Origin of the sequence: Desulfurispirillum indicum S5 (genome assembly GCF_000177635.2) — a bacterium.
In the GTDB taxonomy this organism is placed as follows: domain Bacteria; phylum Chrysiogenota; class Chrysiogenetes; order Chrysiogenales; family Chrysiogenaceae; genus Desulfurispirillum; species Desulfurispirillum indicum.
Genome location: NC_014836.1, coordinates 2857944 through 2915614 on the forward strand (window position 1 = coordinate 2857944; position 57671 = coordinate 2915614).

54 protein-coding genes (2 of these 54 cut by a window edge) are annotated in these 57671 nt (G+C 55.7%); 27 read left to right on the plus strand and 27 right to left on the minus strand.

Going from position 1 to position 57671, the window contains the following annotated elements; all coding sequences use genetic code 11:
- Together SELIN_RS14290 and SELIN_RS14295 are read left to right on the plus strand one after the other, a co-directional pair.
- Positions 1–585, plus strand: partial view of an ATP-binding protein gene (locus tag SELIN_RS14290; RefSeq protein WP_013507139.1) — the final stretch only. It extends 735 nt beyond the left edge of the window; the window shows 585 of its 1320 coding nt (coding positions 736–1320); its start codon lies beyond the left edge, outside the window; its stop codon occupies positions 583–585.
- Positions 551–850 (plus strand): hypothetical protein, encoded by a 300-nt coding sequence (locus tag SELIN_RS14295; protein WP_156788084.1) that lies wholly within the window; start codon positions 551–553, stop codon positions 848–850. The genes SELIN_RS14290 and SELIN_RS14295 overlap by 35 nt, the downstream gene beginning before the upstream one ends.
- A 588-nt stretch (positions 851–1438) precedes the next feature.
- Here the strand turns inward: SELIN_RS14295 and katG are convergent.
- The 3 genes from katG to SELIN_RS13240 all read right to left on the minus strand — a co-directional run bounded on the left by katG (position 1439) and on the right by SELIN_RS13240 (position 5764).
- Positions 1439–3634 carry a catalase/peroxidase HPI gene (gene katG, locus SELIN_RS13230; RefSeq protein ID WP_013507140.1) on the minus strand — a complete coding sequence of 732 codons (2196 nt, stop codon included), beginning with the start codon at positions 3632–3634 and terminating at the stop codon, positions 1439–1441.
- A 173-nt stretch (positions 3635–3807) separates the two neighbouring features.
- Positions 3808–4251 carry a Fur family transcriptional regulator gene (locus tag SELIN_RS13235; protein ID WP_198007102.1) on the minus strand — a complete coding sequence of 148 codons (444 nt, stop codon included), beginning with the start codon at positions 4249–4251 and terminating at the stop codon, positions 3808–3810.
- Positions 4252–4390: 139 nt separating this feature from the next.
- On the minus strand, positions 4391–5764 hold the full coding sequence (locus SELIN_RS13240; protein ID WP_013507142.1) for a dipeptidase: 1374 nt from the start codon (positions 5762–5764) through the stop codon (positions 4391–4393).
- Between the two features lie 947 nt (positions 5765–6711).
- Here SELIN_RS13240 and uvrA point away from each other — a divergent pair.
- From uvrA to rplS, 11 genes are all read left to right on the plus strand, one after another.
- On the plus strand, positions 6712–9537 hold the full coding sequence (gene uvrA / locus SELIN_RS13250; RefSeq protein ID WP_013507143.1) for an excinuclease ABC subunit UvrA: 2826 nt from the start codon (positions 6712–6714) through the stop codon (positions 9535–9537).
- Between the two features lie 231 nt (positions 9538–9768).
- A complete protein-coding gene (locus SELIN_RS13255) occupies positions 9769–11025 on the plus strand; it encodes an ATP-binding protein (RefSeq protein WP_269493444.1) in 1257 nt (418 codons plus the stop codon).
- 142 nt (positions 11026–11167) lie between these two features.
- Positions 11168–11530 (plus strand): addiction module protein, encoded by a 363-nt coding sequence (locus SELIN_RS15170; RefSeq protein WP_049871151.1) that lies wholly within the window; start codon positions 11168–11170, stop codon positions 11528–11530.
- A 116-nt stretch (positions 11531–11646) separates the two neighbouring features.
- Entirely contained in the window at positions 11647–12504 is an 858-nt protein-coding gene (locus SELIN_RS15175; RefSeq protein WP_156788085.1) for an SIR2 family protein, read from the plus strand.
- 5 nt (positions 12505–12509) lie between these two features.
- On the plus strand, positions 12510–12842 hold the full coding sequence (locus SELIN_RS13265; protein WP_041726161.1) for a hypothetical protein: 333 nt from the start codon (positions 12510–12512) through the stop codon (positions 12840–12842).
- Between the two features lie 420 nt (positions 12843–13262).
- Complete coding sequence (gene ffh / locus SELIN_RS13270) at positions 13263–14651, plus strand: signal recognition particle protein (RefSeq protein WP_013507146.1); 1389 nt, start codon at positions 13263–13265, stop codon at positions 14649–14651.
- A 155-nt stretch (positions 14652–14806) separates the two neighbouring features.
- The gene (rpsP, locus tag SELIN_RS13275) at positions 14807–15094 is read left to right on the plus strand and encodes a 30S ribosomal protein S16 (RefSeq protein WP_013507147.1); all 288 of its coding nucleotides are present in this window, start codon (positions 14807–14809) and stop codon (positions 15092–15094) included.
- Positions 15095–15129: 35 nt separating this feature from the next.
- Entirely contained in the window at positions 15130–15360 is a 231-nt protein-coding gene (locus SELIN_RS13280) for a KH domain-containing protein (protein ID WP_013507148.1), read from the plus strand.
- A complete protein-coding gene (gene rimM / locus SELIN_RS13285; protein ID WP_156788086.1) occupies positions 15344–15862 on the plus strand; it encodes a ribosome maturation factor RimM in 519 nt (172 codons plus the stop codon). The genes SELIN_RS13280 and rimM overlap by 17 nt, the downstream gene beginning before the upstream one ends.
- Positions 15852–17162 (plus strand): tRNA (guanosine(37)-N1)-methyltransferase TrmD, encoded by a 1311-nt coding sequence (gene trmD / locus SELIN_RS13290; RefSeq protein WP_013507150.1) that lies wholly within the window; start codon positions 15852–15854, stop codon positions 17160–17162. The genes rimM and trmD overlap by 11 nt, the downstream gene beginning before the upstream one ends.
- A gap of 30 nt (positions 17163–17192) precedes the next feature.
- The gene (gene rplS / locus SELIN_RS13295; protein WP_013507151.1) at positions 17193–17546 is read left to right on the plus strand and encodes a 50S ribosomal protein L19; all 354 of its coding nucleotides are present in this window, start codon (positions 17193–17195) and stop codon (positions 17544–17546) included.
- 48 nt (positions 17547–17594) lie between these two features.
- On the opposite strand, the gene SELIN_RS13300 is transcribed toward rplS, so the two are convergent.
- Together SELIN_RS13300 and SELIN_RS13305 are read right to left on the minus strand one after the other, a co-directional pair.
- Positions 17595–17912: a DUF134 domain-containing protein gene (locus SELIN_RS13300; protein WP_013507152.1), complete on the minus strand. Its 318-nt coding sequence runs from the start codon at positions 17910–17912 to the stop codon at positions 17595–17597.
- A complete protein-coding gene (locus SELIN_RS13305; protein WP_013507153.1) occupies positions 17913–18314 on the minus strand; it encodes a NifB/NifX family molybdenum-iron cluster-binding protein in 402 nt (133 codons plus the stop codon).
- A gap of 182 nt (positions 18315–18496) precedes the next feature.
- Between SELIN_RS13305 and plsY the strand changes: the two genes are divergently transcribed.
- Positions 18497–19102 carry a glycerol-3-phosphate 1-O-acyltransferase PlsY gene (gene plsY / locus SELIN_RS13310; RefSeq protein ID WP_013507154.1) on the plus strand — a complete coding sequence of 202 codons (606 nt, stop codon included), beginning with the start codon at positions 18497–18499 and terminating at the stop codon, positions 19100–19102.
- A 17-nt stretch (positions 19103–19119) separates the two neighbouring features.
- Here the strand turns inward: plsY and SELIN_RS13315 are convergent, their stop codons facing one another.
- The 15 genes from SELIN_RS13315 to SELIN_RS13390 form a co-directional block, all read right to left on the minus strand.
- On the minus strand, positions 19120–19878 hold the full coding sequence (locus tag SELIN_RS13315; RefSeq protein WP_013507155.1) for a DUF3108 domain-containing protein: 759 nt from the start codon (positions 19876–19878) through the stop codon (positions 19120–19122).
- A gap of 16 nt (positions 19879–19894) precedes the next feature.
- Positions 19895–23386, minus strand: coding sequence for a DNA polymerase III subunit alpha (gene dnaE / locus SELIN_RS13320; RefSeq protein WP_013507156.1), 3492 nt, complete (start codon positions 23384–23386; stop codon positions 19895–19897).
- A 117-nt stretch (positions 23387–23503) separates the two neighbouring features.
- Entirely contained in the window at positions 23504–24622 is a 1119-nt protein-coding gene (locus SELIN_RS13325; protein WP_013507157.1) for a DUF4236 domain-containing protein, read from the minus strand.
- Between the two features lie 127 nt (positions 24623–24749).
- A complete protein-coding gene (locus SELIN_RS14305) occupies positions 24750–26255 on the minus strand; it encodes a PAS domain-containing sensor histidine kinase (protein ID WP_013507158.1) in 1506 nt (501 codons plus the stop codon).
- A 32-nt stretch (positions 26256–26287) separates the two neighbouring features.
- A complete protein-coding gene (locus tag SELIN_RS13335) occupies positions 26288–26920 on the minus strand; it encodes a chemotaxis protein CheC (protein WP_013507159.1) in 633 nt (210 codons plus the stop codon).
- Between the two features lie 5 nt (positions 26921–26925).
- On the minus strand, positions 26926–27291 hold the full coding sequence (locus tag SELIN_RS13340) for a response regulator transcription factor (protein WP_013507160.1): 366 nt from the start codon (positions 27289–27291) through the stop codon (positions 26926–26928).
- Between the two features lie 174 nt (positions 27292–27465).
- Positions 27466–28275, minus strand: a complete 810-nt coding sequence (locus tag SELIN_RS13345) for a pyruvate, water dikinase regulatory protein (protein WP_013507161.1) — start codon at positions 28273–28275, stop codon at positions 27466–27468.
- A gap of 234 nt (positions 28276–28509) precedes the next feature.
- Complete coding sequence (locus SELIN_RS13350; protein WP_013507162.1) at positions 28510–30240, minus strand: sensor histidine kinase; 1731 nt, start codon at positions 30238–30240, stop codon at positions 28510–28512.
- A 648-nt stretch (positions 30241–30888) separates the two neighbouring features.
- Positions 30889–31563 (minus strand): response regulator, encoded by a 675-nt coding sequence (locus tag SELIN_RS13360; protein WP_013507164.1) that lies wholly within the window; start codon positions 31561–31563, stop codon positions 30889–30891.
- Positions 31541–32239: a phosphate signaling complex protein PhoU gene (gene phoU, locus SELIN_RS13365; RefSeq protein ID WP_013507165.1), complete on the minus strand. Its 699-nt coding sequence runs from the start codon at positions 32237–32239 to the stop codon at positions 31541–31543. Before phoU (SELIN_RS13365) ends, SELIN_RS13360 begins: the two co-directional genes overlap by 23 nt.
- The gene (gene phoU / locus SELIN_RS13370; RefSeq protein ID WP_013507166.1) at positions 32226–32978 is read right to left on the minus strand and encodes a phosphate signaling complex protein PhoU; all 753 of its coding nucleotides are present in this window, start codon (positions 32976–32978) and stop codon (positions 32226–32228) included. The genes phoU (SELIN_RS13365) and phoU (SELIN_RS13370) overlap by 14 nt, the downstream gene beginning before the upstream one ends.
- A gap of 73 nt (positions 32979–33051) precedes the next feature.
- The gene (pstB, locus tag SELIN_RS13375; RefSeq protein ID WP_013507167.1) at positions 33052–33897 is read right to left on the minus strand and encodes a phosphate ABC transporter ATP-binding protein PstB; all 846 of its coding nucleotides are present in this window, start codon (positions 33895–33897) and stop codon (positions 33052–33054) included.
- A gap of 232 nt (positions 33898–34129) precedes the next feature.
- Positions 34130–35797, minus strand: coding sequence for a phosphate ABC transporter permease PstA (gene pstA / locus SELIN_RS13380; protein WP_013507168.1), 1668 nt, complete (start codon positions 35795–35797; stop codon positions 34130–34132).
- Between the two features lie 60 nt (positions 35798–35857).
- On the minus strand, positions 35858–38134 hold the full coding sequence (locus SELIN_RS13385) for an ABC transporter permease subunit (protein WP_013507169.1): 2277 nt from the start codon (positions 38132–38134) through the stop codon (positions 35858–35860).
- Positions 38135–38260: 126 nt separating this feature from the next.
- Positions 38261–39241 carry a PstS family phosphate ABC transporter substrate-binding protein gene (locus tag SELIN_RS13390; protein ID WP_013507170.1) on the minus strand — a complete coding sequence of 327 codons (981 nt, stop codon included), beginning with the start codon at positions 39239–39241 and terminating at the stop codon, positions 38261–38263.
- A 350-nt stretch (positions 39242–39591) separates the two neighbouring features.
- Between SELIN_RS13390 and SELIN_RS13395 the strand changes: the two genes are divergently transcribed.
- Positions 39592–41538 (plus strand): sensor histidine kinase, encoded by a 1947-nt coding sequence (locus SELIN_RS13395; RefSeq protein WP_013507171.1) that lies wholly within the window; start codon positions 39592–39594, stop codon positions 41536–41538.
- Between the two features lie 17 nt (positions 41539–41555).
- Here SELIN_RS13395 and SELIN_RS13400 read toward each other — a convergent pair whose 3' ends face one another.
- Positions 41556–42263, minus strand: a complete 708-nt coding sequence (locus SELIN_RS13400) for an SIMPL domain-containing protein (protein ID WP_013507172.1) — start codon at positions 42261–42263, stop codon at positions 41556–41558.
- Between the two features lie 331 nt (positions 42264–42594).
- On the opposite strand from SELIN_RS13400, the gene SELIN_RS13405 reads away from it, so the two are divergent.
- From SELIN_RS13405 to SELIN_RS13415, 3 genes are all read left to right on the plus strand, one after another.
- Positions 42595–42756 carry a thioredoxin family protein gene (locus SELIN_RS13405; RefSeq protein ID WP_425481180.1) on the plus strand — a complete coding sequence of 54 codons (162 nt, stop codon included), beginning with the start codon at positions 42595–42597 and terminating at the stop codon, positions 42754–42756.
- A gap of 149 nt (positions 42757–42905) precedes the next feature.
- The gene (locus SELIN_RS13410) at positions 42906–43931 is read left to right on the plus strand and encodes a hypothetical protein (RefSeq protein WP_013507173.1); all 1026 of its coding nucleotides are present in this window, start codon (positions 42906–42908) and stop codon (positions 43929–43931) included.
- Positions 43931–44377, plus strand: a complete 447-nt coding sequence (locus SELIN_RS13415) for a type II toxin-antitoxin system death-on-curing family toxin (RefSeq protein ID WP_013507174.1) — start codon at positions 43931–43933, stop codon at positions 44375–44377. The genes SELIN_RS13410 and SELIN_RS13415 overlap by 1 nt, the downstream gene beginning before the upstream one ends.
- Positions 44378–44419: 42 nt before the next feature.
- On the opposite strand, the gene SELIN_RS13420 is transcribed toward SELIN_RS13415, so the two are convergent.
- Together SELIN_RS13420 and SELIN_RS13425 are read right to left on the minus strand one after the other, a co-directional pair.
- Positions 44420–44959: a hypothetical protein gene (locus SELIN_RS13420; protein ID WP_013507175.1), complete on the minus strand. Its 540-nt coding sequence runs from the start codon at positions 44957–44959 to the stop codon at positions 44420–44422.
- Complete coding sequence (locus SELIN_RS13425; protein WP_013507176.1) at positions 44956–45432, minus strand: hypothetical protein; 477 nt, start codon at positions 45430–45432, stop codon at positions 44956–44958. Before SELIN_RS13425 ends, SELIN_RS13420 begins: the two co-directional genes overlap by 4 nt.
- Before the next feature lie 487 nt (positions 45433–45919).
- Here SELIN_RS13425 and extH point away from each other — a divergent pair, with 487 nt between their 5' ends.
- The 9 genes from extH (at position 45920) to extS (ending at position 54078) form a co-directional block, all read left to right on the plus strand.
- Positions 45920–47197 (plus strand): selenite/tellurite reduction operon rhodanese-like protein ExtH, encoded by a 1278-nt coding sequence (gene extH, locus SELIN_RS13430; RefSeq protein ID WP_013507177.1) that lies wholly within the window; start codon positions 45920–45922, stop codon positions 47195–47197.
- Positions 47198–47244: 47 nt separating this feature from the next.
- Positions 47245–48435, plus strand: coding sequence for a selenite/tellurite reduction operon porin ExtI (gene extI / locus SELIN_RS13435; protein WP_013507178.1), 1191 nt, complete (start codon positions 47245–47247; stop codon positions 48433–48435).
- Between the two features lie 25 nt (positions 48436–48460).
- Positions 48461–48703 (plus strand): selenite/tellurite reduction operon protein ExtJ, encoded by a 243-nt coding sequence (extJ, locus tag SELIN_RS13440; RefSeq protein WP_041726168.1) that lies wholly within the window; start codon positions 48461–48463, stop codon positions 48701–48703.
- A 149-nt stretch (positions 48704–48852) separates the two neighbouring features.
- The gene (extM, locus tag SELIN_RS13445) at positions 48853–50709 is read left to right on the plus strand and encodes a selenite/tellurite reduction operon c-type cytochrome ExtM (protein ID WP_013507180.1); all 1857 of its coding nucleotides are present in this window, start codon (positions 48853–48855) and stop codon (positions 50707–50709) included.
- Positions 50648–51898, plus strand: a complete 1251-nt coding sequence (gene extO, locus SELIN_RS13450; protein WP_013507181.1) for a selenite/tellurite reduction operon b-type cytochrome iron-sulfur cluster-binding subunit ExtO — start codon at positions 50648–50650, stop codon at positions 51896–51898. The genes extM and extO overlap by 62 nt, the downstream gene beginning before the upstream one ends.
- Positions 51856–52248: a QcrA and Rieske domain-containing protein gene (locus SELIN_RS15025; RefSeq protein ID WP_013507182.1), complete on the plus strand. Its 393-nt coding sequence runs from the start codon at positions 51856–51858 to the stop codon at positions 52246–52248. The genes extO and SELIN_RS15025 overlap by 43 nt, the downstream gene beginning before the upstream one ends.
- Positions 52245–52880, plus strand: coding sequence for a cytochrome b N-terminal domain-containing protein (locus SELIN_RS13460; protein WP_013507183.1), 636 nt, complete (start codon positions 52245–52247; stop codon positions 52878–52880). Before SELIN_RS15025 ends, SELIN_RS13460 begins: the two co-directional genes overlap by 4 nt.
- Positions 52881–52933: 53 nt before the next feature.
- Positions 52934–53293 (plus strand): selenite/tellurite reduction operon b-type cytochrome membrane protein ExtQ, encoded by a 360-nt coding sequence (extQ, locus tag SELIN_RS13465; protein ID WP_198007103.1) that lies wholly within the window; start codon positions 52934–52936, stop codon positions 53291–53293.
- Positions 53269–54078: a selenite/tellurite reduction operon c-type cytochrome lipoprotein ExtS gene (gene extS / locus SELIN_RS13470; protein ID WP_013507185.1), complete on the plus strand. Its 810-nt coding sequence runs from the start codon at positions 53269–53271 to the stop codon at positions 54076–54078. The genes extQ and extS overlap by 25 nt, the downstream gene beginning before the upstream one ends.
- A 63-nt stretch (positions 54079–54141) precedes the next feature.
- On the opposite strand, the gene SELIN_RS13475 is transcribed toward extS, so the two are convergent.
- The 4 genes from SELIN_RS13475 to SELIN_RS13490 all read right to left on the minus strand — a co-directional run.
- A complete protein-coding gene (locus tag SELIN_RS13475) occupies positions 54142–54627 on the minus strand; it encodes a rhodanese-like domain-containing protein (protein ID WP_013507186.1) in 486 nt (161 codons plus the stop codon).
- Between the two features lie 65 nt (positions 54628–54692).
- Positions 54693–55862, minus strand: coding sequence for a rhodanese-like domain-containing protein (locus SELIN_RS13480; protein ID WP_013507187.1), 1170 nt, complete (start codon positions 55860–55862; stop codon positions 54693–54695).
- A gap of 23 nt (positions 55863–55885) precedes the next feature.
- Positions 55886–56449, minus strand: a complete 564-nt coding sequence (locus SELIN_RS13485) for a 4Fe-4S dicluster domain-containing protein (RefSeq protein WP_013507188.1) — start codon at positions 56447–56449, stop codon at positions 55886–55888.
- 3 nt (positions 56450–56452) lie between these two features.
- A protein-coding gene (locus tag SELIN_RS13490) for a molybdopterin-containing oxidoreductase family protein (RefSeq protein WP_013507189.1) crosses the window boundary here: on the minus strand, positions 56453–57671 show its 3' portion. The gene runs 974 nt beyond the window's last position; the window shows 1219 of its 2193 coding nt (coding positions 975–2193); its start codon lies beyond the right edge, outside the window; its stop codon occupies positions 56453–56455.

Sequence of the window (57671 nt, forward strand, 5' to 3'; positions counted from 1 at the left end):
GCCAATGATATTGCCATAAAATCTGGTATAACAATTGAAGACGATTACAGTGAGCGTAGCGCATCAAGAGATTTTGAAAAATTAATTAGGAATGTCTATGAGTACGGAGAAAAAATCGTCTTAATGCTTGATGAGATAGAATATGTATCATTCGTCTCACCGAAAAACAGGCATTGGGCTGATGACTACATAGACTTCTGGCAAACGATGTGGTCCTGTGATGGGCGAAAAACTCAATCTTTCGAAGAAATATTCTTGGCAGGAGCAAACGAGTTATGCATGTTGCTTGAATCCGCCATGGAAGAACTTGGAGATAACCCAGGGATCACGGAAGAAATACGGGCGGCGGTAGCCGCGTTCCCAGAGGTTCTGGGGGAGCAGTACAAAGAGATTGGGCAGCAGTTGGATGCAGAGCCGGAGATATCCGTGAAGAATTTTGATCAAGTCACAGGCTTAGGGCCGAAAGTCTTGAAAAATATAAAACCACCGGGAGTTCTGCTAAAGATCTGGGATCTAGTCCAAGAGCGGCTAGCGGTTGAGGAAATTGAGTTTGATGTTCTTTGGCTTGAAGCCTTTCCCGTTTGAGGCTGATGCTGGCCGCGAGAGAACACCGCTTGAGAAGGTCAACGGGATTTACCATCAGCTCAACTATATTGGCTACTATCGGGACTCAAAAATGAGCCGAGAGCGGCGATTCCGTGCATCTTTCAGTGATATGACGCATGCCGGGTTGGCGACATTCTGCCATCTGATGATTTCCAGGGACACTGATCTCGTGATGAAGGCTGCAGCCGCGTATGAATATTTGGGGTTAGGCACACGTATATTGCACTACGAAGCTAATGATTAGTTCAACCCGACAAGCTTCTCCGCGCGCTCCGGACCTAGCGGATTAAATGACACTTCAAGACACCCACAGTGCCTTTGACGCGCCAGCTTCGTGATGGCAGGGGCAATTCTACCTCCCCCATTCGCGTATATTTGTGTTCATTCGTGGTGGAAACTGCTTTTCCCCCTGCCTTTCTTTGCGCCTTTGTGGGCTTTGTGTGAAAATCTCTTCGTTTTTGAGCAGTCGCTCGTTGCTGCTTTTCCCTGGCGTCTTCGCGACTTGAGTGAGCGCAGCGAACGGGCGTGAGATCCTGCCTTTCCATTCGCGTTTATTCGCGTCTATTCGCGGTAACTTCCGTGTCTTCCGTGATTTCCGTGGTTAAGCTCTTCCGGTTTCCCCTCCCCACAGTCTTTGCGTGAAATTTCCCCCATTCGCGTTTATTCCCGTTCATTCGCGGTGGAAACTGCTTTTACCCCTGCCTTTCTTTGCGCCTTTGCGGGCTTTGTGTGAGAATTTCTTTATCTGTGAACGGTCTGCGGAAATAATTATGCCCCCTGTACCACAAAGGCACAGGGGGCAATCATCATTGAGGTTTCTGGGGGTCGTCAGTTACTTCAGGTCAAAGCGGTCCAGGTTCATGACCTTGTTCCAGGCGGCGACGAAGTCGCGCACGAATTTTTCTTTGGCGTCGCTCTGGGCGTAGACTTCAGCCAGTGCCCGCAGCTGGGAGTTGGAGCCGAACACCAGGTCAACCCGGGTGGCGGTCCACTTCACTTCTCCGGTTTTGCGGTCGCGGCCTTCAAAGACGTCTGCGGCTTCCGAGGCGGGCTTCCAGGCGGTGCCCATATCCACCAGGTTGACGAAGAAGTCGTTGGTGAGTGTGCCGGGGCGTTTGGTGAAGACGCCGTGGCTGGTCTGGCCGACGTTGGCGCCCAGTACGCGCAGGCCGCCGACCAGCACGGTCATTTCGGGGGCGCTGAGGGTCAGCAGCTGGGCTTTGTCCACCAGCATTTCCTCGGGCCGCACGGCGTACGCCTTTTTCTGGTAGTTGCGGAAGCCGTCTGCTTTTGGCTCCAGTACGGCAAAGGAGTTGGGGTCGGTCTGCTCCTGGCTGGCGTCGGTGCGTCCGGGGGTAAAGGGGACGGTGACGGTGACGCCGGCGTCCTGGGCGGCTTTTTCCACGGCGGCGCAGCCTGCGAGGACAATGATGTCGGCCAGGGAGACTTTCTTACCGCCTGTCTGGGCGCGGTTGAATTCCTGCTGCACGCTTTCCAGGGCGCTGAGGACTTTGGAGAGCTGCTGGGGCTGGTTGACTTCCCAGTTTTTCTGGGGTGCCAGGCGAATGCGGGCGCCGTTGGCACCGCCGCGCATATCGGAACCACGGAAGGTGGAGGCCGATGCCCAGGCGGTGCAGACCAGTTCGGCGGTGGAAAGCCCTGCGGCCAGCACTTTCTGTTTGAGGCTGGCGATGTCCTGATCGTCAATCAGGGGGTGATCGACGGCGGGGACGGGGTCTTGCCAGATCAGGTCTTCGGCGGGTACTTCCGGTCCCAGGTAGCGGGATTTGGGGCCCATATCCCGGTGGGTCAGCTTGAACCAGGCGCGGGCGAAGGCGTCGGCAAAGGCTGCGGGGTCCTTGTGGAAACGGCGCGAGATGGGTTCGTAGATGGGGTCCATGCGCAATGACAAGTCGGCGGTGGTCATGATGGTCTTGACCTTTTTGGAGGGGTCGTGGGCTGCCGGGGCCAGGTTACTTTCCGCCGGATTGACGGGAACCCACTGGTAGGCACCGGCCGGACTTTTTTCCAGGTTCCAGTCGTAGCCGAAGAGCATGTCGAAATAGCCCATATCCCACTTGGTGGGGTTGGGGGTCCAGGCGCCTTCAATGCCGCTGGTGATGGTGTCGTCCCCTTTGCCGCTGCCGTGGCTGCTGATCCAGCCGAGCCCCAGCTCTTCGACGGGGGCGGCTTCGGGTTCGGGGCCAACCTGGGCGGCATCGCCTGCGCCGTGGCACTTGCCGAAGGTGTGTCCACCGGCCACCAGGGCGACGGTTTCCTCGTCATTCATGCCCATGCGGGCGAAGGTTTCGCGCACGTCCTGACCCGATGCCAGCACGTTTGGCTCACCATTGGGGCCTTCGGGATTCACGTAGATCAGCCCCATCTGCACGGCGGCCAGGGGATTTTCCAGTTGTCTGTCGCCGCTGTAGCGCTTGTCACCAAGCCATTCCGCTTCGGAGCCCCAGTAGATGTCCTCTTCGGGCTGCCAGATGTCCGCGCGCCCACCGCCAAAGCCAAAGGTTTTGAATCCCATGGATTCCAGGGCGCAGTTGCCGGCCAGGATCATCAGGTCGGCCCAGGATATTTTATTGCCGTATTTTTGCTTGATGGGCCACAGCAGACGGCGCGCTTTGTCCAGGTTGGCGTTGTCGGGCCAGCTGTTGAGGGGTGCGAAACGCTGATTCCCCGTGTTACCGCCACCGCGTCCATCTCCCATGCGGTAGGTTCCGGCGCTGTGCCAGGCCATGCGAATGAACAACCCGCCGTAGTGGCCATAGTCAGCGGGCCACCACTCCTGGGAGTCTGTCATCAGGGCGTACAGGTCTTCTTTCAGCGCTTTCAGGTCCAGCTTTTTGAACTCTTCGGCGTAGTTGAAGTCGGGGTCCATGGGGTTTGAGGCGGGGGCATGCTGGTGCAGGATACTGAGGTTGAGTTGATTGGGCCACCAGTCACGGTTTGAGGTTCCCTTGCCGTGGGGGCTGCTGGCGGTTTTTCCGGTTACGGGGCATTTACTGTGCTCGCTCATCTTTCGCCTCCTTCAAAGTGGGTTCAGAAACGTTACAGCCAATGTTGCAATGCCGGTGAAATTGCAATCGGTAAAATCAAAATACCACAGCCCGAAAAGCAATAATATCTTTTTATTAAGAAAAATTCCTATCGATGGCCTGCATACAATCTCAGTCAATACGGCAAAGTGTCCTATTCGGCAGTTCCCAGGCACTTTTCACAGGTGCCATAGACCACGACACTCTTCTTTTCAACCCGGCCCCAGCTTTGCAACTGTTCGGGCAGCGTCAGTTGATCAATGTCGTTCCATTCAAAATCCATAATTTCGCGGCACTTATGGCAGATCAGGTGGTGATGGCGGCCATGGGCTATTTCAAAGCGGGCCTGGGATTCCGCTGTCTCAACCCTGTTCACCAGCTCGTACTGAACAAAGGTGGCCAGCGTCCGGTAGATGGTATCCAGGGAGAGGGTCGGCATCTTTTTAATCAGGCGCTGGTGGAGCTGTTCAGCGCTGGGGTGATCCATTGACTGGGCCAGTTCCCTGAATATCTCAAGGCGCTGGGGCGTCAGACGCAGCCCCCTTTTGCGACACTCCTCGTGAAATACTTCCAGTTGGTGTTTTAATGATGCTTTCACTTTTCCCCCCTGGACCATTTTCTCAGCCTGCCAGGAATATATCCTGATTAGTGTACGCCTTGCCCGCAAAAAGTCAATGTTGCCGAACCCTTAGCAGGCGTGTTTTGAAGCATTTCAGTAAGCTTTTAGGCAACCGGCCTCAGGGTATTGCCGCAAATTTCGCGTACATGCGAATGATCGCCTCGGTGCCCTTCCAGGCGGTGGGCAGGTGGAAGTTTTCGTTGGGGGAGTGGGCGCGGGAGCCGGGCAGGGCAAAACCGATCAGCAGGGTGTCAAGCCCCAGCAGATCGCGCAGCTCCGCCACTATGGGTATGGAGCCACCATTGCGGATAAAGAGGGGCTCCCGGCCAAAGGTTTCCTTCAGCGCGTCAGCCGCAACTTCCATGAACGGGTTTTCCACGGAGGTGTGAAAGGGCTTGCCACCGGCCAGTTTATTGACTTTGATGGTTACGGACGAAGGCGCCTGGCTGGCGAAGTAATCGGCCACCATATCGGTGATGGCCACCGGATCCTGATCGGGCACCAGGCGCATGGATATCTTGGCAAATGCTTTGGCGGGCAGCACTGTTTTGGCGCCGGGGCCGGTATAGCCCCCCCAGATGCCGTTGACTTCCACGGTGGGCCGGCTCCACACCCGCTCCAGCACGGTGCGGTCGTGCTCGCCCCACAGGGCCTTCACGCCCACGCCCGCCTTGTATTTTTCCTCGTCGTAGGGAATCCTGGCCAGCAGCTCCCGCTCCCGGTCGGTGATTTCGCGCACCTGATCGTAGTAGCCGGGAATGCGGATATGGCCGTTTTCATTTTTAATGGAAGCGATAATGCGCGCCAGGATTTCCGCCGGATTGGCCACGGCGCCACCAAAGCCCCCCGAGTGCAGATCGCGGTCGGGGCCGGTGCACTCCACTTCCATATAGGCCAGGCCGCGCAGGCCAAAGGTGATGCTGGGGGTATCCCGGTCCCACATGGCGGTGTCAGAGACCACCATGATATCCGCTTCAAAGCGCTTGCCGTGTTCCTTCAGAAACGTCGGCAGGTTTTCGCTGGCAATCTCTTCTTCGCCCTCTATGAGGAACTTCACGTTGACTGGCAGGCTCCCCGATGTCTTCAGCATGGCCTGGATGGCTTTGATGTGCATGAAGACCTGTCCTTTGTCGTCGGTGGCTCCCCGGGCCACAATGGTGTCGTCCTTGATGTGGGGTTCAAAGGGGCCGGTTTCCCACAGCTCCAGTGGATCGGCGGGCTGCACGTCATAGTGGCCATAGATCAGCACGGTTGGCGCTCCCGGCGCGTGGAGCCACTGCCCCGTCACCAGCGGATGCCCTCTGGTGGGCAGAATCTCCACCTGCTCCATGCCCGCCTCGGTCAGCAGCCTGGCGGTATACTCGGCACAGCGCACCATCTCGTCCGCGCACTGGGGATCACTGGACACCGAGGGGATGGTCAGCCAGTGGGTAAGTTCTTCTATATGAACACTGCGATGCTGCGTCAGGTATCTGCAGGCCTCTTCAAACATGGCACGCCTCCCGGAATCGAAATTTCCTCCAGTCTATCACAGGGACGGGGGAGCGCATAGCGCCGCAACCTCCCCGTGGGAGTTGACGCCCTCTGCCCTGAGCTCTTTGCCTATGTGCCCGTTGTGCAACTGGAAACTCTTGGCAAAATGGCGAAAAGTGATTACCATACCGGTTTCCCTTTTCCGCACGTACAGGTGCCAAAAGAGGGAGAAGAAACCAGTTGTTGAAAAATCTCCTGCGGGCAACGCCGCAGATGCGAGCTTTTCAGCAGCCTGACAGTCGGCGCGTCCTGGCTGGGCCAGCCCACGGGGGAGAGACAGAAACAGGCCGTTCCCCCCTGAGCCCGTCCGGTGAATGCGACGCCTGGCTGGCAAGACCCGAAGGGACACTCACAGGAAGTGAGTGGTCCGGCAGCACTGCAGGGAGGCAGGGGTCAGGCAACGCAAAGAGGCCCAGGTGCAAGGCGCGGGCAAAGCGAGGAGGGAGGCGTACTCCCTGTACGTCGCAGTGACGAGCGATGCCCCGCAACACAGCAGATGGGGCTCTTTGAGCAGCCTGCTGTCGGATCTCCAGAACAGGCGAGCAATAAGCCGGAAAAACGGGCGTTCGGGGGGCGCGTTTTTGTGCCCTTTTTGGGCGGTCAAAAAGGGCAATATCCGGAAACGAAAAGTGAAATACCAGATGAACCAAGCATCTGCAATCAGCACTGCTTCCGCGCGGCAAACATCAGTAAAATAATGCCTTAAGCTAAGACGACCAGATGCGAAACTTCAGTTATTAACTGATCATTGAAAAACCAGAAAGCAGCAAGCAATTGAAAAATGCTCAGGTGCAAGGCGCGGGCAAAGCGAGGAGCGAAGCGTACCCCCTGTACGTCGCAGTGACGAGTGATGACCGGCAACGCCGCAGATGAGTGTTTTTCAGCAGCTTGCAAAGGAGATATACCGTGGCCAAAGATACCATCGTCATCAAAGGTGCCCGTGAGCACAACCTGAAGAATATCAATCTGGAAATTCCCCGCGACAAGCTGGTGGTCATCACCGGGGTCAGTGGCAGTGGCAAGTCCACCCTGGCCTTTGATACGATTTTTGCCGAAGGGCAGCGCCGCTATGTGGAGTCGCTGTCCGCCTACGCCCGTCAGTTCCTGGAGCAGATGGACAAGCCCGATGTGGATGCCATCGAGGGCCTGAGCCCCGCCATCAGCATTGAGCAGAAGAGCATCACCCGCAATCCCCGCTCCACGGTGGCGACCATCACCGAGATCTATGACTACCTGCGCCTGCTTTACGCCCGCGCCGGCACACCCCACTGCCACGAGTGCGGCAAGCCCCTGGTTTCCCAGACGGTACAGCAGATGGTGGATGCCATCTGCCAGCGGGAGGCGGGCAGCCGCCTGATGATCATGGCGCCGGTGGTGCGGAGCCGCAAAGGGGAGTACAAAAAGCTCTTCGAAGACCTGAAGAAGAAGGGCTTTGCCCGCGTGCGCCTGGATGGCGAGGTGCTGGATATGGACAGCGCCATGGCGGTGAAGCTGGACAAGAACACCAAGCACAGCATTGATATTGTGGTGGACCGCATCTCCGTCAAGGAGGGCATCGAGCGGCGCGTCACCGACAGCGTGGAGACGGCCCTGCAGTACAGCGAAGGGCTGCTGCTGGTGGCCGACCGCGAAGGCAACGAAGTGCTCATGAGCGAAACCGCCGCCTGCCACGATTGCGGCGTCAGCATGCCCGAGCTGGAGCCGCGCCTGTTCTCCTTCAACGCTCCCGAAGGGGCCTGCCCCAACTGCAGCGGCCTGGGCGCTTCCCTGGAGCTGGACGCCAACCTCATCGTCCCCAACCCCTCCCTCTCCATTGCCGAAGGGGCCATCGCCCCCTGGGCCCACAAGAGCTCCACCCGCTTCTGGGAAACGCTGCAGATGGTAGCCGAACGCTATGATATCGACCTGAACAAGCCCTGGTCCGCCTTGACGGAGGGGCAGCACAATATCCTGCTCTACGGTACCCAGGAAAAGGTACCCCAGCCCTCGGCGGGCAAGTTCCGCAAGATCGTGGAAGCGCGCTTTACCGGCGTTATCGGCTATCTGCAGAACCTGTTTGCCGAAACCACCGTCTCCTACATCAAGGACTATGTGCAGCGCTTCATGCGCGAAAAACCCTGCCCCGCCTGCAACGGCGAACGCCTGAACAAGCAGGTGCTCAGCGTGCTGATCAATGGGCAGAATATCTCCCGCTTCACCGCCATGAATATCGGCACCGCCCTGCAGTTCGCCACTTCCATCCACTTCGATGACCACCGCCAGGTCATCGCCCAGCGCATCCTGCGGGAAATCTGCGAACGCCTGAGCTTCCTCAACGACGTGGGCCTGGACTACCTGGAACTCAGCCGCAAGGGCAGCACCCTCTCCGGTGGCGAAGCTCAACGCATCCGCCTGGCCACCCAGATCGGCTCCAAACTCATGGGTGTGCTCTACATTCTGGATGAACCCAGCATCGGCCTGCACCAGCGCGATAACGACAAACTCATCGCCACCCTCAAGAGCCTGCGGGACAACGGCAACACCGTCATCGTGGTGGAACACGACGAGGACACCATCATGCAGTCGGACTTCGTGGTGGACATGGGCCCCTTCGCCGGACGCAAAGGGGGCGAAGTGGTGGTGGCCGGCACCCCCGCCCAGGTTATGGCCTGTGAAGCCAGCCTGACCGGCAGCTACCTCAGCGGCCGCGAAACCATACAGGTTCCCGCCCGCAGGCGCTCCGGCAAGGAATATGTGGAACTGCAAGGCGCAGCGGGCAACAACCTGCAGAGTGTGGACGTGCGCATTCCCCTGGAAACCTTCACCCTCGTCACCGGCGTCAGCGGCAGCGGCAAATCCACCCTGATCATCGACACCCTGCTGCCCGCCCTGGCATCCACCCTGCGCACCGAAGACGCCGGTGGCGGCAGCCCCTACCGCAGCATCCAGGTCACCAGCCCCAAAATCAAAAAAGTCATCGCCATCGACCAGACCCCCATCGGACGCACCCCACGCTCCAACCCCGCCACCTACACCGGCGTGTTCACCCATATCCGCGACCTCTTCGCCAGCGCCCCCGAAGCCAAAAAACGCGGCTACAAAGCCGGACGCTTCTCCTTCAACGTCAAAGGCGGACGCTGCGAAGCCTGCCAGGGCGACGGCACCATCAAAATCGAAATGCACTTCCTGCCCGATCTCTACGTCACCTGCGAAACCTGCAAAGGCAAACGCTTCAACCGCGACACCCTGGACATCACCTACAAGGGCAAAAGCATCGCCGACATGCTGGACATGACCGTCAATATGGCCGCCGAATTCTTCGAGAACATCCCCAAGATCCAGCAGAAACTGCAGACCATCAGGGACGTGGGCCTCGGCTATATCAAGCTCGGCCAGGCCGCCACCACCCTCTCCGGCGGAGAGGCTCAGCGCGTGAAACTCTCCAAGGAACTCAGCCGCAAAAACTCCGGCGACACCATCTACATCCTGGATGAACCCACCACCGGCCTGCACTTCCACGACATCCGCCAGCTCATCGAAGTGCTCAACCGCCTGGTGGACGCCGGCAACACCGTCATTGTCATCGAACACAACCTGGACATGATCAAGTGCGCCGACCACATCGTCGACCTGGGCCCCGAAGGTGGCAACCGGGGCGGCCAGATACTCTTCAGCGGAACGCCGGAAGGACTGTGCGATATCGAAGCCTCCTATACCGGGCATTACCTGCGCAAGCTGCTGGCGAAAGATTGACGCAATCTTTCAGTAAGAGAAGAAGCGGGTTCCACACAAAGCCCCCAAAGGCACCAAGGAAACAGCCCACGGTATACTCCGTGGGCTGTTTGTTTTTGGCAGGCTGCTGAAAGCCCTATCTGCATGGGAGCAGCACAGTAATGAGCAATGGGACGGCCCTCTACTATACAATTAGACGAAGCCATGATATACAATTAGACGACTACAAATCATGCAATTGGACTGACAATGATGAAAACTACTGTCAATCCTGAATACATCCCCCGACACCTTGCGACCAAGCTGCAAGAGGCCCTGACAGATACTCCGGTTGTTTGCCTGCTGGGACCTCGCCAGTGTGGAAAGTCTACCTTGGTCCGTCACCTGGAGCCAGACCGAACTTACATCAACCTGGATGATCGCAACTACCTGGAGGTAGCTCGGCGCGACCCAGAGGGTTTTATCGACAATTTACCCGAGAGGGTTGCCATAGACGAAATTCAGCGCGCTCCAGAACTTACCTTGGCAATCAAGCGCAGTGTCGACGCCAAACGCCATCCGGGACGTTTTCTGCTAACGGGCTCAGCCAACCTGCTGCAATTGCCACGACTGGCGGATTCGCTGGCAGGACGTATGGAATGCCTTTACCTGCACCCGCTGACTGAGGCGGAAAAGCAGCACTCGCCTGGCCGTTTTCTTGATCTGTGGCTGGAGAAAAAGCTGGATACCAGCTTGCCAGCCAGTGGCACTTCCCGCGCAAGCGAGCTGCCTGGGCGCCTGGTGGCGGGTGGCTACCCTGAAGCATTTTTCCGTCAGCCCGTACGGGCGCGAAGCTGGCAACAGCAATATCTGCACTCGATAATCGAACGGGATATTCATGATATCGCCACTATCCGTGGAGCGATTGATGTGCAACGCTTGCTGGAATACCTCAGCCACCAGACAGCTTCGCTTATGAATATCGCAGCCATAGCCAATGCGCTTGGGTATGCACGCCCAACAATTGAGCGTTATCTGGGAGTACTGGAAAAGCTCTTCCTGATCCGCCAGTTACCAGCCTGGCACAGTAATCGCGGCAAGCGCCTCGTGAAGACACCAAAGATACATATTTGTGATAGCGGTCTGGCAGCAACTCTTTCCAACTTGCGGGCGGAGCAGTGGATTCCACAGCGCAAGCGCTTCGGTCACTTGCTGGAATCATTTGTGGTGCAACAAATTATAGCTATGGGTGGCTGGTGCGAAAAGGATTTGCGTTTTCACTACTACCGTGACAAGGACCAGGTAGAGGTTGATCTCATCATTGAGGCAGATGGCACCGTGTGGGGCATTGAAGTAAAGGCTGCCGCTACCCTGGAAGCGCGTGATGGCCGTGGGCTTATGCGCCTGGCGGATGTGGCTGGCACTTCATTCCACGGCGGCCTGATTCTCTACGATGGCGATGCGGTTCTCCCGATTGAGCCGAAACGCCATATCTTTGCCGTACCTTTTGGCAAACTGTGGGAGCTGTAGTTTTCGTAACTCTTCACAGTGGAACCGCAAGAGAAAAAGCGGGTTTAACGCAAAGGCCTCAAAGGCACTAACAAGGCAGTGTTTCTCGCCCGTTCGCCACTCTCACTTGAGACGCGGGGCACGCGGAGGAAAGACAAGGGAAATGTACCTGGCAACCCTGCACCGTTACAGGTTGACAATCTTCGGAGGAGGCATACCCTATGAATATTATTCACCGCAAGAGGTATTCCAGATGAATCTCCAGGAACTTATAGCTGAAGCACTCCACCTCTCCATGGAAGAGCGGGCACACCTGATTCAGCAACTCGTACTGAGTATGGAATCTCCCTCGGAAGACGAACTGAAAGCCGAGTGGATAAAGGAAGCCCACCGCAAAGCCAACGAACTTACCCACCTTCGCGAGCAGCTGCAAGTCGGCATCAACCAACTTGACCAGGGGCTGGGAACTACAATCAATTCGCACGAAGAGCTGGATGAATTATTCGTTACAATCAAAGGGGCATAGACTTACCTCAACGCCGCAAACGCAGAAGTGTGAGATTTGATGTGCCTTCATGCGAATAATTCACATACAACGCAAAGCGCAAACAATCAATTAAACCAGCAAAAAGGAGATTGAACATGACATGTTATGTTGTTGGTGCTGGTGCTTCAAAGAGTTATGAAAAATCGCCAACAGGCTTATTAATGCCTCTTGCAAAAGAGTTTTTTCAAACATTTTCAAAACTGAAAATATCAGAAAATAACCATGTGCTCGTTGGACATATATTGCACTATCTTAAAGAGTTTCACGGGTTAAGTTATTCAGAATTTTCTTGCTTTGAAAGAGACATTGAAGAGCTACATTCGGAAGTAGAAAGCAGACTTAACGAAGCACTTATTAGTGGGGATCATGCTACTCGAATCCAGCTGTTATCTGTTTATAATCAACTGACATTTTTATTCACATCTGTTATTAACGAAATTCAAAACGGAAATCCATCTACATCGCATATAAATTTTATCGAAAACTTAATGCCACAAGATTCGATAATAACATTCAACTGGGATACGTTAATTGATCGTGCGCTACTTATAAGTGGCAAATGGCACTGCGATACTGGGTATATATGTGAGCCAAGTGGCATATATAGAGACGGATGGCAGAACTCTGACCCAAGCAAAACATCACAAATTAGACTTATAAAACTTCATGGGTCAAGCAATTGGCTCACATCATATGTAGTCTTTGATGAAAATGAAGAAATTTCTTTTTCGCATGACGGCGCTGCTGATTCCTTTTTCGTCTACGAGTCTACAACCAAGCCCTACCCGTGCTACGATGGCAGATATATACCAGGATATGTAGATTTTTCTTACGGTTACTACCCACCAAATTTGCCAGCCAATTCTAAATTTACTCGCGAAGGTTTTATCGAAATGCGAGTAGTTCCTAAACCACCTTTTGCGCCGAATGGAAGTAATAATAGATCAGATTGACTTCCATGCCGCTTATCATTCCACCAGTAAAACATAAGCAATACAACATGTATGGCGAATTGTTTAATCAATTGTGGCGTAATGCCGAGATGGAGTTGGCATCAGCAGATAAAATCGCAATTCTTGGTTACTCGTTTCCTGCAACCGATGTCAGAGCGACATCTTTATTTATCAATGCGTTTATGCGGCGAGAGTCTATACCAGAAATTGTAATAGTAAACCCATATCCTGATCAGATTTACTCAAAATTTAAATATGAGTTTGGTGTCCCAAGTTATAAAATTAACACGATCAAGGAGTGCATGACGGAGGATTTTGACTTCCAAAAGCTATTTTAACACTGGTTTACAGCAATAGACCATGCAAGATAATTTGCAGTGTGCATCACCCCATCATATCTTGGGCAAATTGCCCTTATTGCACGTAAAAACCTTGAGAACACAAGTGTGAAAGCAGCCTTTTCCACCCATCACAATTTCCGGCTGAGTATCTCCACCCAACCATCCTTCCCTTGACCATGCAATCACAACCACTTGACAGGGCAGGGGCTCCTCAGTATACTGCCCTGTCGTTTTGCTGTCTGCGCTGAGAAAGTGGGGCATTCCCCTTCTTCCCAAATGCGCGGCAGGTGGTTTTCACAGCTTGCAGAAATACTTCAAAATACGCAGGCAATTGAAAAATGCTCAGGTGCAATGCACGCGACGGCGAGCAACGCCGCAGATGAGGGTTTTTCAGCAGCCGGTTAAGGATAGAAGCCCATGTTCTCCCAACTCCAGAACTCCTTCCAGAAAGTCTTCAAGGACCTGCGCGGGCAGGGGAAGATCAGCGAAGCCAACATTCAGGAGGCCCTGCGCGAGGTGCGGGTTGCCCTGCTGGATGCCGATGTCAACATCAAGGTGGTGCGGCAGTTCATTGCGCAGGTGAAGGAGAAGGCGCTTGGGCAGGAGGTTCTGCAGAGTCTGACTCCTGGTCAGCAGTTCATCAAGATTGTTGATGCGGAGCTGACGGAGCTGATGGGGCAGACCCATACAAAGCTGCATCTTTCCAGCACTCCACCCACGGTGGTGATGATGTGCGGTTTGCAGGGCAGCGGGAAGACGACGACGGCTGGCAAGCTGGCGGCTTCGTTCAAGAAGCAGGGCCGCAAGGTTATGCTGGCGGGTGCCGATATTTACCGTCCGGCGGCGGTGGAGCAGATTCGCGCCCTGGCGGAGCAGGTGGGTGTGGATGTGTACGCCCCCGGCACGGATATTTCGCCGGTGGAGATTTGCGCCCAGGCCAGAAAGCTGGCCATGGGAAAACAGATTGATTTACTGATTCTGGATACGGCGGGGCGTCTGCATATTGATGATGCCCTGATGGAAGAGCTGGTGCAGATCAAGGCCAGCGCCCGCCCTGACGAGATTCTCTTCGTGGCCGATGCCATGACGGGTCAGGAGGCGGTCAATGTGGCCCAGTCCTTTGATGAACGCCTGGATCTTTCCGGTGTCATCCTGACGAAAATGGACAGTGACGCCCGTGGCGGTGCGGCCCTTTCCATCCGCGCGCTGCTTGGCAAGCCCATCAAGTACATTGGTGGCGGCGAGAAGATGGATGCCCTGGAGCCTTTCCACCCCGACCGGGTGGCTTCGCGCATTCTGGGCATGGGGGACATGCTCACCCTGATCGAGAAGGCTGAGAGTGTCTACGACGAAAAGACGGCCAAGAACCTGGAACGCAAGATCCGCGGCAATGAATTCAGCATGCAGGATTTCAAGGACCAGCTTTTGCAGATAAAGAAGATGGGGTCACTGGGCTCCATTATGAAGATGATTCCCGGTATGAGCTCAAAAATGGGCGATATGGATATAGACGACTCCCAGTACAAGCCGGTGGTGGCGATTATTGATTCCATGACGCCCCAGGAGCGTGAGAAGCCGGAGATCATCAACGCCAACCGCCGACGCCGCATCGCCAAGGGTTCGGGACGCACAGTGCAGGAGGTCAACCGCCTGCTGAAGCAGTTCCAGGACATGCGCAAGATGATGAAGCAGTTCTCGGGCGCGGGGGGCAAGAACAAGAAGCAGCAGCAGGCCATGATGCGCCAGCTGCAGGCCCGTATGCCCAAGGGGGCTATGGGCGGGAAGATGCCTTTCGGGCGTCGTTAGCAGGCTGCGCAAACGCACTCACCTGGCGCATACCGGGAGAGCAGCCTGTTGAAAAATGTTCAGCTGCAAGGCGTCCACATCCTGCAGATGGGCGTTTTTCAGCAAACTCACTTTGGATAAATTTTTTATCATAAAAACTTTTTTTGGAGGTCACATTGGCTGTCAAGATCAGACTCAAACGCCTGGGATCCAAAAAGCGACCCTTCTACCGAATCGTCGCCATGGACTCCCGCACCCCACGGGATGGACAATCCCTCGAAATCATCGGTACCTACAACCCCATCAAAGAGCCAGCCGAACTGCAAATTAACGAAGAAAAGGCTCTTTACTGGCTGGGTGTGGGTGCTGAACCCAGTGACACCGCGCGCAATCTGCTCTCCAAGCAGGGTGTCATGCAGAAATTCCACGAGCTGAAGCTGGAGAAAAAGAAGAAGTCTGAGTAACGCTTCTCTCAACGAGGCAAAAGAGGTCCGAAGTCATGAAAGAGTTAATCGAATATATTGTCAAATCCATTGTTGATCATCCCGATGAAGTGGAAATAACGGAAACGGAAGCGGAGAAGACGACCATTATCGAACTGAAAGTGGCTTCAGACGACCTGGGGAAAGTCATCGGCAAACAAGGACGCATGGCAAAAGCGCTGCGCACCATCGTCAGTGCCTCTGCCAGTAAAGATGGAAGACGGCTGATCCTTGAAATCATCGAGTGAAATGCTGTCCATCGCCCGCATCACCAAAACCCGTGGCCTGCGGGGCGAGCTGCAACTGTTCAGCCTTTTCAATGAGCCTGGGCGCTTTGAAGGCCTGAAGCATCTCCATATCGGAGGGGTCAGGTTTGCCGTAAGCCGTCTGCGTATTGCGGACAGCCAGCGGCTGGTGGTCAGCCTGAAGGGTGTGGACACCATCGAACAGGCGGAAGAGCTGGTGGGGCAGGATGCCTGCCTGCCGGTCGATGAGATACCCCGTTACGAAGACGAATACTTCGATTTTGAACTGCAGAAGCTTCGCGTCATCAATGATGACGGCGAAGAACTTGGATCCTTAACACAGATTATTCACACGGGCGCCAAAGACGTGTACGAAATCCTCTCTCCCGGGGGCAAGCGGTGGATGATTCCGGCCAACCATGAATTCATCCCCGAAATCAACCTGGAGGAGGGCTACATGCTGGTGCGACCCATACCCGGAATGATGGACGAAGATGCGCTTTGATATCATAACCCTCTTTCCCGAAATGGTTCAGAGCTGTTTTGCCGAAGGTGTTGTGGGTCGGGCGCTGCAGCGGGGTGATATCGCCCTGAAGTGCGTGAACCCGCGCGATTTCACCAGCGATGTGCACCGTACCGTTGACGACACCCTCTACGGTGGCGGCAGCGGCATGCTGATGAAGGCCGAACCCTTGGCCAGCGCTGTTTCAGCAGTGGAGCGCGCCAGTCGCAGCCGGGTCATCTACCTTTCGCCCCAGGGCCAGCCCCTGAATCAGGCCAAGGTACGTGAACTGGCAGAGCTGGAGCAGCTCATCCTGGTGTGCGGACGCTACGAAGGCGTTGATCAGCGTTTTATCGACCACTATGTGGACGAGGAAATCTCCATCGGTGACTATGTCATCAGTGGGGGCGAGCTGGCCGCCAGCGTAGTGATCGACAGCGTGGCCCGCTGCATTCCCGGTGTTATCGGCCAGGTGCAGAGCGTTACAGAAGACTCCTTCTTTGAAGGTCTGCTGGACGCGCCCCACTACACCCGGCCCGCCGAATTTGAGGCTGAGGCTGTTCCCGCTGTCCTCAGCGGCGGACACCATGAGCACATCGAGCAGTGGCGCGAGGAGCAATCCCTGCGCCGCACCTGGCACAAACGCCCCGATCTGCTGGAAAAAACCGTACTTTCCACCCGCCAGCGCACCATGCTGCGGAAGATCATGCGGGAGGACTGGCAGCAGCGCGGCATGCCCGGCGCCAATGTGAGCATCGCCCTGATTCACTATCCGGTGTACAACAAGCGCCATGAAGTCATCACCACTTCGGTGACCAACATGGACCTGCACGATATCTCCCGCACCGTGCGCACCTTTGAACTGACCAACTACTTTGTGGTGACGCCAGTCAAAAGCCAGCACGAACTGATGGGACGTATCACGCGCCACTGGACCGAGGGCTACGGCTCCACCTACAACCCCGATCGCAAGGAAGCTTTCGATCGTATGCAGTTTGTCCACAGCCTGGAGGATGTGCGCGAGCACTTCCGCAAGCGCGGGCAGCGGCTGGTGATTACCGCCACCAGCGCCAACCCCAAGTGGACCAACACCACCTACCCCCATCTGTCACGCATGATGGATCAGGATCGCGAAACCCAGCACCTGATCCTCTTCGGCACCGGCTGGGGACTGACAGACGAAATCATGGAAGCAGCCGACTACGTGCTGCCCCCCATAGATGGCAATGGTGAATACAATCACCTTTCCGTAAGAAGTGCCGCCGCCATCACCCTTGACCGGGTGTTCCGGCGCTACCCGTAACCACGTACTCTTCATGTTTGGAGGAAAATAATGAATCCTGTACAGATGATTGAACAGGAACAGGTACAAGAAGTACCCCAGTTCAAAGCCGGCGATACCGTCAAAGTTCACTACAAAGTCATAGAAGGCAATAAAGAGCGCGTTCAGGTATTTGAAGGCGTGGTACTGCGCCTGAAAAAAGGTGGCATCCCTACCTTTACCGTGCGCAAAGTCTCCTTTGGCGTTGGCGTGGAGCGTATCTTCCCCCTCTACTCGCCCAAAATTGCCAAACTGGAAGTGACCAAGATCGGTCGCGTGCGCCAGGGCCGCATCTACTACCTGCGCAACCTGCGCGGCAAAGCTGCCCGTATCAAAGAGCAGATGAACTACAACCGTCCCAAGTAATTCCTGCGGACGCGAAAAAAGGGAGGCAAATTGCCTCCCTTTTTTTATTTACAATTCCGTTTGTGCATCCGGCGAAGGCGCAGTACCTTCCACACAGAGGGCCACGCCTTCCACCAGTCCCAGGGCTACTTTTCGCCGAGCCGAAACCAGCAGGCGCTGCACGGTTCCACGGGATACGCCCATACGCTCACCCGCCTCCTCCTGGGTCAGGCCCAGACCATCACACAGATAGAGTGACTCCAGTTCATCGTGGGCAATGCGCTCGTGACGCAGCTGCCTGCCGGGAATACCCGCAGGCTTAAAAACCCGCTCCACCGTATCGGGGAATGGGCAACTGCAGTGGCGCGGCTTACGTGAACGCGGCACTCAGTGGTTCCCACAGCAGGAGTGTCCCCCCGATCCGTGGCCGTGACCATGGGAAGAGCAGGAGCCCTCCAGCTTCATTTCAGGCAGGGCGTTCTCCCGCAGCATCTGCATGTTTTCCGCCACGGTTTTCCCCAGCGCCTGATAGACCCGGATGCCTGCGCGACGCAGCTGATTCAGCGCTCCTGCACCTATACCTCCAGCCACCACCGCCTCAGGGCGCATTTCACCAAGGGCTTTCAGGGGTTGACACTGACTGGCCTGATGGTTCAGGTCTCCGTTGCTGAGCTCCCGCACAGCACCCGTATCCATGTCCGCCAGGACAAACAGTGGTGCAGAGCCAAAGTGGTCAAAGACAATACTCTCCAGGCCAAGATTCTGAACAATGGGAAAACAGACATTCATAGGTCACCCTCCGGGAGATATTTTGTGCATATGCACAGAATATCTCCCCGGAAGACGTTGCTGTCAAGAAGAAAATCCGACGCCTGCCACAAAGAAAAAGAGGCATGTGCCGCTTTTTTTTTGTATTCTGTTGCCACGCCTGTCATGAAACAGTGCGCTGAACTGCTTTTCGGGAGTAATCCATGGGAATTCTCTTCTACCTTGCGCTGGCCTATATCCTCTGTTCTATTCCCTTTGGCCTTGTCTTTGTCTACCTGGTCAAAGGCGAAGATATCCGAAAGTTCGGCAGCGGCAATATCGGCGCCACCAATGTCTTCCGCTTCGGCGGGGCACCGGTGGGCATCCTGACCCTCTTTTTCGATGCCCTTAAGGGCTACCTCCCCGTGGTCCTCGTCATGAAGGCCTACCCCGAGCAGCCGCTGTACCATGTAATGGTTGCCATTGTCGGCATTCTCGGCCACTCCTACAGCATATTCCTCAAATTTCGCGGTGGCAAAGGGGTTGCCACCGGCCTTGGCGTCTGCCTGGCCCTGCTGCCCCTGCAGGTGGCTCTGGCGGCCGTGGTGTTTGCCGCCCTCTTCCTCACCAGTGGTTATGTCAGCCTGGGTTCCGTGGGAGCGGCGCTGAGCCTGCCCCTCATCAGCCTGCTGACGGGAGTGCCCGGCCTGTACCTGCTGTTTACCATAGCAGCGGCCGCCCTGGTGATCATCCGCCACCAGGAAAATATCCGCCGCCTGCTGCTGGGAACGGAAACAAAGATTCTGTGGAACAAAGACAGGGAAAAGTAACTGAATGAATGCGCTGCCTACTCGGGCAGCACAATGCGCTGCAGAAGATCCATATCGCCTTTGAGTGAACTGATGGTCACCGTGGCGCTGCCCACAGCCACGCTGATGCGCATGCGCACCAGCAGCCCGGTCTCTTCATCAATCCAGAACCGCCAGCTGCCCTGGGGCGAAAGAGCCCCATCCTCATCTTCAGCCTTGGGGGTGATATCCAGGCGTCGGGTGCGGAAGGTCTGGCCGGCGGCTTCAATGGTATCCCTGCCCCGATAGCGAAATTCCACACTGCCGGTTTCACCGCCGAAAAACAGGGGCAGCTCACCCCGCTCTTGCCGAGTCAGTTGCAGGGAGAGGCTCAGAGAGTAGGGGTCGTGGAAGCCTGACTCCTCAAAGGTACCCACGTTATTGCTGCGTACACGGCCATCGCTGTGGTAGCGCACGATGGCGTAGTCAATACCCTCGTCATGAAAGGTATAGTCGTGAACACGTGTTCCACGCCGGTTGGACTGCTGCTGGGTGTAGACAAGCGGCTTGAGTGGGTGGATTGCAAGCACCGACTGGCTGCGCTCTTCAAAGCGGCGCACCGAGTCCACCAGGCCAGTGGTGCGGGCAAAGGACTCCACTTCAAGCCGATCATCTGCCGCCAGGCGATAGGTGATGCAGGTTTCACCGACGCGGAAGATATAAAAGGCGTTGTAACAGGCCTCCAGAGATGAGGAAAAAGCCTCGGACGCCAGCGCGCAAACCACAATGACGCTCAGCCAGATACTCTTTAATCTCACTTTTTCCCTCCTCATATTACGCGCTATGACAGCGCAGGACATCGTGGCCGAAACGCTCCCCGAGGGCACGCACCATGCTGGCATCGGGGCGGACCTTCACGCCGGTGCGGATAACGGCTTCGTACTGTTGGGGGGTGAATATTTTAACAAAGAAGGATCTATCCCCAGGGAAGCTTTTTACCAGAGCTTCCAGCTCTGTGAGTAACTCTGTGGAAAACTCCAGGCGGTTGATGTTGAATTCAACGGCACTTACACAATTGCCCAGCGCCTCGTCTACACTATAAATGCTTTCTGTAATTATGGTTACACTGTCATCCTTTGGCTCGGTTTTCCCTTCAATGATCAGAATACTATCGACACTGAGTTGTGAATAAAACTGTTCATAAGTTTTTGGAAATATTGGTATTTCGAGCTTTGCCGTCTGATCCTCCACCACGATGATAGCCATTTTTTTCCCTGCCTTGGTGGTTTTGGGCTGCAGGGAAGAGAGGACCCCCGCAATGCGCACCCTGCCCTTTTTCTGGGCTTCCAGCACCGACGCAATGGGAGTGGTGTAGCCTTCCAGAACCGACTGGAAGGGCTCAAGGGGATGTCCGCTGACAAAAAAGCCCAGGCACTCCTTTTCAAAGGCAACCCGCGTGGTGGTATTCCAGTCTTCCACATCGGGATACTCCTCATGGTGGCTCAGGTCGTCGGAACTGTCATCCTGGGCCTCCATCTCAAAGAGCGAGATCTGCCCAGCCTCGCGATCTTTCTGGATGGTCTGCCCCAGGGAGAAGGCGTGGTCCAGCGCGCCGATCAGCTGACGGCGATTGGCGTGTACGGAATCGAAGGCACCACACTTGATGAGGTTTTCCACCACCCTTTTGTTCACACTGCGCAGATCCACCCGCTCGGTGAAGTCATAGAGGGAGGTGAAGGGCCCATTCTCCTGGCGCTCCTGCAGAATAGCCTCCACCGCTTTGGAGCCAACGTTCTTGATGGCGGTCAGGCCGAAGATGATGCTGCGGCCATCTTCGTCCACGGTGAAGGAGTGGCCGGAGAGGTTGATATGGGGTGGGTGCACCTCAAGCCCCATGCTCTTGCACTCGTTGATGAACTGCACCACCTTGTCAGTGTTATCCATCTCGCAGGAGAGCAGGGCCGCCATCAGCTCTGATGGGTAGTGGGCCTTCAGGTAAGCTGTCTGGTAGGCCACCAGGGCGTAGGCCGCCGAGTGAGACTTGTTGAAGCCGTAGCCGGCAAAATAAGCCATCAAATCAAAGACCTGCTCGGCCTTCTTCAGGTCAAAGCCCATGGCCTTGGCACCGGGAACCTTGTCACCATCGCCGTGGAGGAAGATTTCCTTCTGCTTGACCATCTCCTCTTCCTTCTTCTTGCCCATGGCGCGGCGCAGCAGGTCGGCAGCTCCCAGGGAGTAGCCGCCGATGGTGCGGGCAATCTGCATGACCTGCTCCTGGTAGACGATAACTCCGTAGGTGTCTTTAAGGATGGGCTCCAGTTCGGGAAACAGGTATAAAATCTCGGAACGACCCTGTTTGCGATCCACGAAGTCATCCACCATGCCTGAACCCAAAGGACCAGGACGGTAGAGGGCCAGCACGGCCACGATATCCTCGAAGTTTGAAGGCTTGAGTTTGGTCAGCAGGCTGCGCATGCCCCCCGATTCCAGCTGGAATATCCCGGCTGACTTGCCGGAGCACAGCAGGTCATAGGTGGGCTGATCGTCCATGGCAATGGCGCTGATATCAAATTTGGCGGGCAGCTTCTGGGTCTGCTGCACAAAGCGGCAGGCTTCGTCAATGACCGTCAGGGTCTTCAGGCCCAGAAAGTCAAACTTCACCAGCCCGATATCTTCGGCCTTGTCCTTGTCGAACTGGCAGACCGGCTCGCCTTCAGGGCCACGGGAGAGGGGCGCGTAGGTGTAAATTGGCTCATCGGTGATGACAATCCCGGCGGCGTGCATGCCCGCCTGGCGGAAGAGGCCCTCCAGGGCCAGGGAGTACTTCAGCAGGTTCTCCCCGTGGGGCATGGCGGCTGCCGCCTCCTTGAGCTTGGGCTCCATGGAGATGGCCTCATCCAGGGTAATGCCCAGCTTGTTCGGCACCAGCTTGGACAGCTTGTCACCGTCACTGTAGGGCAACCCCATGACCCGGCACACATCCCGCAACACCCCCTTGGCCTGCAGGGAAGCGTAGGTGACAATCTGGCAGACGTTCTGGTCGCCATACTTTTTGCGCACATAGTCGATGACTTCGCCCCGGCGGTTCATGCAGAAGTCGATATCGATATCGGGCATGGAGACGCGCTCAGGGTTCAGAAAGCGCTCGAAGAGCAGGTTATAGGGGATGGGATCGATGTCGGTGATCTTGAGGGCGTAGGCCACCAGGCTGCCGGCAGCGGAACCCCGGCCCGGCCCCACGGGAATATCCTGATCCTTGCCCCACTGAATAAAGTCGGCCACGATGAGGAAGTAGCCGGGAAAACCCATGCTGTTGATAACATCCAGTTCAATTTCCAGGCGCTCTTCATAGGCCGGGCGATCGTAGGTCAGCCCCAGGCGGTCAAACTGGGCAAAGCGCTCCAGCAGGCCCTTGCGGGAGACTTCGCCAATATAGCTCTCCAGGGTATGCTCGGCGGGAATATCATACTTGGGCAGATAGACCTTGCCCATCTCCAGCTGCACATTGCAGCGCTCGGCGATTTTCACCGTATTGGCAATGGCGTCCTTGATATGGCCGAAGTCCTTGTGCATGGTCTCGGGGGATTTGAAATAGAGCTGGTCGCTGTCAAAGCGGAAACGCTTTTCATCGTCAAAGTTGCTCTGGGTCTGGATACACAGCAGGATATCGTGGGCCTTGGCGTCTTCGCGGTTGAGGTAGTGGCAGTCGTTGGTGGCCACCATGGGGATGCCCGTCTCCTCCGCAAGGGCGATCAGCTGACGATTGACGGCCCGCTGGTCATCCATGCCGTTTTCCTGCAGCTCCAGGAAGAAGTTGCCTTCACCGAAGATCTCCAGGTACTCCAGGGCACTGCGACGGGCGCCCTCCGTGTCCCCGGCCAGCAGCTGGTTGGGCACCTCGCCCCCCAGGCAGGCCGAGAGGGCAATAATACCCTCCGAACACTCCCGCAGCAGTTCCTTGTCGATACGCGGCTTATAGTAGAAGCCCTCCAGGTAACCCTGGGAGACCATATAGATGAGATTGCGATAGCCCGTCATATTTTCGGCCAGCAGCACCAGGTGGTAGGCCCCTTCGTAGACCCCTTCGGCGTTGCGCTTCTCGCGCATGCTGCCGGGAGAAACATAGACCTCGCACCCCAGAATCGGCTTGATACCAGCCTTGGTACACTGCTTATAGAAATCCACCGCGCCAAACATATTGCCGTGGTCGGTCATGGCCACCGCGGGCATGCCGTATTCCTTGGCCTTCTTTACCAGCTCGGGAATTTTGATGGCTCCGTCAAGGAGGGAGTACATGGTGTGCAAATGCAAATGGACAAAAGACATAAGCTGCTCCAGGAGAAGTCCGCACCGCAAGGATATGCGCCTTGCGGGAAAGGATACTATACCACAGCAAAGACCGGATTGACATGATGGATCAGCAGGGGGAAAGCTGCCCGCTTCTCAGCCTTGCAGGCGCTCAGCGACATCTTCAAAGCCGGGATCTTCCGCCAGTATCCGGGAGAATTCCTCGCGGGCGCGGGCCTTTTCTCCCATGAGTTCGTATACCAGTGCCCGCTCATAGCGCAGCGAGCGCAGCACGATTTCACTGCGATCCTTGCGGCGGCGCAGTGCCGCGGTCAGGGTATCCCGAGCCTCTGCCAGCTGCCCCAGCCTCTGCAGGGCTCGTGCCTTGTAAAGCATCAGTACACTGTGAACGGAGCTCTCATTCTCCACATTTTCGCAAAGATCCACCACTTCCTGCCAGGCGGCCGGATCCGTAGGCCTTCGCACACACTTGCGGGCGGCAATACCGTCGGATTCCACCATCTCCCAGACGGTCGACTCCTCCGGAATCGTCTCCAGCATAATCTCCACCAGGGATACCCGCACCACCACGTCGTCTGGGTTGAGCTTCAGAAGGGTCTGCAGACACGCCTGGGCCGCGTCATACTGCTGCAGCTCCTGGTGTGCCTCGGCCAGCGCCAGCAGCACGCCGCGACGCGACGGGGTGATATGAGCCGTCACTTCCTCTGTAATGGAGAGATCAAAACGCAGATTCAACCGGTACTTCTCGAAAAGCTGCCCCAGGAGGTGATGCTGCTCTTCAACCCTGGTAAGCGTCTGCACCGCGTCCTGGAAACGGCTGCTCTTGAGCTGGCAGAATCCCGCCATAAAAGCATTATCAGCAGCATTGCGGCCTCGCTCGAAAGCATGGAGGGCCTCCAGAAAGTTTCCCTCCACAAAATGCCGCAACCCGTTGATAAAGGCGATTTCCCTGGCTGGGGTAACGAGGCGCCGAAAGAAACCCAGGTGCAGGGTCTGCTGCACCACGCTGGGATCACAGACGGTCTCCCGCGACGGTGCCACCGCTGAGCTGTTGCGGCGGGAGAGCTGTGCCCAGGACTCATGGTCCGTATAGTAGAGGCCGCTCCCTGGCAAACCCAGTGTTGTACGCACACCGCGATGCCCCACCGTCATTCGGGCACCGCGGGGCCCCAGAGATATGGAGCCACCGGATTTGCTGAGATTGAGGGAAATGCCCGGAGCCAACCTGATGCGACGGAAAAAACGAAAAGACATGAGAACTCTCTCAGGGTAGGTATTTCGTATGCTTACGGAATTTTAGCCAGCAAACACGCTTGTTGCAAGCAATAAGTTCCAAAATGGCAATGACTCTCGCTGGAGTCACAGGTAAGCGGGAAAGCGTTCAGGGATTGCGCAGCTCGATGCGGAAAAAAGCGCCGCGCTCCCAGTTTCCAGGGGTGATGGAACCGCCGAAGTGATCCTCGATGATCGTCTTGCAGAGGGAGAGCCCGATACCCGTTCCCGCCTGCTTGGTGGTGAAGTAGGGGGTAAAGAGTTTGTCCATGATATGGGGAGGGATGCCACCCGCGTTATCACGGATGGTGACGGCGTAGCGATTGCCGTTCAAGGGTTCAATCTCGACACCGATTGTGAAGGGTTCGCGCACCTCTGCCCTGCCTTCACGCTCCATAAAGGCGTCCTTGGCATTGTTAAAGAGGCTCAGGATCACCTGCTTAAACTCGTTGGGATAGCCGATGATCTTTGCCGCGCTGGCCTGCTCGGCATCCTGATACACCACCTTGATGTTGCTGGTGCGCAGCTGCTCCCCGAGAATAGCGTCCACTTCACGCACCGCCTTGAGCAGGGAAAAGGAGACTTTCTGCTTATCGGGATCAAAGAAATTCTTGAAATCGTCAACGGTACCCACCATGAAGCTGACCTGCTGCAGGGTCTTCTCAATGGCGTCTTCAAGGGCCTGGGGCTCAAGGGTGCTGTTGCGACTGATGTCGCGCAGGTTCTGCATGAGAAAGGCGATGATGTTCAAGGGCTGTTTCCACTGGTGGGCAATGGCCTGAATCATCTCGCCCATGGCCGCCATCTTGGAAGTCTGCACCAGCAGGCGCTGCTGGTTCAGGCGCTTGTCCGTCTCCTCCCGTACACGTTTTTCCAGGTTTTGATTCAGTTCCCGCAGCTGCGCTTCCACCCGTTTGTAATTGGTGACATCACGACCGATGACCAGCTCACCCTGATCGTCAATGGGCAGCCGGCTGACATCAAAGCTGATGGCCCCTTCGGGGCGCTGGAGCGTCACGGATTCATGGTTTCCCTGGATGCGCAGCGGCAGGGGGATCTCACCAAAGAGTTCCTGGTCGCTTTTCCCACGGAATCCCGCAGGGAGCTCAAGCAGATCCACAGCTGAGCGGTTGGCCTCCTGCCAGCGGTCTTCGCGATCACGGAAGCAGACAAAATCGGGCAACGCGTCAATCAGCGTGCGCAGGCGACGATCACTGTTACGCAGCAGGCGCTCACGGTGCTCCGCCGCGCTCACGTCAACCACCTGCACCGCCACAAAGAGCTCCTGTTGCTGGTCCCGGATCGGCGCAATACAGATCTGCTGCTGAATACGGGTTTCGCTGAGTCGCATCTGGTTTGAGGCGTACAGAGGCAAAGGCGCCTTGTTGAGAGAGTGGGAGAGCAGCGAGGAGTGGCCGCGCAACGCGTCCTCCAGCGCCAGGGAAAAGCGGCCGTTGACCGGCTCGACGAAAATATCCCCCAACGTTTTGCCCAGAGCTGCTGATCCACTGATTCCAGAAAACTGCGCCATCCACCGGTTCCAGAAGACAACTGTCCGATCCTTGTTCAGGACAAACAGGCCAATCATGAGGTTGTGGAGAACGGACTCGTGCATGGGGCGTTTTTCCTGTAGAGAATAGAGTATGCTTACCTGTTGTGAATAAAGTGATCAACCTGCGCGATAAAGTCATCAAACGATGGGGCATCCAACATGAACGCCACATGCCCGTGAATGGATTTCGATTCCAGCTTGAAGTCAATCAGCAACATGAGCACGACATCGTCTTCATGTTGACCATCTGATGGAGTGACATCCAGCTGGAGGATGTTGGAGAAGCTTCCGGCATGAAAGACGGGAAGCGAGCTGGTGAATTCTCCCCTGAACAGCGACGCAATGGCGCTGATACAGGCATTGAGAATAATATTGCCAATTTCCGTCATCGCTTCCTGCTCCATCTCCGACATCTGCTCGTGGGGCATGGTGTCTCCCACCATCAGCCGCACCAGCTCGAGACTTTTATCCTCGGGAAAGAGCAGAACCGTATCCGCATTGAAAATGCCCTGAAAGTGCTGCACGACTCCGCAGACATTGCGCACAGACTCCTTATTGAGGTACTGGGAAAGTTCACGACGGGAAAAGAAATACACCGATGGCACCGAGAGGATAACCTCTTCGTTCACCATGGAACTCATGACCGCAGCAGCCTGGCCGATACCGATGTTGAAAATTTCCACAATGGCATCGTGCTGCAAAGGTGTCAGACGCGGAGGGTGTGCCATAAGAGCTACTCCAGGTAGGTCAGAACCTGAGCCATACTTTCAGGGGTTATGGGTTTTTTGACAAAACCGATATCCAGGGAGTGCGCCCGCTGGGACATGCTCTCCTGCACATTGGCAGTCAGCAGAATCAGGCGCGCCTGGCACCCGGCCTGACGCAGCTTTTCCACCAGCTCGATACCATTCATTCCCGGCATATTATAGTCAATGGTAATCAGGTCAAAGTCGGAAGTGGCCGCCTTGGCCAGAGCGTCCTCGCCATGGGCCGCCTTCTCCACCATCCAATCAGGGTGCTTCTCAAGGATCAGATTTTCTATCAGCGCCTGGGAAAAGCGGCTGTCGTCGACAATCAGTATGCTCCTGAGCTCAGCCATGGGAACCCCTTCAATCTGAAGTACTTCATTAACCAGACACAATTTTACAAAAAATCATCATAGATAAATGCCGCGCAACAAGCAACCAAAATAGGGAAAGTACCAATCCCAGAATGAATTCATTCCTTGGGCGAATAGGTATCGTTACACTGCTGATTCAGTGACGAATACTCCTCACAGCTCGGTATCACGACCGAAGACCGCATGGATAACCTCGCGGGCCGTCTCTTCCACCGATTTATTTGTCGTATTGACAATATGCCACTGCCGATTGCGCCGACACAGCTCATGGACAAATTCCACTTCCTCAAAAATATCCGCCAGATTGGTGTACGTGCTCTGGGCCCGATAGTGCCGCAAACGCTTGCTGCGCACTTTCTGCAGGACATCCGGGTCCATGATCAGACAGACAATGCGGTTCTGATCCACTTCAAAGAGCTTCTCAGACAGGGGAACCTGGGGAATCAGCGGAATATTCAGCACCTTGTGGCCATGCTGGGCCAGCACAAAGGACGTCGGCGTCTTGGAAGTGCGGGAAAGGCCCAGCAACACGATATCCGCCTTATCCAGGCCATCGAGATTCTTTCCATCATCGTGGGCCAGAGTATATTCCATGGCTTCAATACGCCGGAAATACCGGTCGTCCACTTTGCGGAAGATATTGGGATTCTCCAGGGGAGCGCTCTCCATGTACTGGCTCAGCATATCCAGCGATGGACCAATAATATCCAGAAATGGCAGGGAGTGTTCCCGGCAGTAAGCCGCAGCAAACTCGCGCAGATCCTTCTTTACCACGGTACAGGCCACGAGCACCTGCTCGCTGCGCGCCTCTTCCAGAAGCTGCAGCATCTTCTGCTGACTGTCGATCTTGGCATTCACCGTCAGCACCGTCTTATGCTTTTCATCAAACTGGGCCAGCGCCGCCTTGATCAGGTTGATCGCACTCTGCCCCGTTCCATCGGATACGATATAGATGCGCTTCATATTCCCTCGCACAGACAATTTCCCTGAGTATACACGGATAGGAACATCGCTTACAGCGGAAAGTTGCAGAAGCCACGGAAGTTATCGCAAATGAACGCCAATAGACGTGAATGGGAAATGGCCACGCGTGGACAGTGGATCGTCTTTTATTGTGTGAAGCAGCCGTTTCAACAGCGCAGTAACCGCCTTTTTATCCCATCTATTGTGCATTCATTCGCGGTGCGCTCTTGCCCATCACAAAATCTCAGACCTCTTCTCCCGCTTTTCCACCAACCTGACGGTAAAAATATTGCCATGTTGCCGACTTTCGCTGATATCCACGCGCCCGCCATAGGCGTGCACGATATGCTTGACGATGGAAAGGCCGACTCCCGTGCCGCTCTTGGCCCGATTGCGGGACTGGGACACGGTATAGAAGCGCTCAAAGATGCGTTCGCGTTCTTTGGCGGGAATGGCCGGACCTTCGTCCTCCACTTCCAGCACCAGATGGGGCGGTTTCTGATGGACGCGCACATGAATCGTGCTTCCCGAGGAATACTTCATGGCGTTATCAATGAGATTGGAGAGGATGCTGAGAACATGCTCGTAGGTGCACCATACCTGCATGCCTCCTGGCACGTCATAGTGGATAACCTTGCTGGTAATGGTGGCGAAGCGCTCCCGTAGGGTCAGGATGACGTCTTCCATCAGCAGGGGTTCATCTATGGCGAACTCCTGCCCGGTTTGCTCCAGGCGGTTGAGCTGCAGCACATCTTCAATCAGGGCACTGAGGGAGTGAGAGCTTTTGTAAATAATGCGCAGAAAGCGCTCACGCCTTTCGGTGGGCAGATCGGGGTCGCTGAGCAGGGTTTCGGCGTAGCCCATGATCATGGTGATGGGCGTACGCAGTTCATGGGAGATATTCCCCACCAGTTCTGTCTTGTAGCGTTCGTACTTGTCTTCCTCGGTGACATCGAAGAAGGCGATGAGCTTCTCCTTGGCCAGTACCCGCAGATTCACCTCGTACACCCGGTCGCGGAAGCGGCGCTTGTCCCACAGGTTATTCTCTTCTGACTCCAGGATCTCCCGCAGAAAGCTGATGACCTGGAAGTCCTGGATGTCCCCCAGAAGGTTGCTGCCCACGTGGAATTCAACTCCCAGGAACTCCTGGGACTTGGGGTTGGAGTGCAGGATGGTGTTGTCCCGATCCACCAGGATAATTCCCTCCTCAAGGATACCAAAGATATTCTCAAGCTTCTCCTGCTCTTCGCGCAGGCGCTCCTGCTTGGCGATCATGGCGTGGTAGATGCGGGCGATGAGGTGGGAAATCTTGGCCATGGTAGGGTCGCGGAAGTGGGGAAAGTGGATGGAGCTGCGCCCCGATTCCACCGCCTCGGCGATATAGCTCAGGCGCTGGATGGGCAAAGAGATTTTCCGAGCCAGATAGGCGGAAACCAGCGCCGTGGCGGCCAGCAGCATCAGCAGGAAGATCAGGCTGCGCTCGCGGGCATCCTGCTCCAGACGGGTGATATAGGTGGTGGGGTAGGAGATGCGCAGAATACGGCCATCCTCCAGGGGCTTGGCGTAGTAAACCATCTCCTTGTGGATGGTGGTGCTGATACGCGTGAAATAACTCTCCCCCAGTTCCAGGGCGTCCAGCACCTCGGGGCGCTGGCTGTGGTTGGCAATCTGCTCCATCTGAGCTGCTGCCACATGGGAGTCGTAGGTAACGCTTCCATCGGTATGAATAAGCGTAATGCGCAGGCTGGTGGTGCGAGCCATGGCGCGCAGGCGGTCGTGAAATTCCCGGTTGTACTCCTGGGGTATTTCCAGAGCCGCCATGATAGCCCACTTGGTCTTCATCTCTTCCATGAGGTTCTTGCGGGCACCATCCATCACGATGCCGTTGGCTATGTACACCAGCGGCAGAATGGCCAGGGCCATGGGAATGGCGATGATGAGGAATACACGTGCGAATGAGCTCATGGTGAGTAACTTTCCTACCTAAGGTCAGGTTCATTTTTCGATGCATAGAATATTATGTACTTTTTACCCTGGCGCACCAAAAAGTACACAAAAACGCGCCCCCCAACGCCCGTTTTTCCGGATCGTTTGCTCACCTGTTCTGGAGATCCGGCAGCAGGCTGCTCAAAGAGGCCCATCTGCTGCGTTGCCCGTCATCGCTCGTCACTGCGACGTACAGGGAGTAGATTCGCGGGTACGCTTGGTTGAGCGTGAAGCTACCGAATCGGTTTTCTGTTGCACGGCATATTTTGTTTCTTTGCTCCTTTTGACTCGCCAAAAGGAGCGCAAAAGCGACCCCCAGTGTTGTCCTTTTCAGCCGCCCGCTTGCCTGGAACTGGGGACCGCAAACAACCGCCATCCATGGCTTTTGGTTTGCGGTTGCCGCCATCGTGGCGTCAACCCTGCGGGTCTACCGCGTTCCAGTCAGCGCGTCCTGGCTGGGACAACACACGGGGGAGAGGCAGAAGAAGTCAGTTCCCTCCAGTGAACATGCAGGCAATTGAAAAACCTACAGGTGCAAGGCGCCCGCAAAGCAAGGAGTGAAGCGTACTCCCTCGTTGCAGTGACGAGCGATGACGGGCAACGCCGCAGATGGGGGGCGGCAGCCTGCTAGAGATCCATTCCGTAGCCGACCTTGGGGATGGAGCGGATCATCTTGCCTTTGTCCCCCAGTTTCTTGCGCAAAGAGGATATATGGGCGTCCACAGTACGGGTGTATACTTCGGAGTCATATCCCCAGATGGAGCTGAGCAGCTGATTGCGGTGGAAGACCTTTTTGGGGCGCTTGAGGAACAGATGCAGCAGCTCGAATTCCTTCATGGTCAGCACCACTTCATTCCCATCCACATAGGCTTTGTGGGTCTCCATATCAATGGAGATGCTGCCGTAGGCGACGGTGCGGTTATCATGGTGCAAGGCCCGGCGCAGCACTGCGTCCACCTTGGCCTTGAGGACTTTCATGCTGAAGGGCTTGGTGATGTAGTCGTCTGCTCCCAGGCTCAGGCCCGTGACAATATCCTGCTCGCCGCTCTTGGCGGAGATGATGATGACCGGGATTTCGCTGCGTTCCACCGAGTTCTTGAGGATGCGCAGAAATTCAAGGCCACTGAGCCCCGGCAGCATCAGATCCAGCAGAATCAGATCCACCTCGATATCTTCCAGCATCATCAGGGCGTCATTGGCGTTGTCCACCGACTCCACCTGAAACTGGCCGTCGCGCACCAGGTTGTATTCCACCAGCTCCCTGAGTTCTTCCTGGTCCTCAATCAGCAGAATCCGGTTCATGGCTGTTATCCTTTCCATTCTGGACAAATTTGCGATGGCGGATGACCTTCCCCGTTTCCATGAAGTACACCTGCTCGGCAATATTGCTGGCGTGGTCGCCGATGCGCTCAATGCGGCGGGTGATGAAGATCAGCCAGATGACCGGTTGCGTCTTGCGCACATCCTCCAGAATATACGTCAGCAGCTCCCGCACGATCTGGGCCTGAAATTCATCCACGGCGTCATCGCGCTGGATGACCTCCAGGGCCTTGTCCGTATCGCGGTGGAAGTAGCAGTCGATGGCGCCGCGCAGCATGTCGGCTGCCGCTTCTCCCATGCGGGGAATGTCGATATAGGGCTTGACCTGGGGAACCTGGTTGAGGTGAATCACCTCGCGACAGATGGAGGTGCAGTGGTCGGCAATGCGCTCCAGGTCGTTGATGATGCGCGAGACGGTCAGAATATGGCGCAGGTCCTTGGCTTTTGGCTCGTAGAGGGCCATGATTTTCATGCAGATATCATCAATGGTGATATCCAGATTATTGATCTGATCGTCCGAGTCCAGCACCTGCTGGGCCAGCACGGAATCCCGTGTGACCAGCGCCTTGATGGCATTCTCTATCATACTGACCGTATGGGTACTCATGTCTGCAATCAGGGACTTGAGGGTGAGGAAGGCATCGTCACGGTTTTTCATGGGAGTCGCTCTTGCTTTGCTGTTTTGACAGTTCTTTCTCGATCTTCTTCAGGCTTTTATGCCGTACATCCATGCCCTTGGCAAGGTAAATTACATATTCTGCTATGTTTTCGGCGTGGTCGCCAATACGTTCCAGGGCTCGCAGAATCCAGATGATATTGAGGGTCTGGGAGATGCAGCGCGGATCTTCCATCATATGCATGACCAGTGAGCGCATGGCCCGCTTGTACTCCGCGTCCACATCCTTGTCCTGGTGCATGACCCGCAGCGCCGTGTCCGCATCAAAGTCGCTGAAGGCCAACAGGGCCGTGTCCAGCATGGAGAGTACCAGATCTGCCAGCTGGCGCACTTCCGAGTAGCCCACCACCGGACGCCCCTCTTCCATCAGGGAGAGGGCGCGGCGGGCCACCTTGGCCGCCTCGTCGCCAATACGTTCCAGATCGCGGCTGGAGCGCGCCACAGCCAGAATCAGCCGCAGGTCGGAAGCTGCTGGCTGGCGTCGCACGATGATCTCGGTACACTCATTGTCGATAGCCACTTCCATGGCGTCCACTTCCCGGTCATTGGCATTGACCGTTTCCGCCAGTTCACGGTTCTCCTCCAGCAACGCCTGCACCGCACTTTTCAGCTGGGTGCGGGCCAGGTTCCCCATGTCCAGAAGGCCATTGATGATATTGTCCAGGCTTTCGTTAAACTGCTTGGAAATATGGGTGCGATGGATATTTTTGTCGATATTCATGGGTCATACCCCTTCATAAGTCAGTAAGAGATGGCAGGGAGCGAGGAAAGATGCCGCTCAGGAAGCAGCCCGACTATCCGTAACGTCCGGTAATATAATCCTCAGTCTGCTTCTTCTTGGGATTGGTGAACAGGGCGGCGGTGTTGCCGAACTCCACCAGCTCTCCCATGTGCAGAAAGGCCGTATAGTAGGACACGCGGGCCGCCTGCTGCATGTTGTGGGTAACGATGACAATGGTATAGTCGTTACGCAGCTCGTAGATCAGCTCCTCGATTTTGGCCGTGGAGATGGGATCCAGGGCCGAAGCCGGCTCATCCAGCAGAATCACCTCGGGCTGAATGGCAATGGCGCGGGCAATAACCAGGCGCTGCTGCTGACCACCGGAGAGGCCGAAGGCGTTCTCCTTGAGGCGATCTTTCACCTCATCCCACAGGGCGGCACGCTTGAGGGACTGCTCCACCACCTCGTCCAGCTGGGAGCGGTTACGCACTCCCTGCAGGCGCAGGCCATAGGCGATGTTTTCATAAATGGACTTTGGGAAAGGGTTGGGCTTCTGGAACACCATGCCCACCTTGCGGCGCAGCTCCACCACGTCCACCTTCTTGTCGTGAATATCCTGCCCCTCCAGCAGAATCTGCCCTTCGATGCGACAGATATCAATAAGGTCGTTCATGCGATTGAAGCAGCGCAGCAGAGTGGACTTTCCGCAGCCACTGGGGCCGATGAACGCCGTCACCCGGTAACGGGGAATCTGCAGGTTAATGTTTTTCAGAGCCTGATCGCTGCCGTAGAAGAGGTTGAGGTCCTTCACCTCGAAGGAGATCTTTTCGTCCTTGAGGTTGGTGGCATCAGCGGGCTTGCCGGCGAAGAAGTCGGCTCCAATGCCACTGTGGGTAAAGTTTTTATCTTTTTCCGTCATGGTATCCGTCCTTTATTCAGAGTTCTGATAAAACATCAGGAGAGTGACATTCGTTGTGAATCAAGGGTTTTTTCCAGCAGTCAAAACCATGACTCACGCCCGTTCGCTCCGCTCACTCAAGCCGCAAAGTCGCAAAGAAAGATCTTGACCTGCATTTTCCGCCTTGGCGTCTTTGCGGCTTGGCGAGAGGCAGTGCCTTTCCTGTTTTGACAAGGCACTTGCCAGCGCCGGGCTAGTCGCTGTCACTGCGATACTTCTCCCGCAGATGATTCCGTATGGCAATGGCCGTCAGGTTCAGCACCACGATGATCAGCACCAGGGTCAGGGCCGTGGCGTACACCAGGGGCCGAGCCGCTTCCACGTTAGGGCTCTGGAAGCCCACATCGTAGATATGGAAGCCCAGGTGCATGAACTTGCGCTCCAGGTGAACATAGGGGAAGTTCCCGTCAATGGGCAGGTTGGGGGCCAGTTTGACCACGCCCACCAGCATCAGGGGAGCCACTTCTCCGGCGGCGCGGGCCACGGCCAGAATCAGCCCCGTCATCATGGCAGGGGCCGAAAGGGGGACAATGACCTTCCACAGGGTCTCCGACTTGGTGGCCCCCAGAGCCAGGCTGCCATTGCGGATGGTGCTGGGGATGCGGGTCAGACCCTCTTCGGTGGAGACAATCACCACCGGCAGGGTCAGCAGGGCCAGGGTCAGAGAGGCCCAGATCAGACCCGGCGTACCAAAGGTGGGCGCGGGCAGAGCCTCGGGGTAGAAGAGACGGTCGATATTGCCCCCCAGGAAGTAGACGAAGAAGCCCAGGCCAAAGACGCCAAAGACGATGGACGGCACCCCGGCCAGGTTGTTCACGGCGATGCGGATGGTACGCACGATGGGTCCCTGCTTAGCGTATTCGCGCAGGTAGATAGCAGCCAGCACGCCCAGGGGCGTGACCACGATGGACATGACGATAACCATCATGACCGTACCAAATATGGCGGGCAGAATGCCTCCTTCGGTGTTGGCCTCGCGGGGATATCCGGTGACAAAGTCTTTGAACTCGGCAGCATAGTGACCCATTTTCTGGAACACACCCATGGCGTTGGGGCGATAGGCCCGCACGATGTGGGCCAGGGGAATCTCCAATTCACTGCCATCCATGACCAGGGCGGTGATGCTGTCCCGGGCGGCCTGCTGGCGCAGGGCCATCAGATCGCGGTGGAGGACGCTGTACTCGTCATCCAGGCTGGTAAGCTGGGCATCCAGCTCGGCCAGGCGCGTGGAAATTTCCTCTGGCGTAAAGCGCTCCTTCTGCAGCACCAGGCGGCGCTGGTCCAGGCGCACCTGCTCGATGCGGAAGTTGATGCTGCCGATGTCGTAGCGCTCCAGGTGGTTCATCTGAGCTGCCAGGGCCAGGCTGCGCTTGAGGCGTTCCTGCAGTTCGCCCCAGGCTTCTTCACCGGAAGCAACGATCTCACCGCGCTCCTTCACGTTGATCAGACGACCATAGAAGTTGCCCCACTCCATGCGCTCCAGCACCATCAGGTCCTTGGGGATCTGCCAGTCCTTGATACGAAAATCCAGATACCACAGGAAATCGCGCCCGGTCAGATCCCGGTTGCCCTGCTTGAACAGGTGACGCTCCACCAGATCCAGCTCCTCGGGGACATAGTGGCCCGCTTCGCGTATGCGGGTGGCCGTCTGGGTCTCGGAGCGGCTCAGTTCGCCGATAACCTGTACAATGCCCTGGTCGGGGTGGTCGTAGGTGATTTCATAGACCGTGGCGGGCCAGAAGTGAGAGAGACCGCGCACGGCGATCAGTCCCAACAGCCCCAGCACCATCACCAGGCTGATGGTGACGGCTCCGGCGTTCAGCCAGATCCAGGGGGTTCCCGAATTAAACCATTTTCTCATATTCTCACCTGCCGCAGGCTGCTGCCTGCCTCTGTAGAGTTATTCATTTCCATGCTCCTGTTACAGCGAAGCATAACGCTTCCGCAGCCGCTGCCTTACCAGCTCCGCGATGGTGTTCACCACAAACGTCAGGGCAAAGAGCACCAGGGCCGACAGGTAGAGGATGCGGTAGTGGGTGCTGCCCACGGCCGTCTCCGCCATTTCCACCGCGATATTGGCTGACAGGGTACGCATGCCTTCAAAGATATTGAAGTTGACCACCGGACTGTTGCCCGTGGCCATGAGCACGATCATGGTCTCACCCACGGCACGACCCAGGCCGATCATGATGGCCGAGAAGATGCCGGGGCTGGCGGTCAGCAGAACCACTTTGGTCACGGTCTGCCAGGGGGTGGCCCCCAGGGCCAGGGAACCCTGGGTCAGGTGCTTGGGCACGGTGAAGATGGCGTCCTCGGCAATGGAGAAGATGGTGGGGATGACGGCAAAGCCCATGGCAATGCCTACCACCAGGGCGTTGCGCTGGTCATAGGTGATGCCATTTTCCGTGAACCACTGACGCATGCTGCCATCGAAGAACCATATCTCGATAAAGGGGCTGGCGGTGACACAGGCCCAGCCGATTACCAGGATCACAGGGATCAGCAGGGCACTCTCCCAGCCATCGGGCACGATGTGCATGAGACGGGGGCGGACCTTGGTCCACAGATAGGCAAAGGCGATCATACCCAGGGGCATCAGCAGCAGGACGCTGAACACCGAGGGCAGGTTGTTTTCCACAAAGGGTGCCAGCCACAAACCGGCCAGGAAGCCGAGAATAACGGTGGGCAGGGCTTCCATGATCTCAATGATGGGCTTGACCAGCCCGCGCATCTTGGGACTCATGAAGTAGGCGGTATAGATGGCGCCCATCACCGCCAGGGGAACCGCAAAAAGCATGGCGTAGAAGGCCGCCTTGATGGTTCCCACGGTCATGGGCACCAGGCTGAACTTGGACTCAAATTCGTCGGTGGCCGATGAGGACTGCCAGACAAAATCAGCTTCGCTGCGCCCTTCGTACATGACCTTTTCCCACAGGGCCGCCCAGGAAACCTGAGGATGGGGGTTGCGCAGCTCGTAAAAACGCAGCTGGTTGCGGTCATCGGCGGCAATGAAGCCGTTGTTGCGGGGTGCCAGACCCATGGCCTGCACCGGATTCCCATCAAAGATTTTCTCCGCCAGCAGGGTGCGGGACGAGGTGCCATAGTGCACTTTTATCACTCCGCTGGCATCGCCGGTGACAAATCCCTTGCGGGCATGCTCCGCCGTAATGGCAGTAATGGGGGCGCTGTGGGAGTCAAATTCCCGGATATGGGTCAGGTTGCGGATGTTTTCCTCGTCGCGCATCAGAAACCACTGGGCCACGCTGCCATCGCTGCTGCCCACCACTATGGACACGGTGCCCAACAGAAAAGCGAGAGAGCTGATGGTCTGCCCCTCGGCCACCACGCGAGTGCTGTTGACCAGGTGGGCGCTGGAGGGGGTGCTGATGTCATAGTAATGGACATGGCCACGGTCATCGGCCACGTACATGGCCTGCATCATATTATCAAGGAGAATACGCTGAATGGTACTTCCGGGGTTTTCCAGTTCATAGGCTGTGCGGGTCACCGTCACCGCTCCCGTCATAAAGTGGGTCTGGGTACCGTAGACCACCAGCAGCAGGCGGCCATCAGCCGTGGAACCCGCCACAATGTAGCCCCGCGGCCCGCGCTGAATGGCCAGAGCCTCCAGGGGTTGCCCCTGGGCATCCACCACTACCGCCTCTTCCCCCAGCACATATTCCAGCTTGGGGGTGACCAGGCGCACATCATCGGGGTAGGAAAGGTCGTAGGCGTGGCTCACCACCAGCGCCTTGCCATTATCCAGACCAAAGGCCACCAGACCGGTGCGCTCCTCGGCATGGGCAAAGCTGGTGACCTGTTCCCCGGCGCCAAAGGAGACCTGTTCATCCAGGAGAGTCCGACCTTCGTAGGGTTCAAAAAACAGCACCCGGCCGGAGCGATCAAAACTCACCCCCACTTCCAGATAACGGTCCACCGATGTGAGCAGCACTTCCGCGCCACTTGTGGCTGCCACACTGTGCTGGGCCTTGAACTCCATAGTCGCCGGCCGGAAGATGGGCAGAACCTCGATAAACAGAAAAATAAAAATCAGAGCCAGAGCTCCGATAACGCTGAAGCCACCAAAGGCGACCCCGTACTTGGTGCCGTGGTCCTTGAAGCCGCGCCACTTACGCAACTTCTCCCGCCGCTCGGGACTGGGCAGAATAGATGACCCGTTGGCTGTTCGTGTTGTCATGGAAGGTTACTCCCTCAACCAGTTCTATATTTGCAAGGAGAAAAACAAGGTGCCTGCCCCTCACGCACCACAAGCCGTTGCGGTCTCCCGCAACGGCTCTGGGGGGGCAAGAGACGTCAGACGCTATCAGTCAAGGCCAAGATCTTTGCGGATTTTGCCAGCCACTGACTCGGGCAGGGGCACAAAGCCATCGCGGTTTACCACGTCCTGACCCTGCTTGGAGAGAACCATCTTCAGGAACTCACGCTCCATGGGAGGCAGGGGACGGTTGGGGTGCTTGTTTACAGCCAGGTACAGGTAGCGGGCCAAGGGGTAATCGCCGCTGGCAGCATTCTCGGCAGTGGCTTCAGCAAATTTTCCGCCATGCTCACGGGCAAGGGGAACCACGCGTACACCGGAAGTGCGGTAGCCAATACCGGAGTAGCCAATGCCATTCAGGGACTCAGTGACACCCTGAACAACAGAAGAGGAGCCAGGCTGCTCGTTGATGCTGTCCTTGAAGTCACCATCACACATGGCGTGCTGACGGAAGAAGCCATAGGTACCGGAAACGGCGTTACGGCTGTACAGGGTGATGTCACGGTTGGCCCAGGCACCGGTCAGGCCAACCTGGCCCCAGCGGTTGATGTCATTGCCCAGTCCGCAGCGACGGGTGGAAGAGAAAATGGCGTCAATCTGGGGAATAGACAGGCCCTGGATGGGGTTGTCCTTGTTGACAAACACCGCAACCATGTCGATGGCCACAGGTACCAGTACGGGGGGATATCCATGACGCTGCTCAAAGGCTGCCTTTTCCGTGTCGCGCATGCCACGGCTCATGGGACCGAAGTTGGAAGTTCCCTCTGTCAGAGCAGGAGGAGCGGTGGAAGTACCGGCACCCTGAATCTGGATGTTAACGTTGGGGTAGAAGCCCTGGAACTCCTCAGCCCACAGAGTCATCAGATTGTTGAGGGTGTCGGAACCAATACTGGACAGGTTACCGGAAACACCACGGGTTTCCTTGTAGGTAGGAAGCTTGGGATCGACATCTGCTGTGGCGGTGACGGCCAGTACGCTTGCCGATACCAGCAGGGTGGCCAGTCCTTTCATTACGCCTTTGACTTTCATGCATCTTCTCCTTGCGTTTTTTCCATGCGTTTGTGCAATTAAAACTGCAGAGAGGATACGATCCCGGTGTCATGGAACTATCAGCGGAATGTAAAAAAAATGTAAAACCTGAAAACAGAGGGGAAGATGGTCGCAAAGGCAACGCAGGTGCGGATGAATGAAACTTCAGTAGTGCGTTAAGAGCGAGCGGGCAAACCGGTTGAGCCATAAACAGGGAAATAGTCTGCACAAAAAGTTGCAATTTGTATCGCGCAATGGTTATTATTTTTAACTGTAGCTGATTTGCCATTTACTGATGGAGGACGCTGACATGTGGCAAAACCCGCTTGCCGGAAAAGTATTGGTGAGCCGTGCTTAACCACAGGCACTGGCGCGTACGCCTGCTGGCGGCTCTGGGCACTTCCCTGCTGCTGTGGCTCTCTGCAGCCAATGGGCAGATGGTTGCCTTTGATGCTGCCAACCGTGACCTGACCCCATCCCTCCTGTCCCATATCGAATATCTGCCCGATCCCCAACACATTCATACCTACGCCTCAGCCAGGGAGAGCCAGGAGTGGCTTCCCCTGGAACGCAGCAATCTTGGCTATCTGAGTTATCCCATCTGGACGCGCCTGAACATTACCAACTCCCACCCCAGGGCGCAGGAACTGGTGCTATATAACCAGCGTCCATTCGTCAACCATATTGATGTGTTTGTGGAGGCAGAGCATGGTTTTGAGTTCCGTAGAAACCTGGGTTACTTCTCTGATCAGCGGAACCAGCATCAGGCCAGTCAGTTTGGCCACCTGCTGCTTTCTGTTGAGCCGGGCCAGACCTATACCCTGCTGACCCGCCTGGAAACGCGGGGAGCCATTGAGACTGACTGGCGGGTGGCTTCCCCGGCGGACTACTCCCGCGAGCAGGTGATTGAGCTGTTCAAGTGGGGCCTGTACTTTGGCCTGCTGGCGGCTTTGGCGATATACAGCCTGATGAGTGGACTAATGATGCGACGCGGCAGTATCCTGTTCTATCTGGGCTACTGCTTTTGTGCCTTTGGGTTTATGATGGGCTACAGCGGGGTTGCGCGCATTATTTCCCTGGGGATACCGGCACCGATCTGGTTTTACAGCAACTGGCTGATGGGCCTTGGATCAATTCTCTTTTTGCTGCTGCTTTGCATTTACTTCCTGGAAACCCGTCGCACCATGCCCACGATGGACAAGTGCATAAAACTTATGGCGATACTGACGAGCCTGGCGATCCTTCTATTTGTGGCAGCACCCTGGTACCCGTGGATATACGCCAGCCAGAACATCATAATGCAGCCACTACTGCTTCTTAGCTATGCGGGTTTAGTGGCAGCGGGCGTGCTGGCTGTCAGGCGAGGAGTCAGCGGTGGCTGGTTCTTCCTGATGGGGCAGGTGCTCTTTATTGTCCTCCTGGCCGGTATTATCTTCCTGGCCCAATACGGCCTGATCAGTAACCTTAAGCTGGTGTTCTGGTCCATACCCGTTGGTCAGACCCTGTTGGTCACCATGCTCTCCCTGGCCATTGCCAAGCAGGCCCGTGACCAGCACCGTGAGCACGAAATGCAGCGCCAGCTTCTGGTGGAACAGTCCCGTTTTGCAAGCGTGGGACGCTCAGTGGGGATGGTGGCCCACCAGTGGCGCTCGCCCCTGGCACGCATAGGCGCGTTGGTGAGTGAACTGGAGGTATACCAGGAAGCAAAGGGTGAATCCACCTCCCATGATCAGCGCATCAATCAGGTGCTTGAGTACATGCACCAGTGCCTGGCCACCATGGGCGGAACCATTGAAGACTTCCGCAGCTTTTATTCCGCCAATACAAACTGTGAGGCCTTTTTCCCCCACACCATGATCAAGCATGTGCTGGCAATCCTTCATGAAAGACTGTTACAGCAGGGCGTTGATGTCCACTACACCTTTCCGGACAAGCCATGCCAGGTCGTAAGCCACCCCACAGCACTGGTCCATGCCACCATGGTGCTGATGGAGAACGCCCTGGATACCTTTCAGCTGCGTCGGGTAGACGAGCCTCGCATCCAGGTGACCCTCAGGTGCGCCAATGGGCGGGTTGCCTTGTCTGTTGCCGATAATGGCGGCGGGATCGCTTCCCACTTACAGGGGAAAATATTCGAGCCCTCTGTAAGCGGCAAAACAGACGGAATGGGGATTGGGCTCTATATCGCCCGCATGCTGGTGCAGGAGCGACTGAAGGGAACGATCAGCGTCGAAAACCGTAACGGTGGCGCGTGCTTCCACATAGAATTCCCCGCTTCGTCAGGTGACGAAGGGTGACTCCTGCTAGCAGGCTGCTAGAAGTCGAGGAAAATGCTCCCCCCCACCCGCACCTGAATGCGGCTGCTGCCAGATTCCATGGCCGGCGGCGCGATGGACATGGTGCTCACCTCCGCGCTGCTGCGCTGCAGGAACATATCGCGGGGAGGCTCCTGGCTGTAACTGTTCACGTGCAGCTGACCCAGGCGATAGCTCCTGGCCCCCAGTTCCTTGCGAATCAGCTCCGCCTGCTGGCGAAACTTCTGCAACGCCTGACGGGTCAACGCATCGCTTTGCCGGTCATGTAACTGAGGTGAGGGAGAAAATACCACGGAAGTCACCGCCAGCCTCTCCTGCAGGCGCGCAATGGCCTGCTGCATCTGAACGATATTTGTGGAGCGCAGCTCCACCTCCTGCTGCACCTGCCAGATGATCGGTTCGCGGCCCCGCTGTTCAGCACTCTGGGGCAGGGGAGTGGTGCGGTAGCCACGGTGGCGGCTCTTGACATCAGCAAAGGAGCCCAGCTGACGCTGCATCCACTCCATGGTGCGATTCACCTCATCGGCCGCCACAGAGGGCTGGGCAGACTGAGTCTGATATCGCAGCATTACGGTGATGGTGTCGTTTTCCACCTCCCCTTCAGCGCTGACCTCAAACTGGATCATGTTTTCCGGAAATTCACCGGCCAGCACAGCCGGCACCAGGCACAACAGGGTTACAAGCAAAAACAGCATAGGGTATTTCATGACGTGACTCCTTCTTCAGAGTTTCCTTGCATGGGCGAAATGGAGTTTCAAACTTTTCCCCATAGCGTACCTTGTACTATAAAACAACACCTTCAGGAGAGTACATGAAGAAACTGCAGATCTTCGGGGTTGGCTGCGCCAGGTGTCGCCAGCAAGTGGAAAACGCCCACAGAGCCATAGCAGCTTGCTGAAATACTTAAAAATACGCAGGCAATTGAAAAATGCTCAGGTGCAAGGCGCTCGCGGAGCGTGGAATGAAGCGTACTCCCCGTACGTTGCAATGACGCGCGACGGCGGGCAACACCGCAGATGAGGGTTTTTCAGCAGCCTGATAGAGGAAAGCGACGCCAACTATGAACTGGAAAAGATCACCGATATAAACGCAATCATCGGAATGGGTATCATGATCGCCCCGGGAATCGCCATTGACGGTGAGCTGAAATCCACCGGCAAACTCCTGTGCACAGAAGAGATTAAAAAACTGCTGACATGACCCGATATCAGCAGTTCAGCCTGCCTCTCTCTACAGGCAAATTGATTTGACCGCTTCTCCCCCCCTGAACTATTGTGTGCCAAAGGAATGAATTGGAGTTCAGCCTCGATTCCACAGCCAGGAATTATCCAAGTGTGCAAGGAGAGAACATGGCCAAGGACCTGACCAGCTCCGCCATTGATCGACAGAACATCCTCAACAACCCTTATGCCTTGGCTGAAATTGAAAAAGCGGCGGGTATTCAGGGTATTCCCTTTGAAGGCAAAAACGTTGTCCTCAAGGAGCAGGTGGCGGAGTTCTTTGAGGTAACTGTTCGTACTATCGAAAATTACCTGGAACACCACACTGAAGAACTGGCGCAAAATGGTTATGAGGTCATCAAGGGTAACCGTTTGAAAACATTGAAGGAGTCCATTCTCGCATTGGGTGTTCACGAAACGAATTTCGGGAACATATCCAAGACTCCTCAGCTGGGAGTTTTCGATTTTCGAGCCTTTCTCAATCTTGCCATGCTTATTTCGGAAAGCGAGCGGGCAAAGCTGCTGCGCCAGGCTATTTTGGACATTGTGATAGACACCATCAATCACCGTACTGGTGGTGGAACCAAATACATCAACCAGCGGGATGAGGAGTTCCTGCACTCCGCCTTCATCGAGGAAAACTATCGCAAGCAGTTTACCGACGCCCTGATGGATTGCGTGGCAATGGGCAACTTCAAGTATGCAATTTACACAGACAGGATATATGTCAGCATATTCCGTGAAAAGGCACAGGAGTACCGTAAAATCCTGCGCCTGGGGCAAAAGGACAAGGTGCGGGATACCTTGTATTCCGAGGTACTGGATCTGATCGCATCCTATGAGTGTGGTCTGGGGGATGCGCTACGTAAGGCAGCCGACCAGGTTGGCAGAAAGCTATCGGTCGGCGAAGTGGATGCCCTGTTCAACGACTTTGCGAATCAGGCGCACTGGCGTCCCTTGATTGAAAAGGCGCGTTCGAAGATGGCCAGCCGTGACCTGGCCTTCCGGGATGCTCTCCATCTGCAGCTCAAGGAATATGTAACTCCGGTACAGCGGGATGAGTTCGAACGCTTTCTGGGTGAAAAAAGCAAGGAACTGTCCGAGCGTCTGGAAGAGTCCAGAGATGTCATGAAGCGCCTGAAAGAGCGTGGTTAATGGCATTGGTCTATCTTACGCTGGATCAGGCCATAGAGGTCCATGCCAAAACAGTTGAAGTGAGTGGTGGTGGAACCCTTGGGCACCTGGAGCTTGGCAAGCTGGACAGTGTGCTTCAGAATATCCAGAACGATGACTACTACCCAACATTCGAGGATAAGCTCACCCACCTGTTCTTTTGCGCCTGCAAGTTCCACTGTTTTCAGGATGGGAACAAACGCATTGCCATAACCCTCTCTGCGCAGATGTTGTTGTTAAACGGCTACTTGTATTGTGCCAGCAGCTTTATCCGAGAAATGGAGAATATCAGCTACCACGTGGCTGCCGGGAATATTGGCAAAGAACTCCTGAGGGAGCTCATTGCAGCCCATCTGGCCGAGGAATCCGACAGCGAGGAGCTGAAATTGAAAATATGGCATGCTATTTCGGGAAGCCTTCATAACTGATACCCTGTTTCGCTCAACCACAACCCGCGCACTATTTGACATTTATTTCTTTCCCCCTCCCTCCAACACCGTAAAGCTTTCGCGGAACCAGCGATCCATGATAATGGCAATGACAATAAACACTGGCAGGGTCACCAGGGAGCGCACAATGGTGAACTGCAGCCCCAGAAAGGTGATTTCAAAGCCCAGCATGGGCAGCTTCATGGTGGAGAAGGCCCCGATATACACAAAGATATTGCGCACACTGGTGCCCTTTTTCCACATGAGATAGACGATAGGAAAGGCCACATAGAGGGGTCCGGCCTGGAACATGGCCAGCAGCACCATCCACAGCATGGAGATGAGCCCGGCGTCCTGCCCGGTGTGGCGCTGGACAAAATCCCGGGGAATCCACACATCCATCAGTCCGATGAGAATAAAGACAGCCGGCAGCACGGAGAGGACCTCCAGCAGGGAGTCGCCAAAACTCAGCCCAATCTGCACTCCGGAATTCCAGTCCAGCAGATGGGAGAGCCCAACGCCCAGGATAAAAAGCAAAATCACCCCAAGGCTGCGGCGATGCTGTGCCAGGTAGGCGCTCATAGCATCCCCCACAGCAGCCACATGAGCACCCCGATCACCAGGGAACCCACAAAGCTCAGACCATTGCGGGCCAGGGCTATGCGCCAGCCAAAGTACTGCCGCTCCAGGGGGAGAGTCACCACCCCCACCATCATCAGTGACGTGACGAAGACGGCGATAATGGGATAGGCAACGCCATTGTTCAGCAGGAGCGCGGCGATGGGAAAAGCTACAAAGCCAGGCATCATGACCACCGCTCCCAGCAGGGCGGCTCCAAGGTAGGCTACCAGGCCGGAAGTCTGCCCAAGCCACCTTTCGATGGAAGCGGGGTCAAGCAGACTGAGTGCTATCGCAAGAGGAGCCAGTATGGCCAGCAGCGGCGGCAGGAGATTGGCAAACATTCTGCCGCCTTTGACAATACCCTCGCGGGTGCGGGAAAAATTGACGATGGCGCTGATGAGAACACACAACACCGTCATACTATAGAGCAGCATAATGCACCTTTGAGAAATACGTATGCCAACGGGCATCTGCCATAGCTTTACTCCGAAACATCAAGGACATCAAGAGGCTGACTGATGCGTTACTATACCACTTGGAGCTTGCACACTCCTTGACGGGGAGGCACCGAAAAAAGCTCACCAGCTCCATTAAACATATTTTCTTCAAAGAGCTTAAATATATATGGCGTTTTCGCCATTAAAACTCATGCGCCTATCTTACAATGCTTTATATTGAAAATCTCATGCGCATTACCTTCCACTTCTCCATATAACAGGTATATTTCATTATGGCCTTTTATGCATACTTCTTCTTGACAATATGGCAATTCTTGCATAGTATTAATTTGGGAAACATTTCACGTGATGGTTGCAAACCATTCAGCACGTTCCCGACACTCAAGAAGGAGGCATATTCACCCGTTTACCGGTGCACAGCACCCATGGAGAGACAAACACTATGAAGAAGGATGGAGGTATCATGAAAATGTTTTTCACCCCATTGAAGCAGAGTAAACTGGTTCTGCTGCTGGCCATGATCCTGGCAACAGGCCTGCTGATCGTCGGCTGCAGTGGCTCCGACAGCTACACAAACCATACCAAGCAGGCGCTGACGCTCACCCCGACTCCGCTTATCGAACCAGCGACCCTGAAGTCCTGGATGGATCAGGGGCTGGTGAATGCCGCTGCCCACAGTGAAAATGTGGTCATTCTGCAGGTAAGTCCTGACACTGCATACGATGACAGCCCCAGCATCCCTGGCGCCTACCTCTGGGATCAGGGTCTCCTGAACGCCAACCGCCTGGAAGGCCTGGCATTTAACGGTACCATGACCGCCACTGGCGAAACTATGGATGCGATTCTGCAGCCAGCTGGCGTCAACGGCAACTCCACCATCGTGCTGACCTTTGTGGGCACTGGTGCAGCTGACTTATACCGGGTTTCCCGCGCCTACTTCCACCTGCGCTACTGGGGCTTCCCCAAAGAACGCATCAAGCTCCTTAATGGCGGGAACGCCGCCTGGGAAGCGTCCATCGCCGATAACAGCTGGGATATTGCAACCTACGGCATGGATGTTTATGTGAAGCCTGAGCCACGCACCTCCAGTTTCAGCGTACGAGACAACGGCGCCCTGCAGGATGGCCTCCGCTACTCCATCGGTGAGATGCTGCAGGCGGTGGATGCCAATCTCGCCAGCATGGACGCCACGACCACGCGTACCATCAATATCATTCAGCAGGCGGCTCCTGGCGCACACATTATTCTGCACGCTACGGGTATCCCCCATGCTGAGTTCTCAAAAGAAGAAGACGGGCTGCGCAGGTTCAAGACCGCCGAGGAGCTGGTAACCCTGCTGGAGACCAATGACATAAACTCCAACCTGGTAACCATTACCCACTGTGTCTCAGCCACCAGTTGTGCACCCAGTTTCTTTGCCCTGGACGCCATTCTCGGCTGGCCTGCCGCTATTTATGACGGTTCTGCAAGCCAGTGGAATGCCTACCGTGGCATCAAAACAGGTGTCGGTGAGGGAGGCGTTATTCCCAATACCGCCTGGGACACCAACCCCCGCTCCGTAGATACGGCAGGTACAACAGCAACTGACATAATTGATCCAAAACTCAACACCCTGTACCTCACCATTGATGATCCCCGTGCCAATCAGATTGAGAATGAGGACTGGGAGTATATGCTTACCCCAAGACAAACCACGACACCCCCCAGCAGTGTTGGTGGCGGAGCTCCTTCCGGCTGCTGATTGAACAACGATATTGAGAACCATCGATTTACCTAGGAGGTAGCCTCGTGAAAATAGCAAAATCCGCGTCCCTTATGGCTGGCTTGTCGATGCTGGCAACACCGGCTCTGGCCGGCCCGATCTGGTCCTTCGGACCTGAGGATCAGGGGCTGATGAAACTCGACTACAAGGCCCAGTTCCAGATGAATCTCCGCGATACCGGTTCCGGCTCTGACGGGACGGGCAATACCAGTGAATTCAACTTCCGCCGCAACCGCCTGGCCCTGATGGGAGCCTACGGAAGCAATTTCAGCCTCTATGTGCAGACCGAGTTCAACGAAGACAACAATATCACTCCCATGAACGTCAGCGACGGCAACAATTCGGATTTCCGCATCCTGGATGCCGTCATGCGCTTTCGTCAGAGCCCCAGCCTGAATGTATGGGTGGGGAAATTCAAGTACAACCTGACCCGCGAAAACCTGGAGTCATGTGAAGAGCCTCTGACCCTTGATCGCTCCGCTATGCTGCGCGCTCCCCTGGCCAGCAGCGGCACCCGTGACAAGGGCGTGGCGGTGTGGGGAAATCTGGCAGACAATATGTTCCAGTACCGCTTTGATGTCATGAACGGCCGCAATGACGCTGAGTCAGCGCCCAATTCCAACTTCCGCTATAGTGCCCGTGCCCACGTTTCCCTTCTGGATCCTGAAGCAGGATATGGCTACAAGGGCACCTACCTGGGTGAACGCCGCGTTCTGACCATTGGCGCGGCCTACCAGATGGAAGACGAGGTGGCCTACGCTGATGTGGCTGGCAGCAGCGACCCGGTTGACTACCGCGCCTGGACGGTGGATCTGTTCTTTGAGTACCCGGTGGAAGACGTGGGGACATTCACGGTTTCCGCGGCCTACGTGGATTACGATCTGGATGACGCCTACCAGGGTGCCAACCCCGATCCTGCCACAATCGGCCTGAACGGCGAAAAGAACGGTGGATACATCAAGGCCGGTTATATGCTGCCCAATCTGCCCCTGCAGTTCTTCGCCCGCAGTGAAAACTGGTCGTTTGCCAGCCTGAATGGCGTTATTGGCCAGGAAGTTGACTGGAACAGTGTCGGCGTGAATTACTATCTGCGTGGGCAGGATCTGAAACTGACTCTTGAGTACTCAAAGGTTGACTTCGATCAGGAAGGCACCTTCGGCGGAGTTACCACGGAGAACTTTTCCACCCTCACCGCTCAGCTTCAGCTGATGTTCTAAAATACCACCGAATAAGGAGCACAGAATGATGGCCAAAAGAATTTCAATTGTTTTTCTGGTATCCATAATCGCACTCTATGCCGCTGGAATGGCAGTTTCCGCTGAACTTCAGGGCAAAGTGGTCGATGTGAAGGGGAAAACCGTGACCATCGAGATCAACAAGGGCAAAGCTTCCGACCTGTCAAAAGGCGACACGGTCGAAATCAAGTCCGAGGAGAAAAAAGCAACTCCACCACGGCGTGGGCAGGATATGCTGATGGGCTGCTGAGCAGCTTTCTGCGGGGCTGGAAACAGCCCCGCTTTTTTCTTGTGCAGATTCCTCGCCTTTGCCTTGTGAATGACATGACACGGGACGCCCTCATTGCTATACTTTGCTCCGTGTGACATTTTCCCGTATTTTCTCTGTCTGGATGTCCGATGAACTTTCTCTTTCCCATACTCATGGCTCTGGTACTCATGATAGCAGGCTGCCAGCTTTCCCCATCTGAGCCCAAAGCGTCAGGGTGCGTGCAGTGCCATCAGGGCCTGGAACAGGTCTCCCCCAGCCATCATGACTGCACCCAATGCCATGGCGGCGACCCGGACACCATGGATGAAAATATTGCCCACTGGTCCATGTATGGCCCCAAAAATCCCTCATCGCCGCAATACTGGGAGAGGACGTGCGGCAGCTGTCATACCTATCAACTGCAACGGGTGCAGTCGAGCCTGATGAACACGGCAACGGGAATGATCAAAAACATTCAGCTTACCTGGGAGGGAGAAGACGGCAAACTCTATGCCAGCAAGCCACTGAAAACCTATGGCGCCGATGGTACGGAGCTGGTACTGGAGGGTGTGGAAAAGCTTGATCACCTGTCCGGTGAGCTGTACCGCAAGTTCTGCGCCCTGTGCCACGTCGGCATTGAGTCCAACCAGTCGTGGTCGGCAAGCCATGCTGCCGGATGCGCGGCCTGCCACTTTCCCTATAATGACAATGCCACCTACCAGGGCGGTGACCGGCACCTGCAAGGCAAGTGGCCTTACTCCGAGACCCATGCCATGCAGGTGCTGCCAGAGAATCGTGTCTGCTTCCGCTGCCACAACCGCAGCGGACGAATTGCCATGAGTTATGAAGGTCAGAATGACGGCAACAACAGCCTTGTTCCCACCAATCAGGGGTATCCCGGCCCGGAGCTGATAAGCGGCATACGCAACGCGACGTCCATTGCCCCGGATATACACCACAAACGGGGCCTTGAGTGTATCGACTGCCACACATCACGGGATATTATGGGTGACGGCTACGCCTATGAAAACATGTATGAACAGGTGGAAATCCGGTGTGAAGACTGCCATGGCAGCGCAGACAGGAAGCCCGCCTACGCGGAAGTAGCCCGCGAGCACTCAGAAGCAGTGCGGGAATCGCAGCACTACCAGCGCCAGGTAAAAATGGGCGACAAGATGATCCTGACCTCCAAAGGGCGAAAATATTCCAATGTGTTTTATGAGGATGGAGCTGTCTGGCTCGTCAGTAAGCGCACCGGTGAACGCCACGAAAGCAAGGTGATCACCCAGACACCAGAGCATACCATCGCCGGCCACGAACGCCTGGAGTGCTACAGCTGCCACTCACGAAGTGTCGCGCAGTGCTATGGGTGCCACACCCAGTATGACCTGCGTGAGCAGGGAAGGGATTTTATCAAAGGCCGCAATACTCCTGGCGCCTTCAGCGAAACCGAGGACTACCGCACCCTCTACCCCTTCCCCCTGGCATTGAATCAGCATGGCAGAATATCTCCGGTCACGCCGGGTTGCCAGACATTTGTGACGGTCGTAGAAGCAGATGGCAGCCTTTCGAAAGACAGTTATGTCTCTGTGTACGATGGAAAACAGCGGTTGCGCTTTGCCCCTTTCTTTGGCCACAACATCGGCAGCAAGGCTGTCAGCTGCGAAGAGTGCCACGGAAATCCCGCTTTTGCCGGCTTTGGGCAGCATGTGGTTGAGGGGAACTCCATCACGCCAACCCTGCTGTGTGAAAAATCTGACCGCAAGCCTCTGGATGGCTTTCTGACCCTGGAGGAGGGAACGCTGGAAGCGTTTTCGGCCATTACCCGTGAAAATTCACGCCCCCTGAACGCCCGGGAAATTCGGCGCATGTGGGCTGTCAACCAGTGCCTGATATGCCATACCGACCCCAAAGATCCGATATACCAGAAGGAGCTTGACTACCGTGTACTTTCTCGTTGCCTTGATCGTCCTGCTCATGCCCGCCCCGCTTCCGGCAGCCACTGACAAAAACTGCCTGGACTGCCACCAGAACCATGTCACGGGAGCTCATGCGGAGGTCTCCTGCTCCGCGTGCCACGGCACCTTTGACGAGCACCATCAGGCTGGGGTGCCATCCCTTATTCAGCACCGCTGCCAGGCGTGCCATGAGGGCACTGTCGGGATTTTTCAGGGCCCCATGGCAACGCGCCATAAGGAAAAGGCTTTCGTTGAGCGCAGCTGGGGAAAGGCAGATCCTGATTTTTTTCAGATAAACTGCAAAGGGTGCCATGTACAGAGTTGCTTTGACTGCCATGGTTTCGAACGCCAGACCCATCGGTTGACCAGGCCCGCCACACTGAGTTGCCACTCCTGTCATCGGGGATATTATGTTGGAGCCGATTACTACGGCTATGCCCCGCGCGAGGATGCCCTGCGCTATCAGCGGGGTGCCGATATTCAGGGGGAGAAATATCTGAAAATGCGGCCTGATGTGCATCAGCGCGCCGGAATGTCCTGCGGTGACTGCCACAGCATGCCGAGCCTGGCTGCCGGAAAAAGCAGCGCGAAATACTGTCGCGACTGCCACACACCCGACCCGAAAATTATCGAACACGGAATACCTGCCCACATGGAAAGGCTCGAGTGCTATGCCTGCCACTCGGGCTGGGGCGCTCAGGAATACGGAACCTTTTTTGTTCGCTTTACGCAAAGCCCTTTTCAGGAGTACTTCCACGTCCGAACCGGAAATACCGCCGAAAATTATATCCGGAGCGCTTACCTGAAAAGGCAGGATCTGCCTCCGCTCGGCATAAATCAGCGCGGTCTTGTCAGTCCGATCCGCCCACAGTTTCTGGCCTACTTCAGCGATATCAAAGCAGAAGAGGTCGTCGGCGAAGAAAACCGGCTACTGGCAGCAGAGTGGAAGGCGTTTTTCCCCCATACGGTTCAGCGGGGAACTCCCATGTGTGACGCCTGTCATAACAGTCCACGCCGGTTTCTGCTGGAGAGCCCGGAAGACCGCATTTACCTGCCGGCAGCTGATGGCCTGGGACTGGATTCATTCTGGCAGCAAGAGAATCAGGTGATGGTCAACGGATCCTTCTACGAGCGCCAGCGATTTGATAGGATGTCACGACGTGACAGCAATTACACAAAAGCATATGTGGAAAAATGGAAACAATTTCTGGAAAACGTCGACGATTTCTCACACTAGCCCTTGGCCTGCTGACGCTTGGCGGTATTGTACGCTTTCTGCGCCCAAATATCGCCCGTCAGGATGTGCGCCTTCATGTTGATTACGAGCCAGTTCCCGCCGGTGGGGCTCTGGTCTACCGGGAATCGCGGGTCGCCCTGATCCGCAATCAGGCTGACCAGGTGTACGCTCTTGATCTCACCTGTACTCACTTGGGCTGCACACTGACGGTGACCCCATCAGAGATTGTCTGCCCTTGCCATGGAAGCCGTTTTGATCGATCCGGAAATGTACTGCAGGGGCCAGCGGAGCGCCCACTGCGTCAGCTCCATGTCTCCCGCGACGCGCAACACTGGACTGTCAGCCAATGAAAGTACATGAACCCCTCAAAGATTTCCTGGTACATCTTTTTCCGCGAGTCGTCATCAGAAAAAACCTGCGGATTCAGTATACTTTCTGCCTGGGTGGCCTGGCACTGACGTCCTTTCTGATGCTTCTTTTCAGTGGATTTCTGCTTGTTTTTTACTATCAGCCCACCAGTGAGGGCGCCTACGCGTCGATTCTTTTCCTGGAGGAACATGTGAGCGGCGGTAAATTCATCCGCAGCCTCCACCGCATGAGCTCCCACGCCCTGCTGATTCTGATCTTCCTGCACACCCTGCGTGTGATTCTGACAGGTGCCTATCGCCCGCCTCGCCAGATGAACTGGCTGATCGGGTTCGCGCTTCTCTGCCTGGCACTGTTTGCCGCCTATACGGGATACCTGCTGCCCATGGATCAGCTGGCTCTCTGGGCAACGCAGACGGGAATGGAGCTGGTGGCCATTGTGCCCGGAGGAGGCTATGTCCGCGACTTCCTGCTTCCCGATGGTATTGGTGGAACCCTCTCAATTCTTCGTTTTTACGCGCTGCATATTGTCGTACTGCCCGTGCTGATGATCATTCTGTGCGCCCTGCACTTTTATCGTATCCGCAAAGACAAAGGACTGCTGCCATACCTATGAAGCACGAATATATCAAGAGCTCACCTACTTTTTTCCAATTGATTCTGAGGGCCATGGGCGCAGCCTGCGTATTTCTGGTAACCCTGGCTCTCCTGATCCCCGCGCCACTGCAGGAAGCGGCTGATATGTCAGAGGTGCCCAACCCAGCGCACTCCGGCTGGTTTCTGCTGTGGATGCAGGAACTGGTGAGCTATTCCAACGCCTTTATTTACCTGATCATCGCCCTGGGAGTCTTTTTCGGCATGCTTCCCTGGCTCCCACGCACCCGCCCGGCAGAAAAAGCCCAGTGGTTTTCCAGGGATCAGGGAATCATCAATTCCATTACACTGATCAGCTTTGCCGGTATTCTTGTGCTGACGGTCATAGCACTTTACTTTCGGGGGGAAAATTGGTCCTTCGTTCTGCCATTCTGATTGGAGTGCTGCTGGGAAGCGTTATCCTGACGACAGATGCTGCAGCAGTTCAGCCACGCTGCATGAGCTGCCACACACCCCACTCCCAGCACCTGACCAGCTGTACCGACTGCCACCGTGGTGATCCCCGCTCTTCGCGCAAGCAGATTGCCCACGCTGGAATCATCCCGGCAGCCTATGCCCGGTTCAACCTCGATCGCTCCCAGGAAGTTGAAATGGGAAATCAGGCCATAGATTCCTTCGCGTGCCGTCGCTGCCATACGATAGGCGGGCGGGGAAACGCCCTGGCCAGCAACCTTGATCGCAGCGCCATGGCAAACGCTCCCGGCACCCTGGCCCTGGCCATAGCCTCACCGGTCACCTCCATGCCTCAGTTTCATCTGCGGGAGTCAATGATTATAAGTATCGTTAACGCCCTTTACGCCTCATCCCTGGGTGCCACACCCCCCAGCCAGGGAGAAGTTCCCCAGGTCATCTACTTTGATGATCCGAGCACCCACAGGGATGATGTTTTCACAAAGCACTGTGGCAGCTGCCACCGCGTACTGACAGCCATACGGGGCAGCCTCGGCAGTGGCGAAGTGGCACCGGATCTTTCCGGCCTGCTGACAGATTATTACCCGCACACCGCACGGGATCAGCGCCCCTGGAACAGGGAAAATCTCGAAACATGGCTGCACAACCCCCGGGAAAAACGATCGGCATCACCCATGCAGCCTCTCCGCCTCTCCCGCCAGAATCTGCTTGAACTCCTGGATATCCTGGAGGAAAAGGGCACACCGTAATTCCCATAAAAAAACCCGCCGAAGCGGGTAAAGCAGAAGAAGGAAAAAGAAGGAGAGAATTGCTTATTTTACGGGATAGCCTTCCGCCATCCAGGCATCCATGCCACCAACAACATTGGTTACGCTGGGATAGCCAAGATCAATAAGAGCTTTTGACGCGAATATTCCCCGTGCACCTGACTTACAGATGACATAGATGCGCTCGTTGACATCAACCTGAGCAGGCGCGCGGAACTCCAGCAGTCCACGGGAAATGGTCTTGGTTCCTGCAAAATCAATAACGCCGACTTCCCACTCATTTGGGTCGCGCACGTCAATGACAGTAATATTTTCGCCTGCCTCTATCATCTTATTCAGTTCCTCAACGGAAATCTCAGGCGTAACCTTGCGGGCTTCTGTCAGCAGGGCGATGCGATTGGCAATCAGGTCATCAGCACTGGAGGCAGCAACCGTAATCGGAGCCTTTGCCGCATGTCCACAGCCGATGGTGATAAAGGCAAAGAGCAGAAGGGCGGTAAACGGCATGATCCTGTTTTTCAGAAAATGCATAGTCATCTCCTTTTTTAAAAAAATCTCCAGAGCGCGGAGAAGGCGCGCCCTGGAGTTAATGAGACTTACTGGATAGTAAAGGTTCCGTCAGCACGAATCTGAATGGTTTTATCCAGATACTGAATGCCTTTGGGGAACTTCACTTTTTCATCTTCGATCACAAAGAACACGCCAGCTGCGCGGGCGCCTGTAGCACAATGGATAACCACGGGCTTGTCAGTGGGCACCTTTTTAATGGCAGCATCAAAATCGCCCATGAAATCGCCATCGGGAATGTGAATGGCGCCGGGGATCATGCCGTTCGCCACTTCGCGGGCTCCACGTACGTCGATGATAGTGTAGTTGCCGGAAGCCACGGCTTTTTTGAAGTCATCGGCTGAAATGGTAGCGCTTGCGCCAGTGGAAGGAGCCGCAACAATGCCGCTTGACTCGTTGCCCCAGGTGGGGTTTCCTGCTTTTTTCCAGTCAGGTACGCCAGCAGAGTACACTTTCACATTTTTGTAGCCCATTTTCAGAGCAGCGGAAGCGGAGAAGTGGCTCAGGTCACAGTGGTGGCCACCACACAGGAAGATCAGGTTGGTACTCTTGTCGTTGGGCAGCAGGCCTTTTTTCTGGTCAAAAATAACCCAGGGGATGGACACGGAACCGGGGATATGCTCCTTGGCATATACCAGCGCTGGACGTGAGTCCACCACAAGGACGTTTTCCTTGTCACGGGCGTCAACCATGCGCTTCACATAGGGAGTTTCACTGATCAGATAGTTGCCGGCAGCTTTCCAGCCTGGATCGCCTTCATAGTAGACTTTCACGTTGGTGTAGCCATTTTTCTTGGCAATTTCTGCTGCCTCGGGGCTCAAGTGACAAGCCAAACCACCGCAGTAGAATATGATCAGTTTATCCTTGGGCAGCTTGTTCAGGTTAGCTTCAACGGCAGCAGGGGGCATGTGGATAGAACCGGGAATGGTGCCTTCCTGGAAACGTGGCAGGGGGCGGGCATCCACCATCAGGAAGCTCTTGTTCTTCTTGAGGGTTTCCTCGATCAGAGGCGCGTCACCATACTCCTTCTTGAACAGATCCATCACTTCCTGGGTAGTGATACGCAGAGCGGGATCCTGGGGTACGTGGTTGGAGGTATCAACAGCGGATTTCGCTGCCTGACCACCACATCCCACGGCAACAAAGGCAAAAAGCAGCAGAGCAACAAAAGGCATCAGCGTTTTTTTCATGAAGGCCATAATTCTCTCCTTATTCTCTTGGTCTACGAAATATAGTGCAGGTTCGGCTTCGTGCCTTTTTCCGGCTGCAGAACACGGGCCTTGGGATTGGCCCTGAGCAGGCGGGATACAGCACTGTTGGGGTCATTCATATCGCCAAAAACACGTACCTTGGTGGGGCAGGTGTCAACGCAGGCGGGAACTTTGCCCTGGGCGACACGGTGGGAACAGAAATCACACTTGTCCGCCTTACGATTCTCGCTCATGTAGCGCGCGCCATAGGGGCAGCTGATAACACAGAGAGTGCAACCAATACAGGTGCTCTTGTTCACCACTATGACACCGTCTTCTCTGGCGTAGGTGGCCTTGACGGGGCAGACGGGTACACAGGGGGGGTTAGCGCACTGGTGACACTGCTCAGGCTGAAAGGTCTGCTTCAGGTTCGGGTAGGTGCCTTGGATGCCTTCAGTTCCGATCCAGTTGCGGCGCACGTCCTGTTTGCCTTTGGCATCAATGCCATTCTCGCGCTTGCAGGCCACATCACAGGCCTTGCAGTCAATACACTTGTCCGGGTCGAGGACTATGGTCCAGCGTTTATTTTGTGCCATGGGTTACACCTTCCTGATCTCAACGAATGTTTCGTGCATGGCAGCATTACCGGAGATTGATTCGTAATGAGACTCCAGAATCTGCGACTGGGTAGCACCGCGCCCATAGACCAGAGGCTGTCCTTTCGACAGACTGCCATACCCATGGGCGTAGAATACGCAGTCGGGGCGGATGGCCTCGGTGACCTGAGCCTTGATACGCGCCTCGCCACCAGTGCGGTTTCTCATGAGCACTTCATCGCCGGAGCTGATTCCCATCTCCTTGGCCTTGGCGGCATTGATCCATACGGTATTCTCGGGCATATGCCAGTTCAACTCGGGGAAATTGGATGTCATGGAGTGGGTATGGATGGCATGGCGACCTACGATAAAGCGGAACTGGTTGCCAGCTGGCTGTTCAGGCTTGCGATAGACGGGCATGGGATCAAATCCACGGCTTTCAAAGTCCTCACTGTACAGTTCAACCTTGCCAGTTGGCGTATTGATCCTGTTTTTGCCACTGCGATAGGCACCGATTGGTGCCGTGCGGCCATCGGTGTAGAAGGCTTTTTTCTTCAGCATCTCCAGAGCACCGGGCAAACCGGATACCATATCCCTGGTATGGCTTTCCACATCGCCACTGAAGTACTCATCAAGGGTAAAGCCGTCTTCATCCTCAAAGTGGGCAGCCAGTCCAACGGAAATTTCAAAGCCGGACTTGGTGTCATACATGGGCGGTATCAATGGCTGGCGCAGAGTCAGCGTGGGCTCAATACCGTTTACCCCATAGGCATTAGGCGGATCAAGGCGCTCAAGGTAATTGGTTTCCGGAAGCACAACATCGGCAAACCAGGCCGTATCACTCATGAAGGTGTCTATGCAGACAATAATGTCCATCTTTTTAAACAACTCCATGGTCTTGTTACGGTCGGGTACCGAGTCAACCACGTTCTGCTTGTAGATAAACAGTCCGCGGATGGCATAGGGATCACCCTTGAGGGCGCGGTCGCGCCAGGGAATCCAGGCCCCATCGCGGGGATTCAGAAAGGTGACGTCATCCGCCTCCAGGCGCGGCTTGGGATCAGTGTACCAGGCGGGCTCGTAGAAGTAACTCTTTGTGGGAATGGCAATATTGGGAATCAGTCCACCGGGGCGATCGAAACTGCCCACAATGGCATTGACCATGGCAATGGCGCGGCGGGTCTGCACATCATCAACCAACCAGGAAGAACGACGACCGGGA

What these genes read in the sequence shown, in the direction of transcription:
- extQ (WP_198007103.1), top strand. Translation starts at nt 52,934, where the DNA reads ATGGGCGCAGCCTGCGTATTTCTGGTAACCCTGGCTCTCCTGATCCCC.
- SELIN_RS15025 (WP_013507182.1), top strand. Translation starts at nt 51,856, where the DNA reads ATGGAAACAATTTCTGGAAAACGTCGACGATTTCTCACACTAGCCCTT.
- trmD (WP_013507150.1), top strand. Translation starts at nt 15,852, where the DNA reads ATGCGCTTTGATATCATAACCCTCTTTCCCGAAATGGTTCAGAGCTGT.
- SELIN_RS13350 (WP_013507162.1), bottom strand. Translation starts at nt 30,240, where the DNA reads ATGAGCTCATTCGCACGTGTATTCCTCATCATCGCCATTCCCATGGCC.
- SELIN_RS14305 (WP_013507158.1), bottom strand. Translation starts at nt 26,255, where the DNA reads ATGCACGAGTCCGTTCTCCACAACCTCATGATTGGCCTGTTTGTCCTG.
- SELIN_RS13400 (WP_013507172.1), bottom strand. Translation starts at nt 42,263, where the DNA reads ATGAAATACCCTATGCTGTTTTTGCTTGTAACCCTGTTGTGCCTGGTG.
- SELIN_RS13340 (WP_013507160.1), bottom strand. Translation starts at nt 27,291, where the DNA reads ATGGCTGAGCTCAGGAGCATACTGATTGTCGACGACAGCCGCTTTTCC.
- SELIN_RS13345 (WP_013507161.1), bottom strand. Translation starts at nt 28,275, where the DNA reads ATGAAGCGCATCTATATCGTATCCGATGGAACGGGGCAGAGTGCGATC.
- ffh (WP_013507146.1), top strand. Translation starts at nt 13,263, where the DNA reads ATGTTCTCCCAACTCCAGAACTCCTTCCAGAAAGTCTTCAAGGACCTG.
- SELIN_RS13385 (WP_013507169.1), bottom strand. Translation starts at nt 38,134, where the DNA reads ATGACAACACGAACAGCCAACGGGTCATCTATTCTGCCCAGTCCCGAG.
- pstA (WP_013507168.1), bottom strand. Translation starts at nt 35,797, where the DNA reads ATGAGAAAATGGTTTAATTCGGGAACCCCCTGGATCTGGCTGAACGCC.
- SELIN_RS15175 (WP_156788085.1), top strand. Translation starts at nt 11,647, where the DNA reads ATGACATGTTATGTTGTTGGTGCTGGTGCTTCAAAGAGTTATGAAAAA.
- SELIN_RS13485 (WP_013507188.1), bottom strand. Translation starts at nt 56,449, where the DNA reads ATGGCACAAAATAAACGCTGGACCATAGTCCTCGACCCGGACAAGTGT.
- SELIN_RS13460 (WP_013507183.1), top strand. Translation starts at nt 52,245, where the DNA reads ATGAAAGTACATGAACCCCTCAAAGATTTCCTGGTACATCTTTTTCCG.
- SELIN_RS13335 (WP_013507159.1), bottom strand. Translation starts at nt 26,920, where the DNA reads ATGGCACACCCTCCGCGTCTGACACCTTTGCAGCACGATGCCATTGTG.
- SELIN_RS15170 (WP_049871151.1), top strand. Translation starts at nt 11,168, where the DNA reads ATGTACCTGGCAACCCTGCACCGTTACAGGTTGACAATCTTCGGAGGA.
- SELIN_RS13410 (WP_013507173.1), top strand. Translation starts at nt 42,906, where the DNA reads ATGGCCAAGGACCTGACCAGCTCCGCCATTGATCGACAGAACATCCTC.
- SELIN_RS13280 (WP_013507148.1), top strand. Translation starts at nt 15,130, where the DNA reads ATGAAAGAGTTAATCGAATATATTGTCAAATCCATTGTTGATCATCCC.
- SELIN_RS13480 (WP_013507187.1), bottom strand. Translation starts at nt 55,862, where the DNA reads ATGGCCTTCATGAAAAAAACGCTGATGCCTTTTGTTGCTCTGCTGCTT.
- SELIN_RS13305 (WP_013507153.1), bottom strand. Translation starts at nt 18,314, where the DNA reads ATGAATGTCTGTTTTCCCATTGTTCAGAATCTTGGCCTGGAGAGTATT.
- SELIN_RS13425 (WP_013507176.1), bottom strand. Translation starts at nt 45,432, where the DNA reads ATGCTGCTCTATAGTATGACGGTGTTGTGTGTTCTCATCAGCGCCATC.
- katG (WP_013507140.1), bottom strand. Translation starts at nt 3,634, where the DNA reads ATGAGCGAGCACAGTAAATGCCCCGTAACCGGAAAAACCGCCAGCAGC.
- SELIN_RS13255 (WP_269493444.1), top strand. Translation starts at nt 9,769, where the DNA reads ATGAAAACTACTGTCAATCCTGAATACATCCCCCGACACCTTGCGACC.
- phoU (WP_013507165.1), bottom strand. Translation starts at nt 32,239, where the DNA reads ATGAAAAACCGTGACGATGCCTTCCTCACCCTCAAGTCCCTGATTGCA.
- plsY (WP_013507154.1), top strand. Translation starts at nt 18,497, where the DNA reads ATGGGAATTCTCTTCTACCTTGCGCTGGCCTATATCCTCTGTTCTATT.
- SELIN_RS13420 (WP_013507175.1), bottom strand. Translation starts at nt 44,959, where the DNA reads ATGAGCGCCTACCTGGCACAGCATCGCCGCAGCCTTGGGGTGATTTTG.
- phoU (WP_013507166.1), bottom strand. Translation starts at nt 32,978, where the DNA reads ATGAATATCGACAAAAATATCCATCGCACCCATATTTCCAAGCAGTTT.
- dnaE (WP_013507156.1), bottom strand. Translation starts at nt 23,386, where the DNA reads ATGTCTTTTGTCCATTTGCATTTGCACACCATGTACTCCCTCCTTGAC.
- rplS (WP_013507151.1), top strand. Translation starts at nt 17,193, where the DNA reads ATGAATCCTGTACAGATGATTGAACAGGAACAGGTACAAGAAGTACCC.
- SELIN_RS13240 (WP_013507142.1), bottom strand. Translation starts at nt 5,764, where the DNA reads ATGTTTGAAGAGGCCTGCAGATACCTGACGCAGCATCGCAGTGTTCAT.
- extJ (WP_041726168.1), top strand. Translation starts at nt 48,461, where the DNA reads ATGATGGCCAAAAGAATTTCAATTGTTTTTCTGGTATCCATAATCGCA.
- SELIN_RS13415 (WP_013507174.1), top strand. Translation starts at nt 43,931, where the DNA reads ATGGCATTGGTCTATCTTACGCTGGATCAGGCCATAGAGGTCCATGCC.
- extM (WP_013507180.1), top strand. Translation starts at nt 48,853, where the DNA reads ATGAACTTTCTCTTTCCCATACTCATGGCTCTGGTACTCATGATAGCA.
- SELIN_RS13360 (WP_013507164.1), bottom strand. Translation starts at nt 31,563, where the DNA reads ATGAACCGGATTCTGCTGATTGAGGACCAGGAAGAACTCAGGGAGCTG.
- SELIN_RS13475 (WP_013507186.1), bottom strand. Translation starts at nt 54,627, where the DNA reads ATGCATTTTCTGAAAAACAGGATCATGCCGTTTACCGCCCTTCTGCTC.
- SELIN_RS13325 (WP_013507157.1), bottom strand. Translation starts at nt 24,622, where the DNA reads ATGTCTTTTCGTTTTTTCCGTCGCATCAGGTTGGCTCCGGGCATTTCC.
- SELIN_RS13265 (WP_041726161.1), top strand. Translation starts at nt 12,510, where the DNA reads ATGCCGCTTATCATTCCACCAGTAAAACATAAGCAATACAACATGTAT.
- SELIN_RS13390 (WP_013507170.1), bottom strand. Translation starts at nt 39,241, where the DNA reads ATGAAAGTCAAAGGCGTAATGAAAGGACTGGCCACCCTGCTGGTATCG.
- extH (WP_013507177.1), top strand. Translation starts at nt 45,920, where the DNA reads ATGAAAATGTTTTTCACCCCATTGAAGCAGAGTAAACTGGTTCTGCTG.
- pstB (WP_013507167.1), bottom strand. Translation starts at nt 33,897, where the DNA reads ATGACGGAAAAAGATAAAAACTTTACCCACAGTGGCATTGGAGCCGAC.